The organism is Clostridium sp. (genome assembly GCF_017888565.1).
Lineage (GTDB): Bacteria > Bacillota > Clostridia > Clostridiales > Clostridiaceae > Clostridium.
This window is the reverse complement of record NZ_JAGHFX010000057.1, coordinates 57,672-112,655: the sequence shown is the minus strand read 5'-3', so window position 1 is coordinate 112,655 and position 54,984 is coordinate 57,672. Positions and strand designations below refer to the sequence as shown.

The 54,984-nt window shown below is 28.3% G+C and carries 39 protein-coding genes (1 of these 39 cut by a window edge); 2 read left to right on the top strand and 37 right to left on the bottom strand.

The window, feature by feature from the left end; all coding sequences use genetic code 11:
* The 6 genes from J7M87_RS10730 to J7M87_RS10705 all read right to left on the bottom strand — a co-directional run.
* A partial coding sequence (locus J7M87_RS10730) for an endo-alpha-N-acetylgalactosaminidase family protein (RefSeq protein WP_291651052.1) occupies positions 1-6,029 on the bottom strand: 6,029 nt, incomplete at its 3' end.
* A 308-nt stretch (positions 6,030-6,337) separates the two neighbouring features.
* A complete protein-coding gene (locus tag J7M87_RS10725) occupies positions 6,338-7,891 on the bottom strand; it encodes an MFS transporter (RefSeq protein ID WP_272470289.1) in 1,554 nt (517 codons plus the stop codon).
* Positions 7,881-8,681: an ABC transporter ATP-binding protein gene (locus J7M87_RS10720; protein ID WP_008680711.1), complete on the bottom strand. Its 801-nt coding sequence runs from the start codon at positions 8,679-8,681 to the stop codon at positions 7,881-7,883. Before J7M87_RS10720 ends, J7M87_RS10725 begins: the two co-directional genes overlap by 11 nt.
* A gap of 2 nt (positions 8,682-8,683) precedes the next feature.
* Positions 8,684-9,691, bottom strand: a complete 1,008-nt coding sequence (locus tag J7M87_RS10715; protein ID WP_291651051.1) for an iron ABC transporter permease — start codon at positions 9,689-9,691, stop codon at positions 8,684-8,686.
* Positions 9,691-10,683: an iron ABC transporter permease gene (locus J7M87_RS10710; protein WP_008680714.1), complete on the bottom strand. Its 993-nt coding sequence runs from the start codon at positions 10,681-10,683 to the stop codon at positions 9,691-9,693. Before J7M87_RS10710 ends, J7M87_RS10715 begins: the two co-directional genes overlap by 1 nt.
* A complete protein-coding gene (locus J7M87_RS10705; RefSeq protein WP_291651050.1) occupies positions 10,670-11,617 on the bottom strand; it encodes an iron-hydroxamate ABC transporter substrate-binding protein in 948 nt (315 codons plus the stop codon). Before J7M87_RS10705 ends, J7M87_RS10710 begins: the two co-directional genes overlap by 14 nt.
* Positions 11,618-12,120: 503 nt before the next feature.
* Here J7M87_RS10705 and J7M87_RS10700 point away from each other — a divergent pair.
* A complete protein-coding gene (locus J7M87_RS10700) occupies positions 12,121-13,131 on the top strand; it encodes an AraC family transcriptional regulator (RefSeq protein WP_291651049.1) in 1,011 nt (336 codons plus the stop codon).
* 78 nt (positions 13,132-13,209) lie between these two features.
* On the opposite strand, the gene J7M87_RS10695 is transcribed toward J7M87_RS10700, so the two are convergent.
* From J7M87_RS10695 to J7M87_RS10575, 25 genes are all read right to left on the bottom strand, one after another.
* Complete coding sequence (locus tag J7M87_RS10695) at positions 13,210-13,386, bottom strand: hypothetical protein (RefSeq protein WP_291651048.1); 177 nt, start codon at positions 13,384-13,386, stop codon at positions 13,210-13,212.
* 526 nt (positions 13,387-13,912) lie between these two features.
* Positions 13,913-14,554, bottom strand: coding sequence for a histidine phosphatase family protein (locus J7M87_RS10690; protein ID WP_291651047.1), 642 nt, complete (start codon positions 14,552-14,554; stop codon positions 13,913-13,915).
* 307 nt (positions 14,555-14,861) lie between these two features.
* Positions 14,862-16,724, bottom strand: coding sequence for an FAD-dependent oxidoreductase (locus J7M87_RS10685; RefSeq protein ID WP_291651046.1), 1,863 nt, complete (start codon positions 16,722-16,724; stop codon positions 14,862-14,864).
* Between the two features lie 471 nt (positions 16,725-17,195).
* A complete protein-coding gene (locus J7M87_RS10680; RefSeq protein ID WP_291651045.1) occupies positions 17,196-19,784 on the bottom strand; it encodes a glycoside hydrolase family 3 N-terminal domain-containing protein in 2,589 nt (862 codons plus the stop codon).
* A 285-nt stretch (positions 19,785-20,069) separates the two neighbouring features.
* Positions 20,070-20,651, bottom strand: a complete 582-nt coding sequence (locus J7M87_RS10675; protein ID WP_291651044.1) for an ATP-binding protein — start codon at positions 20,649-20,651, stop codon at positions 20,070-20,072.
* Positions 20,652-21,115: 464 nt separating this feature from the next.
* The gene (locus J7M87_RS10670; protein WP_291651043.1) at positions 21,116-22,699 is read right to left on the bottom strand and encodes a glycine betaine ABC transporter substrate-binding protein; all 1,584 of its coding nucleotides are present in this window, start codon (positions 22,697-22,699) and stop codon (positions 21,116-21,118) included.
* Positions 22,699-23,826, bottom strand: coding sequence for an ABC transporter ATP-binding protein (locus J7M87_RS10665; protein WP_291651042.1), 1,128 nt, complete (start codon positions 23,824-23,826; stop codon positions 22,699-22,701). Before J7M87_RS10665 ends, J7M87_RS10670 begins: the two co-directional genes overlap by 1 nt.
* 426 nt (positions 23,827-24,252) lie before the next feature.
* Entirely contained in the window at positions 24,253-25,161 is a 909-nt protein-coding gene (locus tag J7M87_RS10660) for a Gfo/Idh/MocA family oxidoreductase (protein WP_291651041.1), read from the bottom strand.
* A gap of 202 nt (positions 25,162-25,363) precedes the next feature.
* Complete coding sequence (locus J7M87_RS10655; RefSeq protein ID WP_291651040.1) at positions 25,364-26,164, bottom strand: HAD family hydrolase; 801 nt, start codon at positions 26,162-26,164, stop codon at positions 25,364-25,366.
* 358 nt (positions 26,165-26,522) lie between these two features.
* Positions 26,523-27,401 (bottom strand): EAL domain-containing protein, encoded by an 879-nt coding sequence (locus J7M87_RS10650; RefSeq protein WP_291651039.1) that lies wholly within the window; start codon positions 27,399-27,401, stop codon positions 26,523-26,525.
* 18 nt (positions 27,402-27,419) lie between these two features.
* A complete protein-coding gene (locus J7M87_RS10645; RefSeq protein ID WP_291651038.1) occupies positions 27,420-27,836 on the bottom strand; it encodes a hypothetical protein in 417 nt (138 codons plus the stop codon).
* Between the two features lie 68 nt (positions 27,837-27,904).
* Positions 27,905-30,001, bottom strand: coding sequence for a hybrid sensor histidine kinase/response regulator (locus tag J7M87_RS10640; protein WP_291651037.1), 2,097 nt, complete (start codon positions 29,999-30,001; stop codon positions 27,905-27,907).
* Between the two features lie 264 nt (positions 30,002-30,265).
* Positions 30,266-30,988 (bottom strand): hypothetical protein, encoded by a 723-nt coding sequence (locus J7M87_RS10635; RefSeq protein ID WP_291651036.1) that lies wholly within the window; start codon positions 30,986-30,988, stop codon positions 30,266-30,268.
* A 545-nt stretch (positions 30,989-31,533) separates the two neighbouring features.
* Complete coding sequence (locus J7M87_RS10630; protein WP_291651035.1) at positions 31,534-32,262, bottom strand: LytTR family DNA-binding domain-containing protein; 729 nt, start codon at positions 32,260-32,262, stop codon at positions 31,534-31,536.
* A gap of 309 nt (positions 32,263-32,571) precedes the next feature.
* Positions 32,572-32,823 (bottom strand): hypothetical protein, encoded by a 252-nt coding sequence (locus tag J7M87_RS10625; RefSeq protein ID WP_291651034.1) that lies wholly within the window; start codon positions 32,821-32,823, stop codon positions 32,572-32,574.
* Positions 32,824-33,340: 517 nt separating this feature from the next.
* Complete coding sequence (gene bsh / locus J7M87_RS10620; protein WP_291651033.1) at positions 33,341-34,333, bottom strand: choloylglycine hydrolase; 993 nt, start codon at positions 34,331-34,333, stop codon at positions 33,341-33,343.
* 377 nt (positions 34,334-34,710) lie between these two features.
* Complete coding sequence (locus tag J7M87_RS10615) at positions 34,711-34,896, bottom strand: PspC domain-containing protein (RefSeq protein WP_291651032.1); 186 nt, start codon at positions 34,894-34,896, stop codon at positions 34,711-34,713.
* Between the two features lie 49 nt (positions 34,897-34,945).
* Positions 34,946-35,677 carry a lantibiotic immunity ABC transporter MutG family permease subunit gene (locus J7M87_RS10610; RefSeq protein WP_291651031.1) on the bottom strand — a complete coding sequence of 244 codons (732 nt, stop codon included), beginning with the start codon at positions 35,675-35,677 and terminating at the stop codon, positions 34,946-34,948.
* Complete coding sequence (locus tag J7M87_RS10605) at positions 35,674-36,435, bottom strand: lantibiotic immunity ABC transporter MutE/EpiE family permease subunit (protein WP_291651030.1); 762 nt, start codon at positions 36,433-36,435, stop codon at positions 35,674-35,676. The genes J7M87_RS10610 and J7M87_RS10605 overlap by 4 nt, the downstream gene beginning before the upstream one ends.
* Positions 36,435-37,136, bottom strand: coding sequence for a lantibiotic protection ABC transporter ATP-binding subunit (locus tag J7M87_RS10600; RefSeq protein ID WP_291651054.1), 702 nt, complete (start codon positions 37,134-37,136; stop codon positions 36,435-36,437). The genes J7M87_RS10605 and J7M87_RS10600 overlap by 1 nt, the downstream gene beginning before the upstream one ends.
* 205 nt (positions 37,137-37,341) lie before the next feature.
* On the bottom strand, positions 37,342-38,721 hold the full coding sequence (locus J7M87_RS10595) for an ATP-binding protein (protein WP_291651029.1): 1,380 nt from the start codon (positions 38,719-38,721) through the stop codon (positions 37,342-37,344).
* Positions 38,697-39,371, bottom strand: coding sequence for a response regulator transcription factor (locus J7M87_RS10590; protein WP_291651028.1), 675 nt, complete (start codon positions 39,369-39,371; stop codon positions 38,697-38,699). Before J7M87_RS10590 ends, J7M87_RS10595 begins: the two co-directional genes overlap by 25 nt.
* 303 nt (positions 39,372-39,674) lie before the next feature.
* On the bottom strand, positions 39,675-39,803 hold the full coding sequence (locus tag J7M87_RS10585; protein WP_291651027.1) for a hypothetical protein: 129 nt from the start codon (positions 39,801-39,803) through the stop codon (positions 39,675-39,677).
* Positions 39,804-40,119: 316 nt separating this feature from the next.
* Entirely contained in the window at positions 40,120-41,028 is a 909-nt protein-coding gene (locus tag J7M87_RS10580; RefSeq protein WP_291651026.1) for an ROK family protein, read from the bottom strand.
* 79 nt (positions 41,029-41,107) lie between these two features.
* Complete coding sequence (locus J7M87_RS10575; RefSeq protein ID WP_291651025.1) at positions 41,108-42,526, bottom strand: glycoside hydrolase family 1 protein; 1,419 nt, start codon at positions 42,524-42,526, stop codon at positions 41,108-41,110.
* A 294-nt stretch (positions 42,527-42,820) separates the two neighbouring features.
* Here J7M87_RS10575 and J7M87_RS10570 point away from each other — a divergent pair, with 294 nt between their 5' ends.
* The gene (locus J7M87_RS10570; RefSeq protein ID WP_291651024.1) at positions 42,821-43,534 is read left to right on the top strand and encodes a GntR family transcriptional regulator; all 714 of its coding nucleotides are present in this window, start codon (positions 42,821-42,823) and stop codon (positions 43,532-43,534) included.
* 57 nt (positions 43,535-43,591) lie between these two features.
* On the opposite strand, the gene J7M87_RS10565 is transcribed toward J7M87_RS10570, so the two are convergent.
* The 6 genes from J7M87_RS10565 to J7M87_RS10540 all read right to left on the bottom strand — a co-directional run.
* On the bottom strand, positions 43,592-45,574 hold the full coding sequence (locus J7M87_RS10565; RefSeq protein WP_291651023.1) for a glycoside hydrolase family 20 zincin-like fold domain-containing protein: 1,983 nt from the start codon (positions 45,572-45,574) through the stop codon (positions 43,592-43,594).
* Positions 45,575-45,687: 113 nt separating this feature from the next.
* Positions 45,688-48,219 carry a chitobiase/beta-hexosaminidase C-terminal domain-containing protein gene (locus J7M87_RS10560; protein ID WP_291651022.1) on the bottom strand — a complete coding sequence of 844 codons (2,532 nt, stop codon included), beginning with the start codon at positions 48,217-48,219 and terminating at the stop codon, positions 45,688-45,690.
* 157 nt (positions 48,220-48,376) lie between these two features.
* On the bottom strand, positions 48,377-51,508 hold the full coding sequence (locus tag J7M87_RS10555) for an alpha-mannosidase (RefSeq protein ID WP_291651021.1): 3,132 nt from the start codon (positions 51,506-51,508) through the stop codon (positions 48,377-48,379).
* 86 nt (positions 51,509-51,594) lie between these two features.
* On the bottom strand, positions 51,595-52,557 hold the full coding sequence (locus J7M87_RS10550; protein ID WP_291651020.1) for a carbohydrate ABC transporter permease: 963 nt from the start codon (positions 52,555-52,557) through the stop codon (positions 51,595-51,597).
* A gap of 19 nt (positions 52,558-52,576) precedes the next feature.
* Complete coding sequence (locus J7M87_RS10545) at positions 52,577-53,536, bottom strand: ABC transporter permease subunit (protein ID WP_291651019.1); 960 nt, start codon at positions 53,534-53,536, stop codon at positions 52,577-52,579.
* Between the two features lie 311 nt (positions 53,537-53,847).
* A protein-coding gene (locus J7M87_RS10540; protein ID WP_291651018.1) for a response regulator crosses the window boundary here: on the bottom strand, positions 53,848-54,984 show its 3' portion. Its footprint extends 384 nt past the window's final position; only the last 1,137 of its 1,521 coding nucleotides appear in the window; its start codon lies off the right edge, out of view; its stop codon occupies positions 53,848-53,850.

Below are 54,984 nucleotides of genomic sequence, written 5' to 3'. Positions count from 1 at the left end.
TTATCATATGCATCTTTTGCTGCTTTCAATGCATTTATAAATGCATCTTTTTCTGCTCCATCTTTATATTTATCTAAGTCAATCTTTTCGTATTCTGCAATTACAATTCCTAATTCGCTTCTATCAACATCTTCTTCTACATCTAGTAATTTTAATGCTGATTGCGCTTCTGTAAGAGCTTTTACTGCATTATCAATTTCATCTTGTGAAGCTGCATTATCTAGTAAAGCTTTTGCATCTTCTAATGCTGCTACAAATGCATCTTTCTCTGCTCCATCTTGATATTTACTTAAATCAAGCTTTTCTGAATTTTTAATAGTCTTTTCTAATTCAGTATAGTCTAGTTTCTTCTTTTCAACAGTTACTGTAGCTTCTGCCATTAGGCCTGCTGCATTTGTTATTTTAACCTTAGCAGTTCCTGAATTTACCGCTGTTAAAAGACCATTTTGATTTACTTTTACTATCTTTTCGTCAGAAGAGCTCCATACAATACCTTTTAAAACAGTATTTTCTGCATGCTTTGGAATTAATGTAACTTTTCCACCTATATTCATTGTTACATCTTCTAAGCTTACCGTGTCTGCAACCTTGTGTAAAATAATTGGTGCAACTTCTGATATTGCTGCAAAATTACCTTGACCTTTTTCTACATAAATCTTAATTACTTTTGCATTACGTGTTTCTTTAAATTTAGCTGTTACCCATGCTCCGCCTTGCATCTCTGAAACCAAAGCAGTAATAGAATCTGAAGTTTCTAGAACATTTCCTTCTGAATCTAATACTTCATATTTGAATTGTTGTACAATACCATTATTTGCACTTGGTCTTTGTTGGAACTTAAATCCGCCAATTTTCATTTCTTTACCTAAATCTACATTTAGAATTGCTGGATTTTCTTTACTTACTCCACCACTCCAATTTGAGTGCCAATAAGTAGAAGAGTTTCCATCTGCAGCTGCAGAAGCTACTCCACTTCCTGCTGGCTCTCCTGATACTTGTTCAGTATTTGCACTAGAACTTATTCCACTGAATTCTTCTCTTGGAATATCTATTACAACATCGTCTATGATATTCATTTCAAATACAACTTCTTTTCCATCTGGAAGTGTTGCTGTAATAGTTGAATGTCCTGCTGATAATGCTTTTACAACATTTGCATCTTTATCTACAACTGCTACCTTTTCATCACTTGAATTCCATTTGATTTTATCTAGACCACTTCCGTATATTGTAGCAGTCTCCCCCTTATAAAGGTTTGTACTTGATAGTGTAACTGCAACTGCATCTTTATCTTCTGTAATTACAAGGTTGTCTAGAGTGAAATCTGTTTGTCCCATAGCACCACTGCCTGATTTACTCGCATTTTGATAAAGACCAATCCAAGTTTGTCCACTTCCATTACCAATTACTTGCATTTTCACATGTTTAGTTTCTCCACGAGCTTCTGCAAGATATTGTTCTTCTGATGGAGCTGTATAATTTGTTCCATCTCCAATAACCATAGCATATGCTTTATCTGGTCCTGATTGATAATCAAACTCTACATTATATACTTTACCTGGTTCAAAACGGAAGTTTTGTGGAAGTGTTTGATATATTATTCCAGTGTTCTTACTATGATGTTTTACTGACCACTCTCCTGAAATTACATCATCAATTACTCTTCCATTCCATCCTGCTTGTGTATATGGTTCATTTAATTGTGATAAATGAGTTCCAGGATCTGAAATTCCTTGTGCTGAACTTAATACAAATGGATATAATCCTTGTACTACAGTTTCGAAGTCCTGCTTAAATGTTCCATCTTCTTGGAAGTTATTTAATGTTTTTTCCACTATACGAATATCATCCATATAAGTAGAGCCTTCTCCAGCTTCCCTAGATAAAGTTAATTCTGCTGTATCATTTTTAGCTGTAAATGAAATTTGCATACGTTGCATTTTGCTTCCATTCTTTTGATCTGATTTTACATAGTTCATTAAAATAGAACGTTCAGTATAATTAGAAACTGTTTCTTTTCCTGTATTTACTTCTATAGTTGCCTTTTCATCACTGTTATTTTCTACATATACTTCTGCTACATAGTTTGTATTTTTCTTTAATCCTGAAATAGTTGTAGTTACAGATACATCTTCAGAAGGACTATTAAATGCTAGTCTTTGATCCCCTGTATTTGCCTTTTCTATTACAACTGATTCATCTTCAATATCTCCTGACCATTCATTAGAAGATAATTTTTCTCCTACAGCATATCCGTTAAATCCTGGATCTACTACATAATCAGCTTCACCAAAATCATTTTTTAGTTCTTTTATTTCAGAACCCTTTGATAATACATATGCTGTTGCTGCTTTAGCTTCTAGAGTTACTGATCCATTAGTTACAGGAACACTTATTTCATTTATACGTCCTTGGTCAGATAGTTCATACATTACAACATTTCCAAGTCCTTCCCAGCCTTTTGGAAGTTCCCATGTTGTTTTTCCTCCATCTAAATTCCAATGGTATAATTTTTCTGTTCCATCTTCTTCTGTCCATGGTAATAAATATTTCACTTCATCTAATACTACTTTACCATTTAAAGTAATTATACGTTCAATGTTATCATCATTTCTTTGTTCTTCTTTTCTTGTTACAACTACTTCATCTCCTGCATCATTTTTTAATGTAATTTCTTTTTCATGATTTCCTACAGGTGATTGTCCTTCTTCATAGTTTTCCCAATCTGTTACAACATAATGTTGTAAGAACTTAGTAGGTAGATTTTGATTGAATGTTTGCACTATATAGTTATTAAAGTCTTTATCTCCACCCCATCCTTCAAAGCCATACAGTCTGTAACCTCCAAGTAATGGGTTATCTGCTGTTCCTCCAAATGCAGGATAATTTAATACTTGAGAATCTCTGTGGTCATTTCTTATAAAACGGATAATATCACTATTAAATCCCTTTGAAGTTGCACCACCATAAACTGCATCTGTTGACCAGTGTTGCCATGTTGAGTCATACTCACCTTGTGCACTAAATTCTGTTGTAAATCTCCAGCCAAGTGAATTAATTTCTTTCGCAATATTTCTTGTTTCCCATGCATCTTGATACCATACATCAAGATAAATGAAGTCCATATTATCTTCACGACTTTCAGCATCAGCCTTAATTTCTTCTTTGGTCGCAGTTACTTCACCTTTTGAATCTTCTACTGCATCTGGCCATTCCCTATTATAAAAGCTTGTTCCGTTTATGCGATCATATAATTGTACAAATCTTTTCCATCTTGCTTGTGTTGATAAATCCCAAAGCTTATCAATTACATGAGACTGATCTAGCCATCCCCATCCATTTCCTATTGGCTTTTGTAACATATCTTCATTAAATGAAGCTGCTTCTGGATATATTTCTTGAGCATTAACGTGAACACCAATTTCTGTATTATAATCATGTGCAATTTTAATTAAGTCTTGGAAATCTTCTACTCCACCTTCACGCTCAGCAATATCTGCATATTCTGAATTGGCAGAATCATGACCTTCATTTCCATATCCCTTTAACATAACTGATTGTGGAAGTCCATCTGTTGCAAGATATACCTTTTTGATATTATCAGCTGTTGTTAAGTAAGGGTTAGATGCCATACTTGCAAAGTTCATAACAATACGGTAATTTACCATATCCTTAATTACGTCTGCTTCATAAGGAATATTCATAATATCACGGAATGCAAGAGCTCCGTCATTCCAGTCAATATCTCCATCTCCATTTTCATCTGCTGCTATAGCAACTTTTGCAATTGGTAAATCACTTACTGGATACTCTTCATATTTTGCTGCCGCCTTTTGTCCGTTTTTATCTCCTAATTCATAGTACCATGGTGCACTTGTAAGACTCATTGTATCAGCACCATTGTTTCTTACAACACGCTTATCTCCTTCAGCTTCTGAATTACTAAAAAGACCTGCGCTTAACTTGTTATTTGTAAGGAATCCATATAAATAAGAATCTGTTTTTGATGGAACAAATCCATTATCAAAATCAATAAATACGTCTCCACTTGATGTTGTAGTTGTAGATGTTTTTGCTCCTGCAAAATTAGCACCTTCCTCCACAGCATCTACTGTTAAAAGATTTAACCCTGGAACATCTATAGTTGCAATCTTAGCAGAGCCTTCTGCTTTATTAATCTCTGTTACTTCCCATGTTAAATCATTCTCTTTTACACTTACCTTTATTTTCATATCCAAATTTATGTTGTTTTCAGTGTTTTCAACATGCATTGAATATACTCTAAAATCTTCTTCTGTCTCTTCTACTGTAACAATTGGTTCAATTGTTATACCATTGATTGCTACAGTATTAAGTTTAGTTTCATTACCACGCATATATTGGTCTTTTATTTCTACTCCACCTTCAAGCATTTGATATCTAGCAACAACAGGGAATGTTTTTCCAATATATACTTTCATTGTATCTGATTTAATAGTATCATATTCTGTTAAATCTAATGATGCCTTTTCTTCTAATGTAATATCTATTACATTGTTTTTATCTTCAACATTTATAACTTTTGAATAAGCCTCATAACCTGGCTTTGTAACAGCCATATTATATTCTCCAATTTCTAAGCCATCAAATTGATAATTTCCATTTACATCACTATTAGCTGAGTTTGCTCCTATACGTATAACTGCTTCTGGAATTGGATTCCCATCTTTATTTAAAACAGTTCCTGATACAGGCACAAGCTTTGAATACGCTTCTTCCACTTTTTGCCCTTGACGTTCTGCTGCAAATCCCCACTTATCTTCCATAGTGTTTGTATCATTATATTTCATATCTGCAAAGGAAATTGATGTTGCTCCATTTGTTTTTACACCAAATCTTCCTTTTCCGGAAGTCTTTTCAGCAAATGAAATTAAAGCTTGATTAGTAACTCTAACTGTAGTTCCATTAACAGTTACTGATAATGTCTCACGATTTAAGGATACAGACATTTGTAATTCTTGACCCTCTACAGGCTCTGGGAGACCTGAAATCTGTGGATAAGATTCACTACCATTTAACTTATATTGATAATACCACTTACTACTTGAATCATGTCCTATATACAGCCAATTATTATCGTCTACATAAGTATAAAATACTCCCCAGTTATTACTTGGTTTTAATTTTAGAGAAAGTTCCCCTGCCTCTTCCATTCTTCTGTCATTATTAAGTAATAAAACTGGTGCTTTTGCATTTGGATTACCATAAGCATGTCCAGCGCCATTATTAGCACCACCTGTTAATTTAATCCACTTTTCACCTTGTTCAGATGGCTCTTCTGGCTCTTCTTTATCTGTAACTACTACTGATGGTTCCCATACTTGACCTGCAAGGTTATCTTTATATAATGTCCATTTATTGTAGTCTGTTAACATTTCACTTCCAACTGTTACATCTGAAAAATAGATATCAGTGTAAGAAGTCCCATATGCAGCTGCACCAAACCCAATATTTCCTGACTGATTTTTTAAATCAATAAACTCAGCTGTATTAATTAGTGCTTCTCCACTATTGCCACTTGTCTTATTCTCTACTTTTAGTTTAAGTCCATTTTCCTGATATTCTGCACTAATGTTTACCATATCGTCTTGGTTTAACTCTGGTAATCCAGTAATTGCCTTATATTCTGACTTACCGTTCTTATACTCTATAAGCCAACCTGATGCCCCGTCATATGCAACATATCCCCATTTGTTATCGTCTACATATTTGGTCACAAAACGTAATCTTGTATCATTTTTTGCACTTCCTATTTTTATCTGAAAGCTAATTGACTGATCTGTAATATCTTTTTTATCTGATAATACAAATAGTTCTGGCTTTTCACTACCAAAATGTCCATTACCATTTCCACTTCCAGCCTTTATATGTGCCATTGTTTTTGGTGCTGCTAAAACATGTAAAGACGGAAATATACATGTACAAAATACAGCAAAAGCTATTGCTGCAGCTCCAAATCTTTTCTTACTTCCTTTAAGGATATTAACCATAAATACACCCTTCCCTTCTGTTAAATTTGTAATTATTATACCCTACTCTTCTTTTTTACCACCCCATGACATTTATCTTCTATTTATATTATATGTAAAAAATATACAACCGACGTATAATTTTACATATAAGTATGAGTCCATTATATATTACTTTTTAATTAATATATATTAGTATCTTGCTAACTTATCTATCTATTTTGAGAATTTTCGTTCAATATTTAAAATTAAAAATAGCTCTAATTGAACATAAACCAAGTAAAATCATGTCCAATTAGAGCCATTTTTTAATTCTCTATTACTTTATTTTAATTTATTTCTCTTACATTCCACTTAACAAACATCACAAGTACAATATTTGCTATTGCTGTTATAAGTAATATTAAGCCTATCGGCATTCCAGTATCTATTATTTGTCCATATAGCAATTGTCCTGGTGCTACACTTATTGTTGCTACTGCTGTTGAAAAAGCTGAAACTCTTCCTAGCATTTCTAGTGGTACTTCTTTTTGTATAAATGTTAGTGTTAATACATTTGATAATGAAAGTGACATCATTATTGCAAGTCCACCAATTGCAAATAGGAATGCTATTGTGTAGTTATTTGCTTTTATTCCACCTAATGTTGACATTAATATAACACCTGCAACCATTGGCAAATATGTATAGTGAACCTTTTTTATTTTAAACATATTTGGTTTTACACTTATCCAGAATCCACCTAATATCATTCCCAAGACACATATACCTTCTACTATTCCATATATTTCTGAAGGTAGCCCTAAGAAAATGTTTATGAAGTATGGTGCTAGAATTGTTAATACTGGAACTAAAAATATATTACATAATGCATATGAAGCTATAATTCCAAGAACAACTTTTTTCTCTTTTGATAAATACTTGAAGGTTTTACCCATATCTATAAATGAATTTTTTATAAACTCAATTGATAGTATCTTTTCTTCCCTCTTTGCAGTTCCCTTTATATTTTCAGATACCATTGTTGCTTTTTTATTTTCTTTTATGACTTCAGAAACTGTTACCACTTCTTTGTTTCCTTTTATGATATCTTTTGCATTTTCAGATATAACTGTAACTTCTTCATTTTCTTCGGATCTCAGGGATGCTGCTACTCTTTCCTCTAATTCTGAAGTTCTTGAATCTAACATAGTCGTCGCTAATTCTGTAGTTACTATATTTTTTTCATAAGTAACTACATCATTTAATTCTAGTTTTGATTCTGCTACAGCTTCATCTACTTTTACTTTTTCATTAATTTCTACTTCTTCACTTACCACTAAATCTGGAATATCTAAGAATAATTCCATTATTGCAGATGCAAAAAAGCTTATAGCATTTATTATAACTATTGCTTTTATTCCAACTATTCCATAAAGAACACCTGCAAGTATTGGTCCTGCAAAGTTTACTATTGACCCTACTTGATTTATTACACCATTAGCACTTGTTAACTTATCTTCTTCAACTATTTGAGGAATTGATGACGTAACTGCTGGTCCATATAAAGTAAAACATATAGATAGCATAAACATCACTATAGCAACAATTACTTCATGGTCTCTACCATTAAGTAGTATTATTGCATATCCTCCAATTAAGAATGAGCAGAAAAAATCTAAGTAAACCATTATCTTTTTCTTATTTACACGATCTGATAACATTCCAGCAATAGGTGCAAATAAAATATATGGTATCGTTGATATTGCTAATATATTTGCAAAGGTAGCTGTACTACCTGTAAATTCTAGTAGATATAGAGACATACTAAATCTTTGAATTGCATTACCAAATAAAGATATAATTTGCCCTATAACTATTATTATAAAATTTTTATTTTTCATAGTCACCCCTTAGAAGTTCATATTCCATACATATTGGGTATTCACCATTTTCACTAACTTGAAGATGTGCTTCTACCCCATATATTTCTTTCAATGATTCTTTTGTTATTACATCTATTGGTCTTCCTTCACAAATAACTTTTCCTTTTTTAAGACCAATTATATTATTTGCAAATCTACAAGCATTGTTAAGCTCATGAAGAACTATTACTACTGTAATTTGCTTTTCTTTATTTAATTTTTCTAATACTTCTAATACCTCAAGTTGATATGACATATCTAAATATGTAGTTGGCTCATCTAACATGATAATTTCTGTTTCTTGAGCCAAAGTCATGGCTATCCATGCTCTTTGTCTTTGTCCTCCAGATAAGTTTTCAACTTCTCTATCTGCAAATTCTGAAAGTCCTGTTTCTTCTATTGCCCAGTCGATAACTTCTTTATCATGTGAGTTTAATCCACCTATCATTTTTTGATGTGGAAATCTTCCATATGCTACAAGTTCTCTTACTGTAAGACCACTTGGACATACTGGTCCTTGAGGAAGAAATGCCACTTCTCTTGCTATGTCTTTTTCTTTTACCTTCTTTATATTTTTATTGTTTATAAAGATATCCCCGTTCTTTAGCTTGTTTATTCTTGCTATAGTTTTTAGAAGTGTGGATTTTCCACATCCATTTGCTCCAATTATAATACTGATTTTTCCTTTTGGGATACAAAGATTCATATTTTCAATTATTACATTGCTTTCATATGCAACACTTAAGTTCTTTACACTAATAGCTTCCATAATTATTTCTCCTTCATCATTAAATAAATAAAATATGGTACTCCAAATATTGATACTGTAATCCCAACTGGATTTTCAATTGGAGAAAATAGATTTCTTGAAACCGCATCTGCAAGAAGAATTATAATAGTACTTATAATTGCTGATATTGCAATAAAATTCTTATGATATGGTCCAACTAGCTTCCTTGCAATATGAGGTGAAACAAGACCTAAGAAACCAATGTTTCCTGCAAATGCTGTTGCAGTTCCTGCTAATATAACTACATAAGTTAAAAATTTCTTTCTTTCCTTTTCTATGTTTAATCCAAGTGATATTGATAGCTCATCAGAAAGATTTAAAACATCTAACTTTTTATGATTTAATAAAACTATTATAAATAACAATGTTATTATTGGAATTATCACTTTTGCATAACTCCAGCTCGAACCCCATAAACTTCCTGATGTCCAAACTAATACTCTATTATAATCTCCAGCACCACCTCTAAATGTAACGAAAGTTATAAATGCATTAAGTGCTACATTCATTCCTATACCAATTAAAAGAAGTCTTTTCGGCTTTATTCCATTTTTGCTAGATAGCATATATAGTAAAATTGCTGATATTGCAGCTCCAACTATAGCCATAAATGGAAGTACAAATATAGAAAGTGATCCAAGTTCACTATAGTAATTTGCTGTTTTAAATGAAATAAATATTACTGCGGCAACTGCAGCTCCTGCATTTATTCCTATTATTCCAGTATCAGCTAAATCATTTTTAGTTATTGTTTGAAGTATACATCCTGCTGTTGATAATCCTATGGCAACAAATATTCCAACAAGCATTCTTGGAAGTCTTAAAGTTAAAATTGCTGTATTTTGAAGTTTTGTTCCATTACCAAGTATCGTATTTATTACTTCTAATGGAGTTACCTTATATGTACCCCAGCACAATGTAATTAAAAAGGAGACAAGTAATAATGCTATTAAAATTACTAAAACTAGTTTAAATCTTTTTTTCTTCATTATCCTCTCTCCTTTCTAACTAATGATATGAAAAATGGTATTCCTATAAGTGCTGTAAATACTCCAATTGGAGTTTCATAAGGATCTAAAAGCATTCTTGCTGCTATATCTGCATATGTTAAAAGTACTGCACCAACTAAAAATGAGCATGGTATGTTTTTTCTATAATCCTCTCCTAGTATTTTTCTAACTATTTGAGGAACTATAAGCCCAACAAAGGCTATGTTTTTTCCTACTGCAACTGCTGCTGCACACATTGGTATCATAACCATAAGTGTTGCAAATCTTATTTTTTCTGGATTTTCACCAAGTCCAATTGCAACATCATCTCCAAGATTTAAAATATTTATCTTTGATGATAATAAAATTGCTATAATAAGTCCTATAACTCCAACAAAAAATACTAATTTAAAATCTGCCCATCCTGCATTTCTAAATCCTCCAGATACCCAAAATCCTATCATTTGTGATTGATTAGATAAAAGTCCAACTATTGTTGTTAATGAAATGAAGAATGTGCTTAAGGCTGTTCCTGCTAAAAGTATCTTTGCAATTGAATTATTATTTGCTTTTTTTGATATAAAAGCTAAAACTATAAGACCTGTTATAAGTGCTCCAATAAAAGATGCTATCATAACATTTCTTGTACTTATTGTTATTCCTAGTGCATAGAAAATTGCTATTACTAAAGTTGCTCCTTGGCTTACACCTAATATTGATGGTTCTGCTATAGGATTTCTAGTAACCCCTTGTATCATTGCACCTGTTACCCCTAATATTCCCCCTGTAAATAATACTGATAATGCTCTTGGAATTCTTACATCTCTAACTAACATAAGTTCTAATGTTTCACTATAATTAAAGATACTATCCCAAATGTCTGAAAAGGAAATATGGACGGATCCTAACCTTACAGCTAGAACCAGTCCTATTACTAAGAGTAACATACTAATTATTGTAAAAATTACTGTATGTCTCTTATTTTGTTTCATTTAACATTTCACCTATTTCATCTACTAATAATTCTCTACCTATTGAGCTATAACCTTGGTTAAAGTATGGTGATGAATCTAACACTACTACTTTACCCGCTTTAACTGCTGGTAGGTTGTTCCAAATAGCATTGCTTTCTAATTGAGCTAAATCTTCTTTTGTTGCTATTAAGAATATATAATCTGATTTTATTGCTGCTAAACCTTCGTATGTAACAACTGGTAAGCTTATATCACTTTGTGCTGGCATTCCTTCTGGTTTCTTAAGTCCCATATCTTCATATAATACGCTACCAAATCCTGCACCATCAAATATGAAGAACTGTCCACCACTAGCTAAGAATGAAAGATATGATGTATCTTCGCCATATTCTGCTTTAATCTTATCGCCTGCTTCCTTAGCCTTTGCTTCATAATCTTCAAGCCACTTATTTGCTTCTGCTTCTTTATTAAATACCTTTGCAAATGCCTTAACATCATCTTTCCAGTTTAATGCTTCTAATTGAATCATAACTGTTGGATCAATTTCACTTAATTGATCATACATTTTTTCTTGAACTGTTGATATAACTATTAAATCTGGGTTTAAGTTCATTATAGCTTCAACATCCATTGTATCTTGCATGCTATATCCTAAGATTTCAGCACCCTTTAATGTTTCTTCTAAATATGAAGGGAACTTAGTGTAATCATAAGCATCACTATTTGCAGTTCCTATTACCTTGTATCCTAAAATTGATAAAATATCACTGTTTCCACTTAAATCTACTATTCTTTGAGGTTCTGCTGGAATTTCAACTTCTCCTCTAACATCTGTTACTGTTACTTTCTTGTCTTCTGAATTATTTTCAGCTGTAGCACCATTTCCACATCCTACAAGCATAAATGCAGTTACACAAGAAACTACTAATGTTTTTAATAAATTCTTCTTCATGTGACTTACCTCCATATATTCTAAGATTTCTTAAATTATTATCTTATAATAACTAAAAAAATCTTGTTATTAATTTTTTGTTTGTCAAATCTTATTGTTGCTTTTTTAATACTTTGTTATTAGTTTTTTTAATTATTCTTCTTGATTGCTTTGATTAATTAATCATATTTATTATCTTTATTACATTTTTTATTGTCTTTATTACATTGCCAATTGTATATGAGATTCATTCTCACTTCAACACTTGCAACTAATTTAATAATTTTATCATCTAATAGAATAATTTTTATATAAAAATAAGCAGATTTTCTGCTATAATAATTATGAACTCTTTTAAGTTTTACGAGTAAAATATCCTAGGCTTTTTTACTATAAATTGCTTTTAACTTTTTACTAAATAAATTAATTTATAATTTATTTATATTATTACCTAATGGAAAAGTTTTATGAGAAAATTATTTCTTTCTTACTGAAGAAATCTAACTAAGGGGATGAAAATACAAATGATATCAAAATCTACTCATGAATTTCAAAATATGGTATTAAATAATATGACCTTTTCTTCATGCCCTATGAGTAATTACACTATATACAAAAATGAGGACAGGCCTGAACTTGGATATTTTATTAAATATAGTCGTGAAAGATATTATGACTTCGGAATTGGTGATTATACTATTGCCCAAGATTTTTTACTTTCTTTTGATCATCAAGATGAGATAATGAGGCTTGGAACTGTTTATACAGGAGTTACAAAATTCAAAATAGAAAATAATCCCGTTTCCTCATTTACTCCCTCTTCATTTTTTGTTGTAGAAAAAAACTTGAAAGGCACACAAGTCTGGAAAAAAGGACAGCACTTTCACGGAGCTGAAATAACAATTTACAAAAAATATTTTGATGAGATTCTCAAACCAAACTTTTCTAATATTATTGATTTTAGTAATTTTATATTCAATTATACATATAGGTATCTGCCTCTTGAAATTGCAAACATAGTTCAACATTTAAGAAGCTTAGCTCAAGTTGATGAACTAACCCCAATCTATTTAGAAAGCAAGATTTTAGAAGTTGTTGCATTAATATCAAAGGAAGTTCACTCTTCCCCAGAAAATACTTTTACAAATCAATTAAATTATGGTGAAATCATGATAGGAAAAAATAGAAAAGTTACTCTAACTGCTTCAGATGCCAATGCAATACAAAAAGCTTACGAAATTTTGACAATGGAAGCTTGCAATCCACCAACTATAAAAAGCTTAAGTAAGATGGTATTTCTAAATGAACAAAAATTAAAAGCAGGATTTTCATCAAAATATCATATGTCAATTAGCCAATACACCAACTCAATTAGAATGACTATTGCAGAAAATTTATTATCTACAACAGATTTAAGTATTGAAGAAATTTCTAAAATGATAGGATATAATTATTGTGGAAACTTTGTAAAGATGTTTAAAAAAGTTCATGGAAAAACTCCATTGGCTTTTAGGAAAATGAAAGAGATACATTAGGGTAAAGTGAAATAATGAAAAGTTATCGAATTAACTCATGAAAGCTAAAAGAGCAATAAAATATAATTTATTGCTCTTTTAGCTTCCTAAATAAGCTTGTTTATTTTTTTCGATTCTCATTGACCTTCTTAAGTAAATCGAATTTAATGACTTATATTCTTTTATAGCTCCTTGCATTAATTTAAGTGTATCTTTTGCACTATTAAACTTTAAATTAATACTCTCCTTTTTATACTTATAATATGCTGCTACCATTTATATCCTCCAACATTTTATTATCTTCTATAGTTTTTCTTATAATCCATTCATTTTCTCTTAAGTATTTATTTACATATAATCTAAAATCAATTTCTTTAATTTCATCTATAATTTTTACCTTGTTCTGTTTTAAAAGATTGTTATTTCCTATATTTTCATTACATAATACTCTATTTTAAAAATGTGTTGGTGATTATATTTTCATAGTATATCTTTCTGTTTTAAAAAATTGTTGGTGAAATTATTTAGTTATATTTTTCTAAATGGTTCTTCCTGCTATCAATACAGTTAAATATAATTAATTATACTTAAAGCTAAGTTAATCCCATTAACAACAATTTCTTAAAACAGACACCGAGTATTCTAAAAAGTAAAATAGTGAAAATTAAAGCCTAATCTGCTGAATCTTCTCTAAAGCAGATGTACATTAACTTTTCACTATTTCACTATTAGTATAAATTATAAATATAAGTTAAGAAAATAAATAGATTGTCGAATAAGTATATCTAGTTATCTTCACAATTTATTTAAATTCATTAAATTCCTTTTTTGCATATTCATGATGTTTCATGCAAGCAACTAATGGCATTTCGTAACCATCCTCTGTAAAGTTTATTTCTGTAAGGCTTGTCTGCTTTATAAATGGTGGATCCCATAAAGTATCTATATCTCTTTTTTCTAGCTCACATAAATATGATTTTAAAGTGATGGTATGAGTTACGATTAAGATATTTTTTCCTTTTTCTTTTTCTAATATTTCATTAATTGCTTTGAAAGCTCTTTCTTTAACCTCGTAAAAACTTTCTCCATCTCCTATTGGGATATATTTTGATGGAACATTCCAGAAGTTATAGTAGTTTTCTTCGCTTAAAGACTTCATTTCTTCTTGATTTAAGCCTTCCCATCCACCTATTCTAATTTCTTTTAACCCATCATTAGGTTTTAAAGTTATGTCTCTATCACCCTTTACTATTTTAGCAGTATTATAGGCTCTTCCTATTGGACTTGCATAAATAACATCTATATGTATATCCTTCATTCTATCTCTAAGCCATTCAGCTTGTTTAATCCCAAGGGCTGTTAAAGGTGAATCTCCCCACCCCTGAATTATTCCTTTTTCATTCCACTCTGTTTCTCCATGTCTTGTTAAATATAATTTAGTCATATACCCTCCATAAATTATTATAGTTTTATTTATATAGTAAAATTTGATTTTACTTTTGTTTTATTCTTAAAAATCTGAAAATTATCAACAATTAATATTATTTTACTCACAATTTTCGGTTGATAATTTTTATTTTTCTGTTGATAATTTCTGGATAATTTATACTTGTACAATAATTTTTAGATTTTCTAGTATGGCCTTTAGCTATTACTATCATATGCTTGTCTTACTATTATATATTAATATGATTAAAAGTAAAGGAGCTAATTTTTCATTAGCCCCCATCTTATAAATTTATATTATTAATCTATATTGCTCTTGCTACTTCAAATCCTTCATTAACTGCATGCTTCACTCTACGTGGTGCTAATGCATCTCCGATAACTCTTATATCTTTTATCTTTCCTTCAAGTTCTGCTTTAATATTTTCTTGAGATCTAAAACCTAAAGCAAGAACTACGGAATCACAAACAATATTTTCTATAGTTCCATCTACTTTTTCAACAATAACTTCATTATCTTTTACTTCAACTAACTTTGTGCTAGCTAAAACATTAATTCCATTAGTAGCTACCATTGAACTTAAAGCTAATAGATTATTGAATGCCATAGGCTCTGCTAAAATACGTTCTTTCATTTCAATAATAGTTACTTTTTTACCTTGCTCTGCTAAATGTACTGCTGTTTCACAGCCAACAAATCCACCACCTGCAATAATAACATTTTCTCCTAAATTAGTATTATTTGAAAGTACATCTATAGCTGAATGTACACTTTTACCATTTATGCCTGGAAGTCTTGGCACTATAGGAGTGCTTCCTGTTCCAAGGATTACTACATCTGGATTTTCTTCAAGTATTTCGCTTGCAGTACTATTTTTTTCAGTAACTATCTTAACACCAAGTTTATCCATTTGTATCTCATAATATCTAATCAATCTCTTTAAATCAGCTTTAAATGTTGGTACAGATGCAGGAATCAAATTACCACCAAGTTTTGCTTCTTTTTCCCATAAAGTAACCTTATGTCCTCTTTTTGCTGCAACTATTGCTGCTTCTAATCCTCCTGGACCTCCTCCAACAATAAGTATAGATTTTTTAACTTCAGCCTCTGATAACTCTTCTCCTTCTCTTCCACATCTAGGATTAACACCACAAGATACTGGCTCACCAGAAAGTATTGAAAACATACATTCATTACATCCAATGCATGAAACAATATCTTCTTTTCTATTTTCTTTTACCTTATTAACCCATTCAGGATCAGCCAATAAATAATGCCCTAATGCTACAAAATCAGCTATACCTTCAGATACTATTCTCTCTGCTACTTCAGGATACCCCAATTTCCCATGTCCAATTACAGGTATACTTACTTCTTTTTTTATAGCTTGTATATATTTCTCATGAAGTGCAGGCTCTTGATATATTGTTGGAATTGCATTTTGCCAGCAAGCATGGCATCCTATATCTACATGAAGTGCAGAAATTCCTAAACTTTCAAGGAATTTTGCTATCTTAATTCCTTCTTCAAGTTCCCTTCCTCCTTTTATAAGATGAGTTGGTGAAAACTTATAAATTATAGGATAATATTCTCCACAACTTTTTTTAACTGCTTCAATTATTTCTTGAGATATTCTCATTCTTCCTTCAAAACTACCGCCATACTCGTCTTCTCTAGAATTCCATAATTCAGTTTGGAATTGATCAATTAAATATCCACCATATCCATGAACTTCAATAGCATCAACTCCTGCACTTTTAGCTAAAGCTGCTGCTCTTCCAAATGCTTCTACTTGTTTATGTATTTCTTCTATTGAAAATGGAGGATTATTTACGCCTACATATCCTATATTCCCAGCCCCTAAAGAAAGTTGAATACATAATTTTGAACCAAAGGAATGTATTTTATCTGCTAATTTTTTTATTCTACCTACTTTATCTTCATTATCTAACAAAAACATACTATTGGGTTTTTGAAACTCACTTGTAACTAAAGTAGCTCCAGTCATTATTAAGCCTGTCCCACCTCCTGCCCTAGCTACATAGTAATCAATTGATCTTTCAGAAAATCCAAAATCCTCATCAACATAATCAATTCCCATTGGAGCCATTACAATTCTGTTCTTTAATGTTAAATTCCCGATTTTCCCCTGATCTAAAATTCTCATTATTAACTCACCAACCCTTATTAAGTTATTTTTTTAACATTATTTATCAATTTTTTTTTTATTTAATAATATTTAATTGTTTACACTTAGATTATTTGCATATTAAATATACAAATATATTATAGAATATTTAACAATCTAAATCAACTTGTTTAATACATTTTGTTTTAATAGTCTAATAATTTTAATAAATAAAAAAGACTACCTATTAAGTAGCCACTAAACACTTTTTATAAATTTTTAAAAAAATCTGAAAATTATTAACAATTATTTTTTATTTATTCACAGTTTTTGGTTTATAAACTTTATTTTCTTGTTGATATTTTTTTATAATTCCTACTTGCCTAATAATTTCTAGCTTTTCACCTATGTGAGTTACTTTCTTCTATGTGCTTGTCTTATTATTATATAGTATTTTAATTAAAAGTAAAGGACCTAGCTTTCGCTAGGTCCTTTATTTTAGTTTCTATATTAATTATTTTTATTTCTCTTTTTATTCAAAACAAATCCTAAAGCAGTCATTGCTAAACCTAGAGCCCCTGTTGCTATTGGTGTAACTACAGCTCCTGTGTTTGGTAATTTGCCTCCATTATTATTTATTCCTGGTTTATTTGTATTCCCTGGTTTTTCTTCATTACCAGGCTTTTCATCGTCTCCTGGCTTCTCTTCATTATCTGGCTTATTACCTTCTTCTGGAGCCTCTACTTTTGTTATATTTATATATTTATTTTCTAATGTTGTATTAAATGTTCTGTCTTTTGAATCTACTATTTCTAAAGAATTAATAATTATAACATCTTGTCCCTCTTCTGCAATAGCTTTTAATGTAACTAATAAGCTTGTTTCTGAATCAGTAGCTTTTTCTATATCTTTATCACTTAAAGATACATTTATTTCAGATCCCTTTACTTCTACATTCTTCACTTCTACATTTTCATCAGCTGATTTTACTGATACTACTTCAAAGGCATCATTATTAAAATTAATTTTCGCTGAGTAATTTTCTGATTTTAAGCTTTCTATTTCATTTATATTAACTTTTAATTCTAATTCTTCTCCTGATTTAACTTCTGCTGGTGCTTCAATTGTAGTTTTTCCTACTGATGTTAGGTTTGTAATACCATATCCATATTCAAAAGAATTTATATCTAAGTTAGCTACCCCATTTTCATCAACTGTTGGAATACTTACAGGTAATGTTCCTCTTGCTTCTGCTGCTCCAAAGACAACTTCTATTGCTGCTGGGATATTTGGTCCAAAAGCTTGTACTGGAGATAATCCCCCATCTGCTTCTGTTGGGTCCATTCCCTTATATCCATAAGCTATTACTTCTGCTTTTGCATTTGGATGTGCTGCTACATCATATGGCTTACCAACACTTACAACAACTGAATCTTTATTTAATTCATTTGCATAAGAAGTAACCGCATTTGGAATTGCAGTTATCCAATGATCCTTATTTAAATGTGTGTAATTTCCCATTTCTGATAAAACTACAACGTAATCTGCTTCATCAATTTTATTTTTTAATTCATCTGTCATTATACTTTGTGATTTATAACAATAAGTATCTAATTCAACTGAATCAACTTTACCTTCCTTCATAAGTCTATTTAAACCAAATCTCATTCCAGGTAATTCATTATCATATGGAGCTACAAGTAAAACTTTTTCTCCTTCTTTAGGATTTAGAGGTAACACATTATTTTCATTTTTAACTACAGTTATAGCTTCTGCTGATACTCGTCTTTCAATATCTCTATTTTCTTGAGAGCCAACTACACTTTGTGCATTTGCTATTTTTTCCTCAGCAGTTCTATTATCATTTTTAACATTCATTATTCCTCTATCAATCTTAAGTTTGACTATTCTTGTTGCTGATTCATTTATTCTTTCTTCTGATATTTCTCCTTTAACTACAGCTTCCTTAATACCTTCAACTATTTCTCTAAGCTTTGTAACATCTTCTTTACTTCTTAAAATAGTTGGCATTAATGCTATATCAACACCAGCATCAAACGCAATTTTTACAGCTTCAACTTCTCCAAAGTTTTCTGAAATTGCAGCCATATTCAGAGCATCTGTTATAATAACTCCTTCAAAATTCATATCTTCTCTTAACAATCCTGTTAATATGTCATCTGATAAAGTGGCTGGAATTTGTATCTCTTGTCCATCCTTTATAGATGTATAGGTATCCTTTTCAATTTGTGGAAATTGAATATGTGCAGTCATTATCATATCAACGCCATTATCTATAGCTGCTTGGAATGGTTTTAACTCAACTTTTTTTAATTCTTCAAGTGATTTATCAACCTTTGGTAAACCATAATGAGAATCTGTTGCTGTATCTCCATGACCTGGAAAATGCTTAGCTGCTGCTGATACTCCTTCATCTTGAATTCCTTCTATCATTTTAACTCCAAGCTTTGCAACTAAATCTGGATTACTTGAAAATGACCTCAATCCTATAACTGGATTTGAGGGATTATTATTGACATCTACTGATGGAGCAAAGTTAACATTTATTCCTAATGAATTTAATTCTCTTCCGATTACTTTTCCTGTATCATAAGAGCTTTGCTCATTTTTAGTTGCACCTATAGCCATATTTCCTGGAAAGTTTGTTCCTGTTCCCAATCTTGTAACAATTCCACCTTCTTGGTCAATCGTTGTTAATAATGGTAAATTACCATCTTCATCATTTATAGCAACTTGCTGTAAGTCGTGAGTTAATTTAGCTGTTTGTTCTGTTGTTTTTACATTTTGAGCAAATAATATTACTCCACCTAAATCAAATTCATCTATAATTTCTGCTACTTCATCATTCATTTCTGTAAAATCTTGAACTGCATCTTGTCCCTCTTGTTTCCATTGTCTAAAATCAGGCATTAACATTTGTCCTATTTTTTCATCTAAAGTCATTTCACTTACAATTTTCTCTGCCTCAACTTTTGAATTTAAAGTATTTGCATGTACCATCTTAATATTATTCCCTAATACTAAAGTACTTGTAACAGCTAATGCACTCAAAATTGCTACTATTTTTTTCTTTTTCATACTACTTTCTCATCCCCCTTAACAAGTGAAATTTCATTTCACCTTCTACATAAATTATACCAATTTTAATTATTTTTTCAATCGTTTTCATATCTATTTTTTCGACATATTTTTTATTAAATTGCTTTATTATATAAAAATATTGTCTATGTGTTAAGATTTAAATATATTACCTTAAACAACAATATTCTTGAATTTTAATTCCATAAACTTATATTTCAAACTTTATTTTGCAATAATCTAATTATTTTTACACCAAAAAAAGATCCCTATAAGAGGAATCTTTTACTTGGCCATATCTAGATTTACATCCTGAGAAATACCTATAATATCTAATATTTTTTCTGCTCTTTCTTTTGTTGATCCTGTTATTTCTGTATATCTAACATTTTCTGCTTCTAAAAAGCTTAAGATAGCCTTGTCCACCGCTTGTGCTATTTCTTCATCTTGCCATCTTACTCCATCTTTTGAATAACCAAATTCTCTTGGCACAAAGAATATGTGATCATACTTTGGTAAATCTCTTAAAGCTAACACATAAAGATCTTTTAGTATTTCTATTTCTTTTGTTGTTCTTTTCTTATCACCAAGCATAAATCTAGCGTATATGTATGGTACAAATGTTGCATAGTCTGTTAATGCATAGTCGAAGTCATTTAAGCTCTCTTCTAAATGAAGTTGTCCTAAATAAATTCCATATTGTTCAGCTATGTTTTCTATCATACCTTTATCTCTTAGGTAATCTGTGCTATACTCTGTTGCTACACCTACATTTAAATCTCTAATTTTCATATCCACATAAAGTTGTTGTATTAATGTAGTTTTTCCACATCTTGGCCCACCTAAAATGGCAATTCTCTTTGGCATTGCAAACCCTCCAAAAACTTCTATATAAAAGTAATTATTTTTCAAAATAGATTTTAATTATATCAACAATCGACATAAATTTCAATGTATATTGGAGGGAATATTCATGTTTTGTAATTAGTAATAATTATTAAACCTAATTTCCGTTATATTTTTCTAAAAAAGGGGCTGTCGCATTAGCGGAATAAAATCCATTAGCGACAGCTCCTTTCATTTCTTTATTCTTTCATTATAAATTATATATTGATTTTCTTTAGCTTTGTATATTTATACTACAAGAAATTAATTTTCCATAACTCAACTAAGGTAAGTTATTTCATAAATTTTTGCACTCTTGACTTTTCATAATTCATCTTGCCTTAATTCTCTCCTAAATTATGCATTGTCCATTATCAATTGTCACTCTTCTAGTCTGAATTATTTCTCCAAATGGCTACTCTCCATTGTCAATTGTCAATTGTCAATTAATCTATAAGTCCCTCTGCCTTTAAGAATTCACTTGCAACCACTTTTGCATCTCTCTTATTTACATCTACCTCATAGTTTAATTTTCTCATTTTTTCATCAGTTAACTTTCCATCTAATTCACCTAAAACTTCTTTTAGTTCTGGGAATTGTTCTAAAGTTTCTTCCTTTATGATTGGAACTGCATGATATGGAGGGAAGAAACTCTTGTCATCCTCTAATAAAGTTAAATTAAACTGCTCTATTAATCCATCTGTTGTAAATGCATCAATGACTTGAGTTTCATTACTATTTAATGCAGTATATCTTAAACCACCATCTATAGGATTAACTGATTTAAAGTTCATGTTATAAGCTTTGTTAAGTCCTAGTAGACCATCTTCTCTATTAGCAAATTCTATTGTAGGACCTGCTAGCAGATCTGCTGATACTTTTGCTAAATCTGATACTGTCTTTAAATTATATTTCTCTGCTGTTTCTTTAGTGACTGCCATTGCATAAGTATTGTTGAATCCAATTGGATTTAATACTTCAATTCCATAATCTTCCTTGAATCTTTCTTTCATTATATTATAAACTTCATCTGTATTTGAGTTAGGCTCTTTAATATTTAATATACTTACATATGCTGTTCCTGTATATTCAACATACATGTCTATTCCACCAGATTTCAATGCACTAAATGCAACTTGAGTTCCACCTAAATTTAACTTTGTGTCTACATCTATATCTGTTTTATTTTCAATATATTGTTCTAACATATTTCCTAATATAATTTGCTCTGTAAAGTTTTTAGAAGCAATAGTTATCTTATTATCATTTTTTGATAATATACTTTGTGCTAATGCTCCACCTATAATAACTACTGCTAAAATAGATGCTATAATTGTATTTCTCTTCTTATTCTTATTAGAACCATTTCTTTTAACCTTCATAGTTCCATCTGATTTTTTGATTCCATTTGGCATTGTAGCATCTTCTATTTTTCCTGTTATCCAGTCTATAATTAAAGCTAATATAGCTGCTGGAATTGCCCCAAATAATATAAGGTTATTATCTACTGTTTGTATTCCTGAGAATACTAAGTATCCAAGTCCACCTGCCCCTACAAAAGCTGCTATTGTCATAAGTCCAACTGCTGTAACTGCTGCCATTCTTATACCTGCCATCATAACTGGCATTGCTAGAGGAATTTTTATAAGCTTAAGTGTTTGCCCACTAGTCATTCCTAATCCTTTTGCTGCTTCTAGCATATCAGGATTTATATTTGTTATTCCTGTATAAGTATTTTTTATTATAGGCAACATAGAATAAAGCACTACCATTGTTATAGCTGGTGCTGATCCTATACCTATAACTGGTATCAAGAATCCTAATATAGCTAAACTTGGTATAGCTTGAGTTAAGTTTGCAAATCCAATTACACCACTAGCTAATTTTTTATTTTTAGTTATAAATATACCTAGAGGTACACCAATTACTACTGCTATTAAAACTGCTATAATTGTAAGTTGTACGTGTTCTAATAAAAGAGATAGAATTTCCGATTTCTTGGTTATTAATTGTTCCATAAAAGTCCCCATTAATTATCGCCTCCCATCTCAATATATTGACTACTTAAAACTGATATTAAACTACTTCTTGTTACTAATCCTAGTAATTTACCAGCATCATCACAAACTGGTAAATATCCTTTCTTTAAGTTATTGAACACTTCTAGTAACTCTAGTAAATTAGTTTCTCCTGAAACCCATTTAGGTTCTCTATTCATAACTTCTTCAACTAATTTATTTTTCTCTTCAACCTTTTGAAGATTTTCCAAAGTAATATATCCCAATAATGTTCCTAGTTTATCTATTACAAGTAAACTATCTACTTTCTTATCTCTCATTATTTCTCTTGCTTGAAGCAAGTTTCTCTTTGGGCTAACTGTTACTGGCTTTGATATCATAACGTCTTCTGCCTTAATCATTTCAGGCTTAGTCCAAATTTTATTTTTACCAACAAATTCTTCAACATATTCTCCTGCTGGATTTTTTAGAATATTTTCTGGAGTATCATATTGAAGTATCTTACCATCTTTTAAAATACATATTTTATCTGCTAAGTTTATTGCTTCATCCATATCATGAGTTACGAAAACTATCGTCTTTTTATATTCTTTTTGAATATTAAATAACTCTTCTTGAAGCTCTGTTCTTGTTATTGGGTCCAATGCACTAAACGGCTCGTCCATTAATATTATTTCAGCATCTGCTGCAAAGGCTCTTGCAACTCCAACTCTTTGTTGTTGCCCACCACTTAACTCTACTGGATATCTATCACTATATTTTTCTGGATCTAATCCAACCATATTTAGTAAATCTACTGTTTTTTGGTTTATTTCTTCCTCACTTTTTCCCATAAGCTTAGGTATTATTTCTATATTTTCTTTTACTGTCATGTGTGGAAATAAACCTGTTTGTTGAATTACATATCCTATACTTCTTCTAAGTTTTATCGGATCCATATCTTTTATATTTTTTCCATTAACTAATATTTCTCCTGAAGTGAATTCTATTAATCTATTTATCATTTTTAATAAAGTTGTTTTACCACAACCACTTGACCCTATTAAAACTACTAGATTTCCATCCTCTATATTTAAATTAAAATCTTCTAATATAATGTTATTCTTATAACTTTTTTTAACATTTCTAAATTCTATCATAAATTACCTCCTTAAATCAGTAACAACCTAATAGTAACATTAAGTTGTCAGATTGTCAAATTATTTTCTGAATATTTTACATTTACTGTATATTTTTAATTGACAAAATTTATTACATTCCTATTTTATTTATTTAATATTCTTATTTAAAAAGTATTGCTACTCCTTTGTTTAAAGGCTATATATTCATTTTTATTTTATAAGACTTTATTGTTAATACTTACAAGATGTAAAACTATAATTATAATTTATATATTTAATAATATTATTCATAACAATAAAAAAATGTGACCTAATATTTTTTATTAGATCACATTTTAGTCTTTTATAAATTTTCAAGTATTATATTAGGATATTAAATAAAATAGTTAAAATAACCCATTAATAATAAGCTTATCTAAATTTATTTTGTGCCTATAATTAATGTTAATAGTTATTTATTATAAACTTAACTATCTCTTCACAAAGTTCATGTGTCTTCACAGAATCACTTATTGATGGATTTGGTATAGATTTATTTTTTACTGATTCTATAAAATGATCTATTATATCTTCAAATCCTCTTTTATATAGTGTTGGATCCCAACCACCAAAACTAGTCTTTGTTCTACCATTATTGTTCACTTCTATAGTATCAACTAAATCTTCAACTATATATTTATTACCTTTTATCATGTATTCAATATTTTCTTCAGTTATTCCTGCAGTTCTATTCATTATTCCAACTGCAGTTATGCCATCACCTTTTAATGTTACTACTACATTATGTAGATTATTTCCATGCTTTAGATAATTAATATCAATATCTTTAACTTCTTCATTCATTAAAAATCTTAATGTATCAACAACATGTATAAAATCTTCCACAATAAACCTTCTTATATCACCCGGCGGATATTCTCTATTCTTTTGCATTACAATTATATCTGCTTTTCCTATACTCTTAAGTTCTTTAACTTTAGGACAAAATCTTCTATTAAATCCAACCATAGCAATAACGTTATGCTCTTTTGCTAATCTCTCTATCTCCTTAGCTTCTTCAAGATTAAAACTAATAGGCTTGTCTATATATACGCTAACACCTTTTTTTATTAATCTTTTAGCTATTTCATAGTGACCATCTGCATGTGTTGAAATTATTGCTGCGTCTATTTCTTCTTCTAATAAATTTTCAATATCAGTATATGCTCTGTCGATGTTATACTTATTTGATATTTCTTCTAACACCGCCTTATTTCTAGTAGAAATTAAAAGTTCCACTCCTTCTTTTACTGTTAAAATAGGTAAATAAGCTTTTTTAGCTATTGCCCCTAAACCAATTATTCCAAGTCTCATAACATCCCTCCATTTATATAGCATACCAATTTATATAGCATACCACTTTATATAATATTACTATTTATTATACATTAAACTTCTTCTATAATAACTTAAATCTAAATTATTTATCATAATTTTATTGGTTATATAATTAATCTTAGATAATAGTACTATATAATTAATTTTATTTATTAACCTATATATATATGAATTTTATTTATATTAATTCTAATTTCTTTAATCCCTTTGCTATACCTTCATTTTCAACATCTTCTGTAAAATCAAATGCATGTGGCTCTAACCCCTTATGATATCCTCCCATAGCTATACCATGCTTTACAACTTGAAACATTTCTATATCATTTTCACCATCACCAAAGGCATAAGCATTTTCTTTATCTATTCCAAGACTTTCTAGTAAATGATTAACGCCATAACCTTTTGTATATTTTGATACATATATTTCAAATGTATCACCAAATTGATTTGCCATAAATGCAAGACCTTCATCTTTATATTTATCACAAACTAACTTATAAGAGTTTATATCTTTTCCTATAGCTATTATTTTGCTTGTTTTTACAGTATCTTTTGTCCAATCTTCTGTAAAGTTTTCTATACCTAGATTAGCTTTAGTTACAAGATCTCTAACTTTTTCATTATTTATATCTAAAACATAATTTTTTTCTTGTCCCTCTAAAATATATACAATATCATTTTCTTCAAGAAAATCTAATACATCTTTAAGCTTTTTATTATCTATACATTCATTGAACATTACTTCATTTTCAATTTCTGCATAAGCTCCATTTGATGCTATATATCCATTTAACCCCAACTCTACTATTTCATTTGTAATAGAACTCTTAGGTCTTCCTGTTGCTAGAACAGTTAAATAGCCATTTTGCTTTAATTTATTTATAGCTTCCTTTGTAGCATTTGTTGGCGCATATATACCTTTTGTCCAATCCATTAAAGTTCCATCTACATCAAAAAATACTATTCCCTTGTTGTTCATTAATTTTCCCCCTTATAATTTTCTCTATGTAAATTTATATAGATACATATTATATTTTTTCAACTTAAGTTTTTAGTATATAATATCACAGACTTATCATATTTAAAAGTTTACTTAATATATGGTACTATTAAATATAATAAGTCAAATTTATAACGTACATTATAATATAATAAAAAAACTCTAGGAAATTATCCTAAAGTTTTTATCTTTATATATATTTATATTTGCAGTTAATTCTTTTACTTTTTAGAAGTTTATAAATATGATTTTCTAAACCTTCATACTTAACCTTATAATAATTTTCTATCATTCTCCCATAGAATCTATCATTTTTGACTTTGAAGCAAAATACTATTTATAAATTCAACTTAATATAATCGTTCTTATTGAACGTCTCTAACTGCTCAAATTCACTTATACTCATAGGTCGTCCATATAAATATCCTTGTACTATTTCACAGCCTATGCTTTTTAGAATCTTTGCTTGCTCAAAGTATTCTACTCCTTCAGCAACAACTTCTAATCCCAATGCCCTTGCCATATTAATGATATTCTCTATAACTATTTTTCCCTTTTCTGATATATCTTTTTTATCTAGAAATAATTTATCTAATTTTATTGCATCTACTGGAAGGTTTTTTAATATATTTAAAGATGAATATCCTGCTCCAAAATCATCTAAAGATACTTTTATTCCTAGATCTCTTATTTTTTTTATAACAGAAACTATCTTACTTGTTTCTCTAAGCATTATTCTTTCTGTTAATTCAATTTCTAGGTACTTAGTGTCTATATTATATTTTTTTATAAGATAATTTAATCTAGTTATGAATGTATCATCTTCAATTAAAGTTATCCTAGATATATTCACTGATATAGGAATTAATTTTAAGCCATTGCTTGACCATCTATTAATAATTTTAAAAGCTTCATTCAAAATATAAAAATCCAACTCTATTATAGACTTGTCTTTTTCTAATATATAAATAAATTTTTCAGGACTAATTACACCTTTACTTTTACTGTTCCATCTAACTAAACATTCTGCTCCAACTATAGATTCATTTTTCAAATTATATTTAGGCTGAATATATATATCAAATTCATCGTTTATTAAAGCATTTTTAAAATCTAAATCTTTTTTACGATATTTTTGAATCCAATCTTTATACATATGACTAATAGTTAATATAATGACTAATATTAATAATAAAATTATAATAATTTTACTCATACTTTCTACCTTTTTCCCTTATAATACTACATCAATAAACTTTCCTTTTTCTTCATTAGTATTATTTTCATTATTAAAATTATTTATATTTGAAGTTATATGTAAAGACTTATTGAAATTAATCATCGAATTACATCTTGTATTATTTCTCAAATCTTCTATTTGATTACTATTATAATTTTTTAGTTTACTATTTTCATCAATTGAATCTTCTATTCTTTTATATCTACTCTCTTCCATAAGCTTTTCTAAATTTTCTTTAATGTCTAATTTATTTCTATCACTATATGTACAATTGATTATTCTAATAAAATTCTCATAATCAATTATTACTTTACTCTTTATTGTGATTTCTATTATAAAAAATATTAAACTTATTAATAATATTATAATAAATAAATACGGAATTATAAATATTATACTTTCCTTACTCACTTTATCACCCCAATGACAAATTTTCTTACATATTTTAATATATTTTAATATATTTTTAATCAAAAACTTTATAACAGAACTTTAATTAAACATTCTTTACTTATTGGTTTAGAAATATACTCATCCATCCCTGAATTTATAGCTTCTTCTTTATCTTCTTTAAAAGCATTAGCAGACATAGCTATTATTTTTATTGATTTTGAATCTAATCTCTTAAGATTTCTTATTTTTTTAGTTGCATTATACCCATCAATAATTGGCATTTGAATATCCATAAGTATATAACTATAATAGTTAACTTCTGATTCATAATACATTTTTATTGCTTCTTCTCCATTTGTAGCACAATTAACATTTAATCCTAAATCTTTCAAAATATCATTTGTTATCATTCGATTTATATCATTATCTTCTACTAATAGAACATTCTTATCTTTTAATAACTTCTCATCAATATTCTCTATATTATCTTCTTCTTGTTCATTCATATATTGCTTAAATTCCAAGTCAAATGTAAATATACTTCCATAGCCTAATCTACTTTCTACTAGCAATTCTCCTCCCATTGCTTCTATAAATCCCTTGCATATTGATAGTCCTAATCCACTTCCACCAAATTTTCTACTATTGGAATCATCTTCTTGTGCAAATGGTAAAAACATTCTTTCCATAAACTCTTCACTCATACCAATACCATTATCACTTACCTTAAACATAATTCTTACATTTCCATCTAAATCTTTACTTATTAGTTTTATGAATAATGATATAGTACCTTCATTAGAAGTATATTTAATTGCATTTATTAATAAATTTAATATAATCTGCTTAAGCTTCAGTTCATCTCCTATTATAGTGAGATCATCTACCCCATCGGTAACTATTTTATAATTTTGATTTTTTTCATTTATTTTATCTTTGATAATGACATTAATATCACTCAAAATATTATTAATCTTTATTTTTTGTTTTTCTATTCTTATTACCCTTGCCTCTATCTTAGAAATATCTATAACATCATTAAGTAAACTTAATAAATGATTTGATAATACATCTATTTTCTTAAGATATTCTTTAACCTTTAAATTACTATCACTTAATTTTATTGTAGCCGATGTCAATCCCATTATTCCATACAATGGAGTCCTAATCTCATGACTTATATTAGCTAAAAATATTCTTTTAGCTAAGTTAGCTTCTTCTAATTGAGCATATTTTTGATTATATCTTATTAATAAAATAAATGCTGATATAGTTACAATCATTATTGCTACAACTAACAATATACTAGATATCAATATTTTATTTGAGTTTGCTAATACTGAATTTCTAGATAAAGAAACTACTACATATAAATCCATTGAATTTTCTATTTTTGAATATCCCAAATAATACTTTTGATTTTTATGGCTAACAATTTCTATACCATCTTCTCCATAATCCATATCGCTAATTATTTCATTAGCCACATCGATACTATTTTGTTCTAGAAGTGTATTAAACATATTTTCATTTCTAAGAAACACAGCGTCATTATTTGTAACTAAAATATCTCCCTTAGAATCAACTACATATGTTGACACCTGTCCAAAATAATTTTCTATGTTAGATAAGTTAATTAAATTTTCTATAGAATCTGTTGCAAATAAAATACCTTTTATAGCTCCATTATTAATTATTGGCATTGTACTAATAACAACTATGCTATTATCAATTTTATCTCTTGTTTTATAGTAAACAGGACCTTTTCCCGACATTACTTCTTTAAAATCCCATCTATCCTTAATAGAATACCGCTTATCATCTGTAGTAATTACATTACCATCTATATCTGATATACCTATCCTCTTAAATCCTCTTAGTGTGGCTTCATCCTTCAATAAAACTGCCAGTTCTTCTTTGTTATAATTAGAATCACTTAATATATCTGAATTCGATATTAATATTGATTTTAATATTTCTTTTCTTATATTAAATAAATTAGATATAGAGCTAGACTCTTTTACTGATGTAGTTTTTACAAATCTATATGCATCTTCAATCAATATACTTCTTATATAATTAATGTAAACTCTTATTAATATAATTAAAATTATTATTATTAATATTGAAAATTTTATTATATTTTTTTTATAAAATTCTTTTCCTACTCTTTTAACATTCATCTTATTATCCTTTAAATAATAATTTACTTTAATTAAACGTCCCTATTAAATTATAATAGTATTTCTAAAACTAAAATTATAGGAGTTGTAATTTTTATTACGGATGAAATAACTAGTTTTATTTTAGGGAAATAAATCTTATACAACTCCTTTATATATTAATATATCATATATAAAATTAAAGAACATAAACAATACATAAAAAGAAGTTTTTTTGTCGTGAAATGTAAAAAGGATAGAAAGCTTTAAAGCCTTATATCCCTTTTATAACATACACTTGATTGTTAATATATAATTTTCTTTATTATAATTTATTATAGATTTTAATTCCTTTGCTTTTTGCTCTAATTCACTTATTATTTCACTCTCTAGATTGTTATACTCGTTATTAAAAGCATATAAATTTATATAAAAATAATAGTTATCCTCTATACTTTTTAATTGACACTCTATCTTTCTTTCATAATCTCCATTTTCTATTAAGCTAATACATCCGTATATAGTTTTCATAAATAAATCTGCTAAATCTATTATCTTTATATCATTATTATCTATATTTCCTTCAAATATTAAGTTAATAGATTTTATTTTACATATTTCTTCAAAATTGTATAAAATAGAATCTATAACTAAGTTATTTGTATAATACATAATATTAATATTATTTAAACTTCCTTCTAAATTTTCTACATATCTATCAATACTATTATAATCTTTTCTATTAAGTAATATCCTTATTGATAGTAAATGATTTCTTATATCATGCTTAAAAACTTTATATTTTTTATATCTATTTTTATATATTTCAAAATATTTTTTTTGCATTAAATAATTAGTTTCTAATAGTGTATTTTTTTCTTGTAATGTAGAAATATTATATAAATCTCTTAATTTAAATAAATTTATGTATATAAGAAATAGAAATATTAAGATTATATAAATCAATCCTTCATTATTTACTACATTTTTATATAAGTATGTCTTCATAATAATTTCTAATGACAAAGATATACTTAATACTATAATGATTTGTCTACTATTATTTATATTATTAGATATTTTGCTAATTATATATTTATATTTATTTATTAAAAAATCACTTATAATATAAACTATTAAATATAAAATACATCTATATAATATGTTATTCTGATTATTAACATATAAATTATATGTATAAAAAGGCATTGAGTTTTTTTTATAAAAAATATTATTAATTCTATAACTGTAAATATCAAATATGATATTACACTATGTAAATAAACTACGCTACCTTTGTAACTGTATAAAATTAATGATTCTATTAATAATATTAAATAAAATCCTATTATTAATTTAATATTGAATAAACTATATAATGTAAAAATTATCAAATTAAGAAGAAATAATACCATGTATTTTAAAATTTTTCTTTTATCAATTTTATTATAACTATGTAACTTACTATTTTCTTTCATTATAAATATACTTGTTATAATTATACTTGCTATTATTCCTAATAATATATCAATTAATACATTTTCTGGATTCATTTATTCCTCCTTATTGTATTCAAAAATATAATCTAGATATGCTTTTTTTACCTCCTTACTCCTTAATCTACTTAATAAAACTTCTTTTCCTGATTTTAGTTCTATGCTACTTGTGCTTATATGTTTTATTTTTCTTAAATTAACCAAGTATGATCTATGAGTTAATATGAAATTTTTACATAATAATTCATTTTGCATATCTTCCATTTTCCCATTAAAATCTATAGTTTCATCACCTGCATTAATTGTAAGTGTTCTATTTCTTACCTCAATGAATTCTATTTCTTTTAAATATACTGTTCTTATATAATTTCCTGATTTAAGTATAAGATAATCATCAAAATTTTTATCAACCTTTTTTATAGCCTTTAAAAATACTTCTTCAAGCTTTTTATCTTCTTGTCCCTTTATCAAATATCCAAGTGCTTCAACATCATAGCCTTGTAATATGTAATCACTAGAGCTTGTCAAAAATATTATTTGTATTCTGCTATCAAAAGTTCTAATTTCCTTTGCTACATCTACTCCATTTATATCATTCATTAATATATCTAAAAATAAAATATCATAGGTATTTTTATTTACTTTCAAATATTCTATTAATTTCTTTCCTGAATCATAACAATCTATTTCTGCTTTAATAAATTCTTTCTTTAATAATAAATTTAATTTATTCCTTATAGTTTCTTGGAAAATATATTGATCATCACAAATCGCAACCTTCACCATAAGATCAATCTCCTTTAAATATACTTTATCTTAATCTACTATAAAGCAAATTATAATTTTCTATTAAATCCCTTTTAAATTTAATATTATATACATTATTTAAACAGAATATTAATATTGTATACCTATATATTAACATAATATATACCCAAAATTCATCATAATTTTATATATTTTTCTTCAAACTCGTTATGCTTAACTGGTTTGCCATATAAATATCCTTGTACCACTACCCCATATCTTTCAAAAAGTTTGCCTGTTATGTTAATTATAATTTATTATAGATACACCTCGCAGATAACTTATTGATTAAATAGATTTCATATTAAGTACACTCTTCCTCTTTAAAATATTATATATTAATAGAAGGCTTGCTACTAATGATAATAATAAATATACAACTCCAGATACTTTTATCCCAAACTTACCATACAAATCCCCAGTTATTAAATTTAATAAACTCGGTAGTATTGTTGTGGATAAAGAGCTTATAAGCATAAATGCTAAAAGATGTTGATTTGATGAGACAACCTTGCCAATTATCTTATTCTGAATCTGCATTTTGCGTTCCCCAAATAATAGATATTATTATTAAATACTTAAGATACATTTTGTTTTTTATAATATCAAATAAAGACTTAATGGTATTTTTCCTATCATTATTTACATCTTTACTTTTTACTGTATTATCTTCACCCACTTCTGGTACTTTATTTAATAATATAATACTAAAGGAAATTAAAATCATTCCAAAAAGTATTTAGGGAGAGTTGATAGGTTTATTCTTTGTACAAATCTATCAACTCTCCCTAATATTAAATTTTCTTATCAAAAGACTATATCAAAATAACTTTGTTACAGTCTTTTGATATTAAAATACCTTTAAAGTTCTTTTATTTGAATATATTGAAATCTAATTTGAAATTATCATAACTCATTTGTAAACTATCTACTACAATATATTGGTTTTCAATAACTTTTACTTCTTTTGCTTCTTCCCACTTATTACTCAAGTATCCATATGGAGTTTTTTAAATCCCTATATTATTCACTTGAACTTTAGATAAAAATTACTAACCTAACTATTTTCAAAATTTATAAATTGCTTATCTCTATACTCAAATATCTTTATTTCTTTGGCATCTAAATTTTCTTTATTCATATCAATTGCATTTATTGTGCTATTATTATAAGTATTGTAATAGTAAATTCCTTTTTCTTGAAGCATACAAGAAGTATATTGTGTTATATCATTAAGGTTTTGTGGAGTAATAACTGCGCCCTTTACCATTGCTACTGAGTTTAATATATGAAAGAACTCAGATATTGCTGATATATAATCCTCTCCAACTACTGCATTACTTCTTAAAAATGTAGCTTTTACAAATCTTGATGTTGATGAAAAATCTCCAGGAAGTCCTCTTCCTCCTGCCCCTTGCCCTAAAGCTTTTAGTTCTACATCTCCCCATTTAATCTCTGATGGTTGATGAGAAGATACTCCCATATATTGAGTTAAGTTAGTCATATGCCAATCAAAAGTTGGAGCATTAGTTAAAATTCCTATCTTATTCTCAAATATACTAAGTCCATTTTTTGTATTTTCTACAACTAAACATTCACCTTTTGAATCATATATAATCCAATGAAGTGTTGGTAAAGGTACATTTTCATTTACAGGCTTTGCTACTAAATTTAGCTTTTCTAAATGTCCCCTTAACTCTTCAATACATCCAAAGTTACCTAAAGCCCATAATATTAAATCATATGGAGCAATATTTATTTTTCCATATACAACATCTTCTTCCCAATAAGTATATCCAGGAAAGTTTAATCCAGCACAAGCTAACCCTTTTTCATTCATTGCTTCAGCATAACATGGATGTTCGTCTATTATAGTTCCCATTCCAATCATCGCATATTTAGTCTTTTCCATTTTATTTATAGCTCTATTTTTATAGGTAAAATTTCTAGGAACAAGTGCTACTGCTTGGTTAAAAGAAACCTCTATATCCATATTCCTTCCAAATAAATGATATCCTTCTTTTGTTTGCAAAGTTAAAGCTGTACACATATCGCTCCTCCTATATACTTCCATGATTTTTATTTATAATTTTGTTTGTATTATTTTACTTGTATTATTTTTACTTTATTTATATTCCCCTAAAATACTTAATTTAATTTATTATTACTTTATTTAATTATTAGACTCTGTTTTAATTAATTGTAAATTGTATTATAAGACGAGTTAGGTTTATTTCAAACTACTTGATAAATAGGAATTTATCGGGAAATTAATTATTAAAATATAAAAATAAAAACAGTTAATACAGCTATCTTATATTTACTGTAGTACCTGTCTCTATTTAAAGTTTATTTAATATTATGCAATATAAATCAATGCTATTTGGATTTATATTAGAGTATTATGTATTGCTATCGTCTTAATTCTTAGGTTTTTTGGGGAATAAAAATTGCTAATATAATATATGCTAATATTCCATTTGCATACGCTGCACAAAATACTGCACAAAGCAATCGCACAATCTTAGGTTCTACATCAAGGTATTGAGCAATTCCACCACACACTCCAGCAATAAATTTACCTTCCTTAATTCTATATAACTTTTTCTTCATAAATATATACATTCCCTTTCTTTGTTTCAACATAATCTTTACGTGTATTTTACTCTTGTGTCATTCTCCCTTCCCATCTGTTGAACCATAAAATTGATAAACTCAGAATAATGGAAGTCAAAATAATCATAGAAATAATTCCATAAATAATAGGTGAATTTAAAAAATTAAAATAGTTTTCTAAAAATCTGATACTGCATTCCCAAGGAATGATTGGCCAAATTTTATCTCCGATAGCAGTTTGAAAGTAACCTGCTAGAATTGTACCAGCTATTCCTAGTAACACAGAGACAGTAGAACCGAATCGAAAAGCAACTGATAAATGTAATGAGTATATAGACAAATTACTGAGTAAGAATATTAGAAATATACCAATATATAAATTCAATGGAAATGCATCCATATCTAAAAATAAATTGACACCAATATAAAAACATAATTCATACAATACTAAATTTATCGCTGATAGAAATAGCATAAATAATAGTTTCCCTAGGTACATACTTATTCGTGATTCCACTAGTCCTAGAGTATTTTGAATAGCGTTTATATTTCTTTCCAATTGAGTAAATGCAGATACAGAAATACCTATAAAAATTGGATAACACATCTGTAATATAATAAAAAATATCCTCACGTCAGTAATGATGCGATATCCTGCAATAGTGTAATAGTATAGAAATAAAAATGTAATCACTATAGGTGTTAACAAATGTAATAAAAGAAGGGGTGTTCGTTTTAGTTTTATAAAATTAGAACTGAACTCTCTCAAAATTATCATTTACGATACACCTGCTTTCCATACCAAACTGAAAACAAGACGGTAAATTCAACTACAATAAATATAGAAATTAACACTAAAAATGAACTTTGTCCTAAACTTAAAACATATCTTGAACCTGATTCAACTAATAATCCGTTTGGTAAAACTCCAAATAATGTAGTCATCAATCTAGCAGTCCAGCTATATGGAAAAATCCAAAATAAAGGAGTCAATGCAAAGAATAATCCGCCGAAAGCACTTAAGAATAAACTTAATATCATAGAAGCAATAAAACCTACTTTTTGATCTAAAAATAAGCATAAGGGTATCTGCCATAATAAAGAAAACCATAATAGAATATATCCTAAAATATAATATCCAATATACCTAATTGCTACTGAAAATCCTGATAATACAAATTCAGAGATAATAGATATAAATGACAATAGCAATGATATTACTAAAAGGTTAAGTGCTATCAAAATCGTCTTTGAAATAAATGTTTTCTTTAGATCAATAGGTAAACTATAAAGCGTTCTGTATTGATGTTTTTTTTCTTTGTTATTCACTTGATGACATAAAAACATAATTGATAATGATGCAATGGGCATACTCCAATTACAAACTATAGAACTTGAAAAGCCTCCTAAACCAATACCAACAAACATGAAAATCATAGCTATTAAAATTAAAACTAATGGTATTAATATGGTGAGTTTTCTGAATAGTGAGTTCTTAAATTTTAAATTTTCTGCTTTTAAATATGATTGTAACATTAGGCTTCACGCTCCTTTCTGATAATATCCATAAACAATTGCTCCAAATCTTCACTTGCATCAACTGAATCTTCATATAGGAGTGTTCCATTATATATAATTCCAATATCATCAGCAACTTGTTGTATTTCGCTTAAAATATGGCTAGATATAATAATAGAAATTCCTGAGTCTGCTAAGCTTCGAATCATTTTTCTTAATTCTTCAATTCCAAAAGGATCTAGTCCATTTGTAGGCTCATCTAAAATAAGTAGTTTAGGATTATTTAATAATGCTAATGCAATCCCTAACCTTTGCTTCATTCCTAATGAGAAATCCGAGATTTTTTTATTTTTTGTATCCATTAAGTCCATTTTTTCTAAAATTTCACTACATTTCTTTAGTGGAATACCTAAAAGTATTGCACGAACTTTTAAATTTTCAAATGCGGTTAAGTTCTCATATAGTGGTGGTGATTCAATCAATGAACCAATATTTAACAAGTCTTTTCGTGTCCAATCATGATTATTGAATAATATTTCACCTGATGTGGGCCTAACAATTCCTGTAATCATCTTTAATAAGGTAGATTTACCTGCACCATTAGGGCCTAATAAACCATAGACAGAATTTTTTCTTACAGAGATAGATAAATTTTTTACCGCATATGTCTTTTTAAATTTTTTAGAAACACTATTTGTTTTCAGAATATATTCATTCATTATTATTACCTTCTTTCCTTTTGTATTTAATAGATCGCATTCCATAGAATACATTTTCTATTATTTGTAACTCCTACGTTTCACCATAATTATAGTAACAACCAATTATAAGGATTTTATAAGGAAAGAAAAATATTCTATTTGAATAAAAAAGTAAGTCACTAGAATACCTTCCAGTGACTTAAATCTTTCAATTGATGCATGACTAAATAGTGAATTGGTACTTACTTAGTTTTTTTTTGGAATCTAATGTGTATTGAAATTCAATTGTTACCAATCCACCACAATCATAATTTTGTAATTTAATCTGACCTGCATGCATTTTTACTACTTGCAAAGCAAACCATAGCCCAATGCCATTATGATTACTCTTAGCTCGAGCTGTATCATCACGCCAAAGGCGTTCAGTTGCGTGTTGTAGTGCTGCCTTACTGAAACCAGTACCTTCATCACGCACAATAATTTGCCATCCCCCATTTATCATTTTCCCTTCTAAGTAGACATTTCTGCCTGCCTTTGTATGTTCAATAGCATTTTGTACTATGTTTCCCAAAGCTCGAAGCAAGCGTTCTTCCTGTATATTTGCAATACCATCTAATTTATTTTGTTTTTGCAAATACACTTTCTTATTTTCTGCAATAAGCCTAGTATTTTGATATAACTTATCAAGTAAATCGTATAAGCTTATTTTTTCAAATTCTTCATCTATACCTATTGAAGTTTCTAGTAAACTTGCTACATAGTTTTTTGATCTATCATTGCTTGATATGATTGTTTTCACCATTTTTAGAGTATTATCAGGTAAGTCTTCATCTAACAGAAGTTCAGCATTCCCACCTATTAAGGTAAGTGGTGTTTTTAAGTCATGTGCAAGAGCTTGTATTTCTGACTCACGTTCTTGCTTCGCTGCCCATTGTAAAGATAAAGAGTTATACAATGCTTTTCTCATATTTTCCATAGCGTCAAGTGCCTGATCATACTCCCGTATGCCTGCATGAGGAATTTCAAATTCCAACTCTTGTGCAGCTACTTTTTCACTTACTTCACTAAATAGTTTTAATTTTTTAGCAAGACTATATCGAAGCCATAAAGTATTAAATATTAAACAAAGAATGCATGCAATACCTAGTATTCCCCACCATAGATATTCAAAAGGAGGTAATATACTTCGTACACTATGATTTACAAACTCTCTCCTGTAATTCCAACGGATTACTATAGTATTTCCATCTGGGTAGGTATATTGTAAACTATGTATATCATCTATATTTTCTTTTAAATACACAGTTAATATTTCTAGTTCTTTTCCTTCTACATTACTTTCTAATATCTCACCACTTTTGCCAAATAAAGCATACTTTGCTAGAAAATTATTATCAGGTGAAATGAAATTTAATGGTTTTCCAGCTAGCATTTTCTCCACTTGTTGGTTAGATACTGATCCATGATAAATAATCTCATTTTTTTCTAGTAGCTGTAATGTTGCTAACCATATTAAGCAACAAAGCAACATACTTCCCAGCATGACAATAGCAAAACGTAAAAGTACAAAAGAAAGACTTATAGAATGTTGTCTTTTCGCCATTTATAACCTACCCCCCAAACAGTTTCAATAGGATTAAGATTATAAACTTTTAGTTTAGCACGAATATTTTTTATATGCTCTACAATAGCTGATGAATCACCATCGGCATCAAAACCAAAAACAGCTTCATATAATTGTTCTTTAGTAAATACTTGTCCTGTATGTAAAGCTAAGTGTTCACTTATAGCATATTCACCTTTAGTAAAGAGAATGGTATCTTCCCCCACAATAGCCATTTTTTCTTGCATGTTAAAACGCACACCACCTCTACTAAGTGTGTGTGTAGGCTGACGAACTTCTCGACGTAGGTGGGCATTTACTCGTGCTCGTAACTCTGCAATGCTGAAAGGCTTCTTAATATAGTCATCAGCTCCTAATCCAAATCCTTGTAAAAGAGCTGCCTCTTCAGCTTTTGCAGTTAAGAAAAGAATTGGGCAATCTACTTCAGAGCGTATACGACTACAAAGCGAAAAGCCGTCTTCACCAGGCATCATTACATCAAGTAACAGAAGATCATATTGTTGACATCTACTAGACTGTATTGTAGTAGCATCTACTTCAGTATCTACTTGATGACTATCTTTTTCCAATGCAACACGCACTAAATCTAGCATATCAATATCATCATCAATAACTAATAATTTCGACATATGCTATCCTCCTAAGATTAAAACATTTTAATTTGATTATAATATAAAGATTTTTATTTCTCTACTGAAAATTTTATAAAATTTTATTCTTAATAAGAGTTGTTTTCCATACTTATTTCTAAGAAACGATAGGCTCTCTCCAGTTGATAATTAACCAAAATGTAAAGCATGATTCGTCCTTTTCCCAACAGTACCAATAGTTCTTGCCATTTTGCGACCTATGTGATTTTACTTTCCGCTGGAATTAATACGTCAGTCATCTGGTCGTTAAAATTTTGGATCTCAATAGCATTTAAATCCTACTTACTCGCTGTCTACGCTTACTTCCATCATTACTGATGACAACTCAAGACTCGCTACTTGTGGTTGGCTAGACATTATTAAGCCAGGATTTCCACCTGTTAGGTTAATTACCCTTAGCTTAGCGCACAATTCCAATCTGACAATTAGATTCTGATGCACAATCTTAAATTACTGCGAATTAAAAATGGACAATCAATTGTTTATTGTTTATTGTCCAATATCAATATTAGTTTAAAATAGAACCAATTATTAATTTAAAAGGTTGCCCATATGGACAACCTTTATTTTTATATATTAAACTTTCACATATCACATATTATTTAGATATACTTTTCTTTTCAAGTTTTGCTCTTTTTATTAATGCTAATTCTTTCTTCTTTTGCCCTTACTTTCTTCTTTTGCCCTTACTATTAAGGCTAATTCTTTCTTAATTTTTAATCAATAATTAACTAATCAAGAAACCTGCTCCTCTAAGTCCAGCATCATCTCCAATTTCTGCTACTCGTATGTCCACCGCATCTTTATTAATAACTTTTTCTTTAACTTTTTTAGTTATTACTTCTAACAATTCCTTATTATATAAGATTACAGAACCTCCAAGAACTATTACCTCTGGATCAACAACTGATATTATATTTGAAATTCCTATAGATAAATTTTCGCATATTCTATTAATTAAGCTTTTTATTGAATCATCATTATTTTTATATAACTCAAAAACTTCTGGTGTATCTATGTGTTTTCCTAATAAATCAGTTGCTTGTCTAGATATATTAGGCCCACTACATTGTCCTTCAAGTCCACCTTGAACTAGTCCTGAATGGCTGTATTTATCTTCATTTATTATTAAGTTACATATTTCTCCTGCAAAGCTATTTGCACCATTTATAATTTTATTATCAATTATTAAAGCCCCACCAACACCTGTTGAAACTGTAATATAAAAAACACTTTCAGCTCCTTTTGCAGATCCAATCATAGCTTCAGCAAGTCCTGCAACATTAGCATCATTATTAACTTCTGTTTTTAATGATGTTTTTTCTTCAAAATATTTCTTTACATTAAAGTTATCCCATCCTTGTAAATTAGGTGCTTTTAATATAATCCCATTTCTAATATCTAAAGGTCCTGGACACCCAACACCTATGCCTTTTATATTTTTATTTTTCCAGTTATTATTGATGTGATTGCATATCTTATTTAAATTATATTCTGGACCTTCTTTTACTTGATTTTCTATTTTTATCTTTTCTATAATATTTCTCTCTTCATCTAATAAAGCTGCTCTAATATTTGTTCCACCTATGTCTATTCCTATTATGTATTTATCATTACTTATTAAATTATTCTCCATTTCTTTCATACCCTCTTCATATATTTAAATTTTCTTACTCCTAGGGGAAATGCCCCTGAGGCATTTCCCCTGGGGCTATTTAAAATCCATTATTATCAGAAATTTCTTTTATCCATCTTCCTGATTTTTTTATTGTTTTTTCTTGTGTCTTTAAATCTAAAGCAATAAATCCATATCTATTTTTATATGCATTGCACCAAGACCAACAATCAATAGGAGTCCAAGTGTGATATCCAAAGCAATTTGCTCCTTCTTCTATTCCTTTATGAAGATTTTCTAAATGCTCTTTTAAGAATTCTATTCTATAATCATCTTCTATAACTCCATCTTCATTAATATATTTTTCTTCGCCTTCTACTCCCATTCCATTTTCAGAAATAAACCATGGAATATTATTGTAGTTGTCCCTTATATTAATTGCTATATCATACATAGCCTTAGGGTATATTTCCCATCCTCTATAAGGATTCATTCTTCTTCCTGGCATTTCATAATTATCAAAGTATTTATCTGGCATCCATGCAGATGATTTATCCACATATTCACTAGAAATTTCCACATTTTCCTTTGATTTTATTCTACGTGGGAAGTAATAGTTCACTCCAAGGAAATCTATAGTATTTTCCTTTATTATCTTAAGCTCCTCTTCAGTAGATTCCCATAATACATTATCACTTTCTAAAAGTTCTACTAGATCACTTGGAAACTCTCCTTTTATTGCTGGATCAAGGAATGATCTATTGAAGAATGCATCTGCTATATTTGCTGCCTTAACATCTTCAGGATTATTTATATCTCTTGGATATGATGGTGTTAAATTTAATATAACTCCTATTTGAGATCCATTTTTATCATATTTATTATCTTTAAATAATTTTATAGCCTTTGCTGATGCTAAATTTATATTATATAAAACTTGCATTGCTTTTCTTCCATCAACAACTTTAGGATAATGGAACTTATATAAATATTGTCCTTCTACAACTACTATTGGTTCATTGAAAGTTGTCCAAAACTTTACTCTATCAGCAAAAAGCTTAAATGCTGTTTCTGCAAACTTTACAAATAAATCTACAACATGCTTTGATTCCCATCCACCATATCTATCATAAAGTTCTACTGGTAAATCAAAATGATGTAAATTCATTACAGGTATAATTCCATTTTTTATAGTTTCATCTATTACATCATTATAAAATCTAACTCCATCCTCATCTGGTTCTCCAGTTTCAAAATCCTTTATAAGTCTTGTCCATTGAATTGATGTTCTGAAACTATTTAATCCTATTTCCTTAAGCATTTGTAAATCTGATTTATAGCTATTATAAAAATTAGATGTAACTTCTGGTCCTACTTTATTAAAAAATACTTCGGGTTCTACTTCATACCAATAATCAAATACACTTTTATGTTTTTTATTAAAGCTTCCTTCGCTTTGTGGTCCTGATGTAGCTGATCCCCACCAAAATCCTTCTGGAAATGTAAATTTGTTTTTCATTACAATGCCTCCCTTAAATCTGTAAATACTCTTTATTATTTATTAGTAAACTCTTTATTATCGTTTACATTAAAAGCTTAAATTCATTAGATTAGATTTATTTTATATAACTAATATTTCATTTAATATCAGTATAAGTACTGAAATTTTATATCTTCATCTTATAATAATTATATAGCCAATTTTATAATTTGTCTAGACAATTGATATTATTGACTATAGTTTTATCTTGATAAAATTATAATTTATAGTAATATATTTATATAATAATTAAAGAATGAAAGGATATCTACTATGCCTAAATATAAAGAAATAAGTGATGAAATTAAACTTCGAATTGAAAACGGAGTTTACAGTGATCAAAATAATCAAATACCTGATGAAATTAGCCTTTGCAATGAATTTAATTGTAGTAGAATGACTATGAAAAAAGCATTAGATTTATTGGTTTTAGATGGCATCATATATAGAAAACGTGGACATGGAACTTTTATAATGGATAAACTGCCTGATAATTCAAAGATAAATATATTTGATAGAGATTTAAATGGATTAACAAGGCTATCTCATGGTAATGTAAAAACAAAAGTTTTAGATTTTAAATTAATATTTGCTGATACTAATTTATCTAACAAATTAAATATAGATGAAAATTCTCCTGTATATGAAATATTAAGAGTAAGGTATATTAATAATGAGCCTGTAGTCCTTGAAAAAACCTTTATGGATGCTACACTAATCACTGGAATTAACCATAGTATTTTAGAACGTTCAATATATGATTATATAGAAAATACCTTAAAATTAAAAATAAGTAGTGCTAATAAAATTATTCGTTCGGATAAAAGCAATAAAGAAGATATTGAGCACTTAAACTTAAATGAACATGATCCTGTTTTAGAAGTTGAACAAATTGCTTATATAAATAATGGAAAAGCTTTTGAATATTCCATTGCTAGACATAGATATGATAAATTCCAATTTACATCTTTTTCTGTAAGAGTATAAAGCCCTATTTTTCTGGGCCCCAGGGGCAATACCCCTGTGGCTCAAATAAATGGAAATTTATATATCCCGTAAATAACTACAAGTGTATTTTATTACATCTCTTATTCTATATAATTCACTTTCTTTATTTGTTTTTCTCCATATAGTTGAATATTCATAAAACCATTCTTCAAATTCTTCTGCTAATTGTTTTAAGTTATTCATACTAATACATCCTTTAATGCATTCTTCAATATCTTCTTTGATTGCATAATTCTTTATGCTACTATCCTTTTTTATTATCTTATTATTTATATTACTATTTATATCATTCAGATTATCCTCAAACTTACCTTCATGTATTTCTTTGTTTATTATTACTATCATTATTTTATTTATTAATAAAATTCCCTTAGCTGCAACTATAAACTCTTGTATCATTTCCTTTGATTTTGTATCTTTTATATTATGTGATAAATTTTCTAACTTTTCTTCTATTTTTAATATTTTTTCTTGCTGTTCCTTTAGTTTATGAATTTTTGCTGTTTTCATTTTCCTTATAAGTTCATTCTTGATAGGTCTATTTGTATTAAACTTTTCCTTCCATATTACTAACTCTGACCATCCAAACTCTTGATATTTACTTAGCTCTGCTAAAAATGAAACTACTGTCCCACTACTATCTCCAAACTCTAAAACAGAGATATCTTTATACATTTTATTAAAATCTTTTTCTATGTTAGGATTCCATGATAAAGCAGCTCCATATATCATTCCTGGAATAGAACTAGATAATAAATTTATATGTCCATAATCTCCCCAGTTTGTGTTAAGTACTCCTATCGCATCATACTTCACCCCATATGAAATCATTCTATATATATTTTCAAATGCATTGTCCATTAGGTTCATTAAATGACTCCATCCCCCTACCCCTGGACATACGTATTGTTCTCTACCACTTTCTGCAATTATTCTTGTATCCTTTTCTTCAACACCGCACCAGTAATTCCAATTTAGGCAAATTGCATCTTTATCTATAGTATTTATTAAATCTGGATGATTTAATATGACATCTCCCCAAAACATTATTTCTTTATCATATTTCTTCACTATAGAAATAACTTTATTTAGAAAATCAACATAAAGTTTGCCAACTCCTAATTTTTCAGCAGCTTCACTGCTTTTTCCTTTCCCTAAATCAAAAGTTTCATCACAGCATATATTAAACTTGTTAGATGAAAATAAAGGTATAAACTGATCCAACATATTTTTAACTAATTTTATACTATCTTCATCAGTTACATTCAATGTATGATGAGCCATCCTATCTACAAAAGAGTATTCAGATGTTGCTATTTCTGTTAATTCACATAAATACTTAAAGGATTTAGTTCTTAAAACTTCGTATAAATGACCAAAGGTAGATATAGATGGTATAAGTTCTACATGCTTATTTTTACAATATTTATCTAATAAAATTATTTCTTCTGAAGTTAATGGATCTTTATCCATCCAAACTTCGCTCATTCCTTTAAAAGCAAAGGTATGTTCAATATATAACTGAAGTTCATTTATCTTATAAAATGCTGCTTTATCTACTAGTTTCATTAAAGTTTCTAACTTAGGAACCTTCCCCCTAGTAACATCATGATAAAATCCTCTATGTTTAAAATACGGTTTATCTTCAATTATCATTCCAGGCAATTTATGTTCATATTCCATTATTATTTGTGTTAATGTTTGAACTCCATAAAATAATCCTTTAGAAGTAGATGCATTTATTTCAATATTATCTTTTTTTATTGATAGCTTATACTCCTCATTTTCCATTGAAGAATCTTTTTTTAATCCTATAAAACTATTATAAATATCATAGTTTAAAGCCTTTGTTATATTTGCCTTAAATCCAAGATTCTTATTTATCTCTTCCTGTAACAATATTGCCGAGTTTAAATCATCAAAAGAACACCTATAGTCTAAAATTATATTAACTTCTTTTTTTAATTTAAATTCTTCTTTAATATATTGTATCTTTCTAGGCATTGGTATTAAGTTCATTTTCACCATCTCCCTTTTTAGTCAACAAACATCTTTTTAATCAATAAAATTTATATTTATTACTTAGTAATTTCATAACTCTATTCTGAAACCATTAATATATTTTAAACCGACTACTCCACAGTAATTTCGTCAACAAACATAAAGGCTGGCCCTTCACCTGCCATAATGCTCCAACTAGGACATACTTCTTCATTCTTAGCAAAGATTCTTATATACCTAATCTTTATATCGCTATTAAAAATTGAACTTATATTATCTACAGCAACTTCTTTTCTTGGTATTGAATTTTTATAATAAATTCTTTCAATATCATTAAATTCTTTTCCATCAACTGAATACTTAAAATCTACAAATCTAGGATAATAAATCCATGCTCTAGTATCTTGTAAAAAACCTACAGTTACTTTGCTTATGTTTCTTTCTTCTCCTAAATCTATAATTACATCCAAATCATCATGGTATCCAAGCCAACGTCCATCTGTATAATCATTACTACCCTTTTTCCCATCTATTAAATCATAAACACCATTTTTATTATATTTTTCTATTTCTACTGGATTTGTAAATGTCTTTATATCCTTAATCCCTAATGACTTATATAGACTACCTTCTTCTATTTCACTTTCTTTAAATCCATCTTTATAAACCTTTGCTTTAATTGTTGTACTCTCTTTTATTATTATTGGCTTTGTATATAATAATGATTTTCTATTGGGTTCACTTCCATCTAATGTATATCTGATTTCTCCATTCTCATTTGGATTATATATAGTAAATTTTTCATTAATTGATTCTTTCAACACTATATTTTTAGGTGAAATTTCTGGCTTTAATGCTCTTGGCATTATTTTAGACTTACTTTTTGCTCTTTGATATTTTGGAATATAGTTATCAATTTCACTTGTATTTAGCAAATACTCTTTAGTGAAGATTTCTTTATTTATCATTTTTTCATCATTAGAAATTAATAAAGATATTTCATTTTCTTCTGAAACAATAAATAATTCAGAGTTCTCAAATTCAGAGACTTCAGATTCAGAGTTCTTATTTAATACAAATTCTCCCTTAGATAAATGTAAAGCGTACTCAAAACCATTGTGCATACACACTAATTCTTTTTTATATACATCCTTAACTACAGGAATTCTATTAAAGTACAATGCAAATTTTTTCTGATTATCTTTGTAGCAATTTTCTTTCAATATATTATCTTTATATCTATTTTCCTTAAATACATTTTCTTTGTATCTATTTTCTTCAAATATACTTTCCTTAAATACAATTTCTGAATCTTTGCATATTATATTTATTGTTGAACCTTCATTTGTTTTCCAAATTACTTCATATGAAAATTCATCTATTTTTGAAAACCTTGGTTCTTCTCCAATTATTTTATTTATATCATTATTGCTATCTACATTTACTAAGTCTATTGATGCTCTTAAATTTTTATCACTCCAGTAATGAGTATTTAATATTGGAAGTGAATCAAAAATGCTTTCATTACTTTCCAAAGTACTCTCATAATACCTTGACTTATAATTTTCATTAAATAAATGTAAGTCTCTTATAGATAGACTATTCTTCTCCCAAAGAAAACTCGTTCTATAAAATCTACTATTATACCATGCTGTTCTCAAATTATCCTTATTCCAGTCTTTAGATACTGTTATTGTAGTAGGTGGTGTAACTAAGTATTTTTTCTTAAACCATTCTCCTGATTCTTTTAAAGTTTCAACCCTTACTTTACCCTCTTTTGCAAGCTTTGCTATATATGGAATTTGAAGTTCGTATCCCTTTCTCATTGTGTTCCATAGAAAAGTATTTTCCTGTCCTGTTTGTATATATGAAAATCCTAAAACTGCTTCATTTATATACATATCAAATAACCATTCAACCCACTCTTTAGTTTGTCCTATTACGCAAGCTGGCTCCATAGTATAAACACCATTTACAGATTTCCTTACTCCATCTTCAAAAGCATAAATTGGATCAGGTCCGAGCATTCTAAATATAGGTAAATCCAATTGCATCTTCTTACTTTGAGATGGTATATATTCATTTAATTTACTTGGATAATATCCTTGATTATAATATCCTCCCCAAAGTGTAAATCCATCTGTTCCAATTTGATCTCTACATAAAGCGGCAGCTTCAACATTATATTTTTCTTTAAAATATGTTAAAGTTATAATATCCATTACCCAAGACCCTACTGATTTAGGATAATACCCGAAAATTGATTTAAAATCTTCCATATATACATCTACCATTTTTAATCTATCTTCTTTTGAATATCCTAATGAATATCCTATATTTACATGATCGTCTACTGGAGTTTTTCCCTTCCATTTAACTCCTGCTTTTTCTGCTAGTTGCTTATCAATTTCCCACCAAACACCAACTTCATCGTATTCATCAATACTTTCTTTTATTAAATTACTAAATCTTTTATCTATTAAAGCATCATATTTTAGTGCATATGTTGCTGGTAATCCATACTGTTTTAAAATTTCTAATTGATATATTATTGTTTTAAAATCATCCTCAACAAACTCACCACTAGGATATACCGTCTTTCTTATGAAGTTATATATATTTACTATTGTTGGCATATTTAAATTTTTACTTGTTAGACTCATACTAATAATCTTTCACTAGATAGAATATATTAAACTCTATACTAATTACTTTCTCCTTATTTTAATAAGTAATATTAAATATTAAAGGTAATAAAATATCTTAATTTTACAAAATCACGATATTAATATTACCTTAATTATTTTGAATTTATTTAAATTATCTCAATCTAACTTTAAATGTCTTTATTTCAAAAGGCTTTATTATAAAGTTAATACTGCTTCCATTTATATTTACACTTAATAAATCATTTTCTAACAAGTTACACTCAATTGCACTTTCTATATCCTTAAAGAAAGTCAAATCTACATTTGTTCTCTTGTTATGGAATTCATATAATCTAATTATTAAATCACCACTATCTTCAGCCTTCTTTATAACTTCAATCATAACATTATCTTTATTTATGCTAACTAAGCTTAATTTATTATCTAAAATTCCTTTATTTTCTTCACAAACTTTTGTAAATAAAGGTGTATTTAATTGATAAGCTTGATTAACCGTTTTTGCTTCTTTCCATGTTCCAATATGAGGATATATTGAATATGTGAAGAAATGCTCTTCCTTATCTGCATCTGGGTTTGGATCACATGTTGATTTTAATAATGTTAATCTCATGTTTCCGTCCTTTATGTCATGACCATATTTAGAATCATTTAATAATGAAACTCCAAAATCACCTTCTGATAAATCAGCCCATTTATGACCACAAACTTCAAATGCTGCAACATCCCAAGATGTATTGTTATGTGTTGGTCTAGTGACATTTCCATATTGAATTTCATAAGTAGCTTCCTTAGTATTAATTTCTACTGGGAAAGCTGCCTTAACTAATACATCTTTTTCTTTCCAATCTGCAAAGGTTTCAAAATCTATTCTTTCGATATCATTATAAATATGAATCTTTTGAATTATCTTTGATTCTAAGAATTTTCTTTCTACCTTTAATGTACTTCTTACTGGTCCTTGTTCTATAACTTCAATATTTTGAACATCATTTATTTTCCACATTTTTTCTTTATAATATATATCTATATCCCAGTTATCAAAGCACATTGGCTTATCTTCAAAAGCTTGAAGTTCATTACCTATTGCTCCATCTTTTAATATTTCTCTATTTACTTCTTTATTTATAAATGATGTAATTTGTCCTTGATTATCAAATATAATCTTGAAAAATTTATTTTCCGCTTCTTCTTTTGAAAGCTTAACTAATTCATTTGTTTCTTTAGTTGCTTCTATTATCCTAAATGATTTATATCCATTTGCAGGAATAGCCTTTGCAAAAAATATTGCTTTATTTCCATCTATTTTTTGGCACACAATCTCTAAATCATCTTCATCAACTACTGCTGGATTTTTTATATCTTTTGGAATTTCAAATGTTGCAATATCATTTCTCTCAAAACCTAAAGTATTAGAAACTATTACACTTCTCTCTTTAAGATTTATTTCTGAAAGTATATTATCCATGCTATTTTCTATTAAATTATCTACATTTTCTAATAACTCCTTATACTCAACTTCTGTAACATCATAAACTTCTTTAATAGATGATCCTGGAATAATATCATGGAATTGATTTAGTAGAACTTTTTCCCATGAATTATTAATATTCTCTTGAGGGTATTCATTACCTAATAGCATTGATATGGAACTCAGCTTTTCTGCTGCTGTATATAAATTTTCACATTTTCTATTATCTCTTTTATTTCTTGCCATTGAAGTATAAGTACCTCTATGGTATTCAAGATATAATTCTCCAACCCATTTTTTTAACTCTTTATTTCCTGATACTTTTTCTTCTAATCTTTTAAAATAATCTAGAGATGTTCCCATCTTAACTCTTGGTGCACCTGGTATCCCCTTTGCTAATCTTCTACCATTTTCGAGCATTTCGATAGTAGCACCACCACCACCATCTCCCCATCCAAAGGAAACTAGTACATCGTTATTTATATTCTTATTTTGATATCTTCTCCATGATCCCATTATTGCATCTGGCTGAATATGTCCATTATATGTTGTGAAGTGAGATTCTCTATCTTGTCCAGGACCTGTAGTTGTTATAAAATGCGTTAGTACTTCACTTCCATCTATACCTCTCCACATAAATGTGTCATTTGGAATTTTATTAAATTGATTCCATGCTATTTTAGTTGTCATGAAATAATCTATATTTGATTTCTTAAGTATTTGAGGTAATGCTGCTGAATAACCAAAAACATCTGGTAACCATAATATTTTATTATCTACGTTGAATTCTTCTTTAAAGAACCTTTTACCATGAAGTATTTGTCTTACTAGTGATTCTCCTGATGTAACATTACAATCTGCTTCAAGCCACATAGATCCTTCTGGCTCCCAAACTCCTTCTTTAATTTTTTCCTTTACTTTTTCATATATTTTAGGATGATCTTCTTTTAACATCTTATAAAGCTGTGGTTGAGATGACATAAATATATACTCTGGATACTCTTCCATTAGTTTTAATACTGTTGAAAAGCTTCTAGCAACTTTTTCTCTTGTTTGTGCAACAGTCCAAAGCCAAGCTACATCTATATGAGTATGCCCTACACAAGTTGCAATTACATCTTCATGTCCACATAATTCTCCATAAAATTTTTCATTTAGGAAGTTATTTGCTTCCTTAACACTTTCATCATACTCTTTTGATTTAGGTCTTCTTAAATCAATTAAATTGATAGCTTCATTTAAAACAGTTATCATATCTATTCTATTTTTATCTTCTTTATCTAACTCTTTGCATACATCCATAGGTACCTTTAGATTCCAGTACAACTCTCTAGAATCCATATCTATTTCTACTAATTTTCCATGCAATGTAGCTTTTTTATCAGCAAGCATTCCTGCATATGCATGTAAATCTATATCATACCTTTTCCCCGAAACTGCATTATGGGTTAAAATTACTTCTCTATGATTTATATCTAACCCTTGAATTTCCTCTCCATTAACATATAAGATAAATTGAGGATTTGTAGCATCCCACCCTTCATCAAAAGTATGAAAGTTAAGTGCTATTACTTTTCCTTCAAGGTTCTTTGGAACTTCTACAGAGCACTTAAACCATCCATGACAATCTTTGCCTCCCCATAAATCTCCACTTTTAAACTCTCTCCATCCATCCTTTGGAGCATCCTTTATTAAATCTATGTTATGATAGTTTCCATCAATATACATATAATTTTCAAGGCTTATTTCACTTCTATATACATTTTTAGCAATTTCATTACAAGTCTTTTCAATTCTTTCTAATAAATAAAACATAACTTTTCTCCTACAAATATTAAATATTTTAACTTATACTTTTTATTACTATACTATGAACTTTATAACCTAATAATTTATTTAATTTACTCTTTTACTGCTCCAACTGTTAATCCACTAACAAAATACTTTTGGAAAAATGGATAAGCAAAAATAATTGGTAAAGTAGTTATAACAACTATTGCCATTTTCACTGTTTCTTTTGGCATTTTTGATACTGCTTCAGTTGCATTTAAGCCAATGGCTTGAGAATTATTCACCAGGAACTCTATTGATGTTTCTAACTTTATAAGTAAATATTGCAATGGTATTAAACTATTTTTATCTATATATAGCATTGCATTAAACCAATCATTCCAGAATCCTAATGTTAAAAATAAAGCTATAGTTGCTATTGCTGGAAGTGATATTGGTAACACTATTTTTAAAAATAATAAAAACTCTGAAGCTCCATCTATTTTGGCAGATTCTATAATTGCATCTGGTACAGTAGTTTTAAAGAAAGTTCTCAAAATTATAATGTGAAATGAACTGACGCAAATAGGTAGTATAAGAGCTAGTATATTGTTTTTAAGACCTAAGAATCTTGTTACCACTAAATATGATGAAACCATACCACCTGAAAATAACATAGGAATAAATATTAACTTAGTAAAAAACTTTCTATATGCAAAATTCTTTCTTGATAACGCATAAGCATAAGTTGTCATTATAATTAATCCAAGTATTGTTCCAGTAATTGTGACTACAATAGTTACTCCATAAGCCCTAATTATATTGCTTCCAGATTCAAATATATATTTATATGCTTCTAGACTCCACTCCTCTGGCCAAAATCTATATCCATTTGCTTGTAATGATTTCTCACTAGTTAAAGAAATTATTAAAACAAATAGAAATGGTACTATACATAATGCTGCTAAGATTCCAAATAATACATTTAAAATCCTATTTGTTGATTTTGATATTGAGTTAAATTTGTTTGAATGATCTTCTGCTTCATTTTGTTCTTTATTTGTATCAAAAATATTTTTAAATTTATCTGCCATATTTTACACCGCCTTTAATTTAGAAAAATGCATTTTCATTATCTACTTTTCTAACAATTCCATTAGTAACTAATATCAAAATAAGTCCTACGAATGATTGATATAATGCTGCTGCTGAACTCATTCCTATATTCCCTAGGTTAGTTAAACCTCTATATACATAAGTATCTATAACATTTGTTACTGGATATAACGCCCCAGAATTCTTTGGGAGTTGATAGAATAGTCCAAAATCAGCTCTGAACATTCCTCCTACTGCTGTTATAAACATTATTATTAAAACTGGTTTTAATGATGGAAGAGTTATATATTTTATTTGTTGCCATTTATTTGCGCCATCTATCATAGCGGCTTCATAATAGGACTTGTCTATTCCGCATATGGAAGCTAAGTAAACAACTGTACCATATCCAACTGCCTTCCATTGACTCATAAATATTATTATTACAATCCAATATTTAGACTCAGTGTACCAAGATATTTTTTCTCCACCTAAAGCTGTTATAATTCCATTTACATATCCTTTTTCTGGACTTAAAAATGCAAATAAACAGTAACTTACGACAACCCAAGATAAAAAGTAAGGTAAGAACATAGAGCTTTGGTAAAACTTAGATAGTCTCTTATTTAATAGTTCTTTTAATAAAATAGCTAATGTAACGGGAAGCACTATCCCTAAAATTATAAAAACAATATTATATAAAACTGTATTTCTTGTAATTAGCCAGGCATCGCTACTATTAAATAGAAATTTGAAGTTATCAAATCCTACCCATTCACTTTTTATTAAACTTTCTATAAATCCACCGCTAATCCTCCAATTTTTAAATGCAATAATTATACCTATCATAGGCAAATATGCAAATACTAAAAACCATAATGTCCCTGGTAATGTTAATAGTAAAAATTCCTTATTCTCTTTTAACTTTTTAAATATTGATTTATTTTTCCCTTTATCTAAGTTCTTAACTTTAGACATTGCTCCAACCCCTTCTCTGTAAACGTTTCTTTAACTACTTAAAATATATCATACAAGTCTTTTACCTTTAAAGTTGAAATACTTTAGATTTAGTGAATAAATTAAAGTTTCTATTTTTATCTAAATAAAAATGTAGATATATCTCAAAACTATAGTTTACTAATTAATTTTGAAATTATTTAAAAGAAAATCACCTAATAAGATTTAATTATTCTTATTAGGTGATTTTTGCTTATTATTATATATAACTTAATTTTTATATAGCACAAACTGTTGATTTTCGGCTTATCTATTCAGGCAAGCTTCCTTTATTAATAGTTTTTCATTTCTCTTAATGTTGATGGACACACTCCATAATATTTTTTAAACTTTCTATAGAAATAACTCGTATCAATATAACCAACTGCCTTAGCAATATCATTTATTTTCATATTTGTATTAAGTATTAGTTCCTTTGCCTTCATATTTTTTGTCTTATTTAAGTATTCTGAAAATGAACTTCCTGTTTCCTTTGAAAAGATTTGCCCCAAATATGAACTATTTATATTATATTGATACGCTAAAGTTTTTAAGCTTAACTCTTCATAATATCTATCATTCACTATATTTACTATTTGCTGAACTACAGGACTATATTTTATTGTATTTTTATACATAGCATCTATAAGTTCCTCTATTTCTCTAATTATGAATGCCTTAACACTTTTTCTAGTATTTTCATTACATAATTCTATAATAGTATTACTTAAACTATCTCTTCCATACTTTTTTTCTAGCTTAAATTCACTTGATATATCATCTATTAATACTATAACCTTTATTGAAAAATCATAAATATTTTTAGGCGTTAATTCTCTATTCTCTATTATTTCTGATATATACTCTTCTAAGCCCTTATTATTTTTTTCTATAATTAACTTGTTTATATAATCTATTTCTTCTTTAAAGTTCATATTCTTTTCTTTTATATCTCTAATATTCTCTTTATATATACATTTATTGGTGCCTTCTGTTAATATATATTTTTTAAGTTCATTGGCGCCTTTATAGCTTTTTCTTATATTACTTATATTAGAAACAGTATCTCCCACAGCAATAAATATTTCCTTCTTAGTTTCTTTAATAACGCTTTCCTTAATGTCTTCATAATAATTAATAATTTCGTTTCTAGATGTATTTTTATCCCAAGAATTTATTAATATAGCTTGATCATCATATTTGTAAAGAATCTCATACTTATTATTTGTATATTCTTCTATTATATCTTCTATATCTACCCGCTCTTCCTCATCTTCTTTTCTCATAAATTTTATATTAGCTACAGTATATATTTTATTATATATATCTATTGATATTGAATCCTTCATATCATAGATAAAATTCTCATCTAACATTTCTTCTAGGTATTGAATTAATTTTCTGTTCTTATCTAAAAGTATATTTTTCTC

Bases quoted from the DNA above. Each gene is read 5' to 3' on its own strand.
- J7M87_RS10725 (WP_272470289.1), bottom strand. From the start codon at position 7,891: ATGAAAAATAAAAATTTTATAATAATAGTTATAGGGCAAATTATATCT.
- J7M87_RS10720 (WP_008680711.1), bottom strand. From the start codon at position 8,681: ATGGAAGCTATTAGTGTAAAGAACTTAAGTGTTGCATATGAAAGCAAT.
- J7M87_RS10715 (WP_291651051.1), bottom strand. From the start codon at position 9,691: ATGAAGAAAAAAAGATTTAAACTAGTTTTAGTAATTTTAATAGCATTA.
- J7M87_RS10710 (WP_008680714.1), bottom strand. From the start codon at position 10,683: ATGAAACAAAATAAGAGACATACAGTAATTTTTACAATAATTAGTATG.
- J7M87_RS10705 (WP_291651050.1), bottom strand. From the start codon at position 11,617: ATGAAGAAGAATTTATTAAAAACATTAGTAGTTTCTTGTGTAACTGCA.
- J7M87_RS10700 (WP_291651049.1), top strand. From the start codon at position 12,121: ATGATATCAAAATCTACTCATGAATTTCAAAATATGGTATTAAATAAT.
- J7M87_RS10695 (WP_291651048.1), bottom strand. From the start codon at position 13,386: ATGGTAGCAGCATATTATAAGTATAAAAAGGAGAGTATTAATTTAAAG.
- J7M87_RS10690 (WP_291651047.1), bottom strand. From the start codon at position 14,554: ATGACTAAATTATATTTAACAAGACATGGAGAAACAGAGTGGAATGAA.
- J7M87_RS10685 (WP_291651046.1), bottom strand. From the start codon at position 16,724: ATGAGAATTTTAGATCAGGGGAAAATCGGGAATTTAACATTAAAGAAC.
- J7M87_RS10680 (WP_291651045.1), bottom strand. From the start codon at position 19,784: ATGAAAAAGAAAAAAATAGTAGCAATTTTGAGTGCATTAGCTGTTACA.
- J7M87_RS10675 (WP_291651044.1), bottom strand. From the start codon at position 20,651: ATGCCAAAGAGAATTGCCATTTTAGGTGGGCCAAGATGTGGAAAAACT.
- J7M87_RS10670 (WP_291651043.1), bottom strand. From the start codon at position 22,699: ATGGGGACTTTTATGGAACAATTAATAACCAAGAAATCGGAAATTCTA.
- J7M87_RS10665 (WP_291651042.1), bottom strand. From the start codon at position 23,826: ATGATAGAATTTAGAAATGTTAAAAAAAGTTATAAGAATAACATTATA.
- J7M87_RS10660 (WP_291651041.1), bottom strand. From the start codon at position 25,161: ATGAGACTTGGAATAATTGGTTTAGGGGCAATAGCTAAAAAAGCTTAT.
- J7M87_RS10655 (WP_291651040.1), bottom strand. From the start codon at position 26,164: ATGAACAACAAGGGAATAGTATTTTTTGATGTAGATGGAACTTTAATG.
- J7M87_RS10650 (WP_291651039.1), bottom strand. From the start codon at position 27,401: ATGAGTAAAATTATTATAATTTTATTATTAATATTAGTCATTATATTA.
- J7M87_RS10640 (WP_291651037.1), bottom strand. From the start codon at position 30,001: ATGAATGTTAAAAGAGTAGGAAAAGAATTTTATAAAAAAAATATAATA.
- J7M87_RS10635 (WP_291651036.1), bottom strand. From the start codon at position 30,988: ATGAAGACATACTTATATAAAAATGTAGTAAATAATGAAGGATTGATT.
- J7M87_RS10630 (WP_291651035.1), bottom strand. From the start codon at position 32,262: ATGGTGAAGGTTGCGATTTGTGATGATCAATATATTTTCCAAGAAACT.
- J7M87_RS10625 (WP_291651034.1), bottom strand. From the start codon at position 32,823: ATGCAGATTCAGAATAAGATAATTGGCAAGGTTGTCTCATCAAATCAA.
- bsh (WP_291651033.1), bottom strand. From the start codon at position 34,333: ATGTGTACAGCTTTAACTTTGCAAACAAAAGAAGGATATCATTTATTT.
- J7M87_RS10615 (WP_291651032.1), bottom strand. From the start codon at position 34,896: ATGAAGAAAAAGTTATATAGAATTAAGGAAGGTAAATTTATTGCTGGA.
- J7M87_RS10610 (WP_291651031.1), bottom strand. From the start codon at position 35,677: ATGATAATTTTGAGAGAGTTCAGTTCTAATTTTATAAAACTAAAACGA.
- J7M87_RS10605 (WP_291651030.1), bottom strand. From the start codon at position 36,435: ATGTTACAATCATATTTAAAAGCAGAAAATTTAAAATTTAAGAACTCA.
- J7M87_RS10600 (WP_291651054.1), bottom strand. From the start codon at position 37,136: ATGAATGAATATATTCTGAAAACAAATAGTGTTTCTAAAAAATTTAAA.
- J7M87_RS10595 (WP_291651029.1), bottom strand. From the start codon at position 38,721: ATGGCGAAAAGACAACATTCTATAAGTCTTTCTTTTGTACTTTTACGT.
- J7M87_RS10590 (WP_291651028.1), bottom strand. From the start codon at position 39,371: ATGTCGAAATTATTAGTTATTGATGATGATATTGATATGCTAGATTTA.
- J7M87_RS10580 (WP_291651026.1), bottom strand. From the start codon at position 41,028: ATGGAGAATAATTTAATAAGTAATGATAAATACATAATAGGAATAGAC.
- J7M87_RS10575 (WP_291651025.1), bottom strand. From the start codon at position 42,526: ATGAAAAACAAATTTACATTTCCAGAAGGATTTTGGTGGGGATCAGCT.
- J7M87_RS10570 (WP_291651024.1), top strand. From the start codon at position 42,821: ATGCCTAAATATAAAGAAATAAGTGATGAAATTAAACTTCGAATTGAA.
- J7M87_RS10565 (WP_291651023.1), bottom strand. From the start codon at position 45,574: ATGAACTTAATACCAATGCCTAGAAAGATACAATATATTAAAGAAGAA.
- J7M87_RS10560 (WP_291651022.1), bottom strand. From the start codon at position 48,219: ATGAGTCTAACAAGTAAAAATTTAAATATGCCAACAATAGTAAATATA.
- J7M87_RS10555 (WP_291651021.1), bottom strand. From the start codon at position 51,508: ATGTTTTATTTATTAGAAAGAATTGAAAAGACTTGTAATGAAATTGCT.
- J7M87_RS10550 (WP_291651020.1), bottom strand. From the start codon at position 52,557: ATGGCAGATAAATTTAAAAATATTTTTGATACAAATAAAGAACAAAAT.
- J7M87_RS10545 (WP_291651019.1), bottom strand. From the start codon at position 53,536: ATGTCTAAAGTTAAGAACTTAGATAAAGGGAAAAATAAATCAATATTT.